This is a genomic window from Mixta sp. BE291, from assembly GCF_031457955.1.
GTDB lineage: Bacteria > Pseudomonadota > Gammaproteobacteria > Enterobacterales > Enterobacteriaceae > Mixta.
Genome location: NZ_JAVDXN010000001.1, coordinates 744,501 through 802,171, shown reverse-complemented (window position 1 = coordinate 802,171; position 57,671 = coordinate 744,501). Strand labels below are relative to the sequence as shown.

The 57,671-nt window shown below is 54.8% G+C and carries 52 protein-coding genes (2 of these 52 cut by a window edge); 25 read left to right on the top strand and 27 right to left on the bottom strand.

Going from position 1 to position 57,671, the window contains the following annotated elements; all coding sequences use genetic code 11:
* The 4 genes in view from J2X14_RS03850 to osmV are tightly spaced (at most 14 nt apart) and all read left to right on the top strand, a layout consistent with a single transcriptional unit that may run on beyond the window.
* Nucleotides 1-159: the 3' end of an ABC transporter permease gene (locus J2X14_RS03850; RefSeq protein ID WP_352409869.1), read on the top strand. Its footprint begins 555 nt before the window's first position; only the last 159 of its 714 coding nucleotides appear in the window; its start codon lies off the left edge, out of view; it ends in the stop codon at nt 157-159.
* A gap of 14 nt (nt 160-173) precedes the next feature.
* Nucleotides 174-1,082: a glycine betaine ABC transporter substrate-binding protein gene (locus J2X14_RS03845; RefSeq protein ID WP_502889962.1), complete on the top strand. Its 909-nt coding sequence runs from the start codon at nt 174-176 to the stop codon at nt 1,080-1,082.
* Nucleotides 1,083-1,091: 9 nt separating this feature from the next.
* The gene (osmW, locus tag J2X14_RS03840; protein ID WP_352409868.1) at nt 1,092-1,739 is read left to right on the top strand and encodes an osmoprotectant ABC transporter permease OsmW; all 648 of its coding nucleotides are present in this window, start codon (nt 1,092-1,094) and stop codon (nt 1,737-1,739) included.
* Complete coding sequence (gene osmV, locus J2X14_RS03835; protein WP_352409867.1) at nt 1,739-2,875, top strand: osmoprotectant ABC transporter ATP-binding protein OsmV; 1,137 nt, start codon at nt 1,739-1,741, stop codon at nt 2,873-2,875. Before osmW ends, osmV begins: the two co-directional genes overlap by 1 nt.
* Before the next feature lie 60 nt (nt 2,876-2,935).
* Here the strand turns inward: osmV and bioD are convergent, their stop codons facing one another.
* The 3 genes from bioD to J2X14_RS03820 form a co-directional block, all read right to left on the bottom strand.
* Nucleotides 2,936-3,619 (bottom strand): dethiobiotin synthase, encoded by a 684-nt coding sequence (gene bioD / locus J2X14_RS03830; protein ID WP_352409866.1) that lies wholly within the window; start codon nt 3,617-3,619, stop codon nt 2,936-2,938.
* Between the two features lie 131 nt (nt 3,620-3,750).
* Nucleotides 3,751-4,968, bottom strand: a complete 1,218-nt coding sequence (gene mlc, locus J2X14_RS03825; RefSeq protein ID WP_352409865.1) for a sugar metabolism global transcriptional regulator Mlc — start codon at nt 4,966-4,968, stop codon at nt 3,751-3,753.
* Between the two features lie 625 nt (nt 4,969-5,593).
* The gene (locus tag J2X14_RS03820; RefSeq protein WP_352409864.1) at nt 5,594-6,478 is read right to left on the bottom strand and encodes a LysR family transcriptional regulator; all 885 of its coding nucleotides are present in this window, start codon (nt 6,476-6,478) and stop codon (nt 5,594-5,596) included.
* A gap of 94 nt (nt 6,479-6,572) precedes the next feature.
* On the opposite strand from J2X14_RS03820, the gene ynfM reads away from it, so the two are divergent.
* Both ynfM and tus read left to right on the top strand, forming a co-directional pair.
* Complete coding sequence (gene ynfM / locus J2X14_RS03815; protein ID WP_502889961.1) at nt 6,573-7,829, top strand: multidrug efflux MFS transporter YnfM/SxtP(Kp); 1,257 nt, start codon at nt 6,573-6,575, stop codon at nt 7,827-7,829.
* Nucleotides 7,830-7,963: 134 nt separating this feature from the next.
* The gene (gene tus, locus J2X14_RS03810) at nt 7,964-8,902 is read left to right on the top strand and encodes a DNA replication terminus site-binding protein (RefSeq protein WP_352409863.1); all 939 of its coding nucleotides are present in this window, start codon (nt 7,964-7,966) and stop codon (nt 8,900-8,902) included.
* 141 nt (nt 8,903-9,043) lie between these two features.
* On the opposite strand, the gene fumC is transcribed toward tus, so the two are convergent.
* A complete protein-coding gene (gene fumC, locus J2X14_RS03805; protein ID WP_352409862.1) occupies nt 9,044-10,441 on the bottom strand; it encodes a class II fumarate hydratase in 1,398 nt (465 codons plus the stop codon).
* Between the two features lie 201 nt (nt 10,442-10,642).
* Between fumC and manA the strand changes: the two genes are divergently transcribed.
* The 3 genes from manA (at nt 10,643) to J2X14_RS03790 (ending at nt 14,387) form a co-directional block, all read left to right on the top strand.
* The gene (gene manA, locus J2X14_RS03800; RefSeq protein WP_352409861.1) at nt 10,643-11,815 is read left to right on the top strand and encodes a mannose-6-phosphate isomerase; all 1,173 of its coding nucleotides are present in this window, start codon (nt 10,643-10,645) and stop codon (nt 11,813-11,815) included.
* A gap of 74 nt (nt 11,816-11,889) precedes the next feature.
* A complete protein-coding gene (locus J2X14_RS03795; protein ID WP_352409860.1) occupies nt 11,890-13,389 on the top strand; it encodes a YdgA family protein in 1,500 nt (499 codons plus the stop codon).
* 215 nt (nt 13,390-13,604) lie between these two features.
* On the top strand, nt 13,605-14,387 hold the full coding sequence (locus tag J2X14_RS03790) for a DUF1460 domain-containing protein (protein ID WP_352409859.1): 783 nt from the start codon (nt 13,605-13,607) through the stop codon (nt 14,385-14,387).
* Between the two features lie 36 nt (nt 14,388-14,423).
* On the opposite strand, the gene add is transcribed toward J2X14_RS03790, so the two are convergent.
* From add to J2X14_RS03765, 5 genes are all read right to left on the bottom strand, one after another.
* Complete coding sequence (gene add, locus J2X14_RS03785; protein ID WP_352409858.1) at nt 14,424-15,422, bottom strand: adenosine deaminase; 999 nt, start codon at nt 15,420-15,422, stop codon at nt 14,424-14,426.
* A 133-nt stretch (nt 15,423-15,555) separates the two neighbouring features.
* Nucleotides 15,556-16,473 (bottom strand): arabinose operon transcriptional regulator AraC, encoded by a 918-nt coding sequence (araC, locus tag J2X14_RS03780; protein WP_352409857.1) that lies wholly within the window; start codon nt 16,471-16,473, stop codon nt 15,556-15,558.
* Between the two features lie 55 nt (nt 16,474-16,528).
* Entirely contained in the window at nt 16,529-17,512 is a 984-nt protein-coding gene (gene araH / locus J2X14_RS03775) for an L-arabinose ABC transporter permease AraH (protein WP_352409856.1), read from the bottom strand.
* 15 nt (nt 17,513-17,527) lie between these two features.
* Nucleotides 17,528-19,051: an L-arabinose ABC transporter ATP-binding protein AraG gene (gene araG / locus J2X14_RS03770; protein WP_352409855.1), complete on the bottom strand. Its 1,524-nt coding sequence runs from the start codon at nt 19,049-19,051 to the stop codon at nt 17,528-17,530.
* Between the two features lie 128 nt (nt 19,052-19,179).
* Nucleotides 19,180-20,163 carry an arabinose ABC transporter substrate-binding protein gene (locus tag J2X14_RS03765; protein ID WP_352409854.1) on the bottom strand — a complete coding sequence of 328 codons (984 nt, stop codon included), beginning with the start codon at nt 20,161-20,163 and terminating at the stop codon, nt 19,180-19,182.
* A 372-nt stretch (nt 20,164-20,535) separates the two neighbouring features.
* Between J2X14_RS03765 and J2X14_RS03760 the strand changes: the two genes are divergently transcribed.
* Complete coding sequence (locus J2X14_RS03760; RefSeq protein ID WP_352409853.1) at nt 20,536-22,221, top strand: ribulokinase; 1,686 nt, start codon at nt 20,536-20,538, stop codon at nt 22,219-22,221.
* Between the two features lie 9 nt (nt 22,222-22,230).
* Entirely contained in the window at nt 22,231-23,733 is a 1,503-nt protein-coding gene (gene araA / locus J2X14_RS03755; RefSeq protein WP_352409852.1) for an L-arabinose isomerase, read from the top strand.
* A gap of 47 nt (nt 23,734-23,780) precedes the next feature.
* Here araA and J2X14_RS03750 read toward each other — a convergent pair whose 3' ends face one another.
* The 6 genes from J2X14_RS03750 to ytfQ form a co-directional block, all read right to left on the bottom strand.
* Nucleotides 23,781-23,942, bottom strand: coding sequence for a hypothetical protein (locus tag J2X14_RS03750; RefSeq protein ID WP_352409851.1), 162 nt, complete (start codon nt 23,940-23,942; stop codon nt 23,781-23,783).
* 112 nt (nt 23,943-24,054) lie between these two features.
* Entirely contained in the window at nt 24,055-27,141 is a 3,087-nt protein-coding gene (locus J2X14_RS03745; protein WP_352409850.1) for an RNB domain-containing ribonuclease, read from the bottom strand.
* 262 nt (nt 27,142-27,403) lie between these two features.
* Nucleotides 27,404-28,396, bottom strand: a complete 993-nt coding sequence (yjfF, locus tag J2X14_RS03740; RefSeq protein WP_352409849.1) for a galactofuranose ABC transporter, permease protein YjfF — start codon at nt 28,394-28,396, stop codon at nt 27,404-27,406.
* Entirely contained in the window at nt 28,389-29,414 is a 1,026-nt protein-coding gene (gene ytfT, locus J2X14_RS03735; protein ID WP_352409848.1) for a galactofuranose ABC transporter, ATP-binding protein YtfT, read from the bottom strand. Before ytfT ends, yjfF begins: the two co-directional genes overlap by 8 nt.
* Entirely contained in the window at nt 29,407-30,924 is a 1,518-nt protein-coding gene (ytfR, locus tag J2X14_RS03730) for a galactofuranose ABC transporter, ATP-binding protein YtfR (protein ID WP_352409847.1), read from the bottom strand. The genes ytfT and ytfR overlap by 8 nt, the downstream gene beginning before the upstream one ends.
* Before the next feature lie 71 nt (nt 30,925-30,995).
* Nucleotides 30,996-31,952: a galactofuranose ABC transporter, galactofuranose-binding protein YtfQ gene (gene ytfQ / locus J2X14_RS03725; protein WP_352409846.1), complete on the bottom strand. Its 957-nt coding sequence runs from the start codon at nt 31,950-31,952 to the stop codon at nt 30,996-30,998.
* A 681-nt stretch (nt 31,953-32,633) separates the two neighbouring features.
* Between ytfQ and ydgT the strand changes: the two genes are divergently transcribed.
* The 9 genes from ydgT (at nt 32,634) to nth (ending at nt 40,090) form a co-directional block, all read left to right on the top strand.
* A complete protein-coding gene (gene ydgT, locus J2X14_RS03720; protein WP_352410135.1) occupies nt 32,634-32,849 on the top strand; it encodes a transcription modulator YdgT in 216 nt (71 codons plus the stop codon).
* Nucleotides 32,850-32,954: 105 nt separating this feature from the next.
* Complete coding sequence (locus J2X14_RS03715; protein ID WP_352409845.1) at nt 32,955-33,398, top strand: DUF2569 domain-containing protein; 444 nt, start codon at nt 32,955-32,957, stop codon at nt 33,396-33,398.
* Nucleotides 33,399-33,523: 125 nt separating this feature from the next.
* Nucleotides 33,524-34,105, top strand: a complete 582-nt coding sequence (gene rsxA, locus J2X14_RS03710) for an electron transport complex subunit RsxA (RefSeq protein ID WP_352409844.1) — start codon at nt 33,524-33,526, stop codon at nt 34,103-34,105.
* Nucleotides 34,105-34,683: an electron transport complex subunit RsxB gene (rsxB, locus tag J2X14_RS03705; RefSeq protein ID WP_352409843.1), complete on the top strand. Its 579-nt coding sequence runs from the start codon at nt 34,105-34,107 to the stop codon at nt 34,681-34,683. The genes rsxA and rsxB overlap by 1 nt, the downstream gene beginning before the upstream one ends.
* Nucleotides 34,676-37,084 carry an electron transport complex subunit RsxC gene (rsxC, locus tag J2X14_RS03700; protein ID WP_352409842.1) on the top strand — a complete coding sequence of 803 codons (2,409 nt, stop codon included), beginning with the start codon at nt 34,676-34,678 and terminating at the stop codon, nt 37,082-37,084. The genes rsxB and rsxC overlap by 8 nt, the downstream gene beginning before the upstream one ends.
* Entirely contained in the window at nt 37,085-38,140 is a 1,056-nt protein-coding gene (rsxD, locus tag J2X14_RS03695) for an electron transport complex subunit RsxD (protein WP_352409841.1), read from the top strand.
* A 3-nt stretch (nt 38,141-38,143) separates the two neighbouring features.
* The gene (rsxG, locus tag J2X14_RS03690; RefSeq protein WP_352409840.1) at nt 38,144-38,776 is read left to right on the top strand and encodes an electron transport complex subunit RsxG; all 633 of its coding nucleotides are present in this window, start codon (nt 38,144-38,146) and stop codon (nt 38,774-38,776) included.
* Nucleotides 38,769-39,458: an electron transport complex subunit E gene (locus tag J2X14_RS03685; RefSeq protein WP_352409839.1), complete on the top strand. Its 690-nt coding sequence runs from the start codon at nt 38,769-38,771 to the stop codon at nt 39,456-39,458. Before rsxG ends, J2X14_RS03685 begins: the two co-directional genes overlap by 8 nt.
* On the top strand, nt 39,455-40,090 hold the full coding sequence (nth, locus tag J2X14_RS03680) for an endonuclease III (RefSeq protein ID WP_352409838.1): 636 nt from the start codon (nt 39,455-39,457) through the stop codon (nt 40,088-40,090). The genes J2X14_RS03685 and nth overlap by 4 nt, the downstream gene beginning before the upstream one ends.
* Before the next feature lie 52 nt (nt 40,091-40,142).
* On the opposite strand, the gene betA is transcribed toward nth, so the two are convergent.
* From betA to betI, 3 genes are read right to left on the bottom strand one after another with little or no spacing between them, the layout of a single operon-like run.
* Entirely contained in the window at nt 40,143-41,828 is a 1,686-nt protein-coding gene (gene betA / locus J2X14_RS03675; protein WP_352409837.1) for a choline dehydrogenase, read from the bottom strand.
* A gap of 42 nt (nt 41,829-41,870) precedes the next feature.
* Nucleotides 41,871-43,331 (bottom strand): betaine-aldehyde dehydrogenase, encoded by a 1,461-nt coding sequence (gene betB, locus J2X14_RS03670; protein WP_352409836.1) that lies wholly within the window; start codon nt 43,329-43,331, stop codon nt 41,871-41,873.
* 11 nt (nt 43,332-43,342) lie between these two features.
* On the bottom strand, nt 43,343-43,948 hold the full coding sequence (gene betI / locus J2X14_RS03665; RefSeq protein ID WP_352409835.1) for a transcriptional regulator BetI: 606 nt from the start codon (nt 43,946-43,948) through the stop codon (nt 43,343-43,345).
* 162 nt (nt 43,949-44,110) lie between these two features.
* Here betI and betT point away from each other — a divergent pair, with 162 nt between their 5' ends.
* The 3 genes from betT to gstA all read left to right on the top strand — a co-directional run bounded on the left by betT (nt 44,111) and on the right by gstA (nt 48,870).
* Nucleotides 44,111-46,120 carry a choline BCCT transporter BetT gene (gene betT, locus J2X14_RS03660; protein ID WP_352409834.1) on the top strand — a complete coding sequence of 670 codons (2,010 nt, stop codon included), beginning with the start codon at nt 44,111-44,113 and terminating at the stop codon, nt 46,118-46,120.
* A gap of 532 nt (nt 46,121-46,652) precedes the next feature.
* Nucleotides 46,653-48,140, top strand: a complete 1,488-nt coding sequence (gene dtpA, locus J2X14_RS03655) for a dipeptide/tripeptide permease DtpA (protein WP_352409833.1) — start codon at nt 46,653-46,655, stop codon at nt 48,138-48,140.
* A gap of 124 nt (nt 48,141-48,264) precedes the next feature.
* Nucleotides 48,265-48,870: a glutathione transferase GstA gene (gene gstA, locus J2X14_RS03650; protein WP_352409832.1), complete on the top strand. Its 606-nt coding sequence runs from the start codon at nt 48,265-48,267 to the stop codon at nt 48,868-48,870.
* Between the two features lie 48 nt (nt 48,871-48,918).
* Here the strand turns inward: gstA and pdxY are convergent, their stop codons facing one another.
* From pdxY to anmK, 5 genes are all read right to left on the bottom strand, one after another.
* Nucleotides 48,919-49,779, bottom strand: a complete 861-nt coding sequence (gene pdxY, locus J2X14_RS03645; protein WP_352409831.1) for a pyridoxal kinase PdxY — start codon at nt 49,777-49,779, stop codon at nt 48,919-48,921.
* Nucleotides 49,780-49,836: 57 nt separating this feature from the next.
* The gene (gene tyrS, locus J2X14_RS03640) at nt 49,837-51,111 is read right to left on the bottom strand and encodes a tyrosine--tRNA ligase (RefSeq protein ID WP_352409830.1); all 1,275 of its coding nucleotides are present in this window, start codon (nt 51,109-51,111) and stop codon (nt 49,837-49,839) included.
* A 133-nt stretch (nt 51,112-51,244) separates the two neighbouring features.
* Nucleotides 51,245-51,901, bottom strand: coding sequence for a pyridoxamine 5'-phosphate oxidase (gene pdxH / locus J2X14_RS03635; protein WP_352410134.1), 657 nt, complete (start codon nt 51,899-51,901; stop codon nt 51,245-51,247).
* Between the two features lie 57 nt (nt 51,902-51,958).
* Nucleotides 51,959-52,273, bottom strand: coding sequence for an MliC family protein (locus tag J2X14_RS03630; protein ID WP_352409829.1), 315 nt, complete (start codon nt 52,271-52,273; stop codon nt 51,959-51,961).
* Between the two features lie 19 nt (nt 52,274-52,292).
* Nucleotides 52,293-53,411, bottom strand: coding sequence for an anhydro-N-acetylmuramic acid kinase (gene anmK, locus J2X14_RS03625; RefSeq protein WP_352409828.1), 1,119 nt, complete (start codon nt 53,409-53,411; stop codon nt 52,293-52,295).
* Between the two features lie 285 nt (nt 53,412-53,696).
* Between anmK and slyB the strand changes: the two genes are divergently transcribed.
* Nucleotides 53,697-54,164, top strand: a complete 468-nt coding sequence (gene slyB / locus J2X14_RS03620) for an outer membrane lipoprotein SlyB (RefSeq protein WP_352409827.1) — start codon at nt 53,697-53,699, stop codon at nt 54,162-54,164.
* Nucleotides 54,165-54,214: 50 nt separating this feature from the next.
* On the opposite strand, the gene slyA is transcribed toward slyB, so the two are convergent.
* The 4 genes from slyA to J2X14_RS03600 form a co-directional block, all read right to left on the bottom strand.
* Nucleotides 54,215-54,658: a transcriptional regulator SlyA gene (gene slyA / locus J2X14_RS03615; RefSeq protein WP_249894497.1), complete on the bottom strand. Its 444-nt coding sequence runs from the start codon at nt 54,656-54,658 to the stop codon at nt 54,215-54,217.
* 527 nt (nt 54,659-55,185) lie between these two features.
* On the bottom strand, nt 55,186-55,707 hold the full coding sequence (gene sodC, locus J2X14_RS03610; RefSeq protein WP_352409826.1) for a superoxide dismutase [Cu-Zn] SodC: 522 nt from the start codon (nt 55,705-55,707) through the stop codon (nt 55,186-55,188).
* A gap of 90 nt (nt 55,708-55,797) precedes the next feature.
* Entirely contained in the window at nt 55,798-56,694 is an 897-nt protein-coding gene (locus J2X14_RS03605) for an aldo/keto reductase (RefSeq protein ID WP_352409825.1), read from the bottom strand.
* A gap of 72 nt (nt 56,695-56,766) precedes the next feature.
* Nucleotides 56,767-57,006: a DUF1289 domain-containing protein gene (locus tag J2X14_RS03600; protein WP_352409824.1), complete on the bottom strand. Its 240-nt coding sequence runs from the start codon at nt 57,004-57,006 to the stop codon at nt 56,767-56,769.
* Nucleotides 57,007-57,200: 194 nt separating this feature from the next.
* On the opposite strand from J2X14_RS03600, the gene eptA reads away from it, so the two are divergent.
* A protein-coding gene (eptA, locus tag J2X14_RS03595; RefSeq protein WP_352409823.1) for a phosphoethanolamine transferase EptA crosses the window boundary here: on the top strand, nt 57,201-57,671 show its 5' end (the start). The gene runs 1,164 nt beyond the window's last position; 471 of the gene's 1,635 nt are visible here — the first part of the coding sequence; its start codon is at nt 57,201-57,203; the stop codon falls past the right edge of the window.

The window sequence follows — 57,671 nt, the reverse complement described above, 5'->3', positions numbered from 1 at the left end:
ATTGGTGCCAGCAGTTACGGCGAGCTGATCTTCCCCGGTATCTACCTCAACGACTTTCCTGTGCTGATTTTAGGCGCGGTAGCGACGGCGCTGTTTGCGCTGATTCTGGATATGCTGCTGGCGGCCCTGGGGCGCTGGTTAAGCCCACACGCGCTGTAACAAGGAGCCTTATGATGATTTTTAACCCGCTACGCGCGCTGGGCATGCTGTTGGCCACGTTTCTGCTCTGCCTCAGCACCGCGCAGGCCGCGCCTATTACCATGTATACCAAGGGTTTTACCGAACAGCATATTTTGTCTGCGATCACTACGCTGTGGCTGAATAAAAAAGGCTTTGAGGTGATCCCGAAAACCAATATTCCCGTCTCGATTGGGCGCAATGCGATGCTGAACAAGCAAATCGATATGACCTGGGAATATACCGGCTCCTCGCTGATTATTTTCAACCATATTACCAGGCGTATGACCTCAGAAGAGGCTTACCAAACGGTAAAACGGCTGGATGGCAAGCTGGGGCTCATCTGGCTGGATCCTGCGCCGATGAATAACACCTATGCGTTTGCCATGCAGCGTGAACGCGCTGAAAAAGAGCATATCAGCACGATTTCTCAGCTGGTGGCGCGCATCGAGCAAATCCGTCAGCAAAACCCGGACAAAAACTGGATGTTGGGTCTGGACCTGGAGTTTGTCGGCCGTTCTGATGGCCTGAAGCCGTTGCAAAAACTCTATGGGCTGGCGCTGGACCGCCCGCAAATTCGCCAGATGGATCCGGGCCTGGTCTATAACGCTGTGCGCGACGGTTTTGTCGAGGCCGGGCTGGTTTATACCACCGACGGACGGGTTAAAGGGTTTGACCTGAAAATCCTCGAAGACGATAAGAACTTCTTCCCAAGTTACAACGTAACGCCGTTGGTGCGTAAAGAGGTGCTGGAAGCGCATCCAGGCCTGGCGGAGGCGCTAAACCAGCTTTCCCCCCTGCTCACCAATGACGCCATCACCGAACTCAACAAACGGGTCGATATCGATCATCAATCACCGCAGCAGGTCGCCCGCGATTTCCTGCAGTCTAAAGGCATGCTGTAAGGAGACGCTATGGATACGATTAACTATATGATCGGCGACTGGCCTCACCTCGTCGCCCTTACCTGGCAACATTTGTGGCTGGTGCTGGTTGCGGTTGGCTGCGCCATTCTGGCTGGCGTGCCGCTCGGCATTTTAATTGTGCGCTTTAAATGGCTGGCGACGCCGGTGCTGGGCATCGCCACCATTGTGCTGACCATCCCGTCAATTGCGCTGTTCGGCCTGATGATCCCGCTGTTTTCGCTGATCGGTCAGGGCATCGGCGTGGTTCCGGCGATTACCGCCGTGTTTCTCTATTCGCTGCTGCCTATTGTCCGCAACACCCATACCGCGCTGGAGAGCCTGCCGCCCGGACTGCGCGAGGCGGGACTTGGCATCGGGATGACGTTTTGGCAGCGCCTGCGCTGGGTAGAGATTCCGCTCGCCCTGCCGGTTATTTTCGGCGGCATTCGTACGGCGGTGGTGATGAATGTCGGCGTAATGGCGATTGCGGCGATCATTGGCGCAGGCGGGCTTGGCCTGCTGTTGCTGAACGGCATCAGCGGCAGCGATATCCGTATGCTGATCGCTGGCGCGCTGCTGATTTGCTTCCTGGCAATTATTCTTGACTGGCTGCTGCATCGTTTACAGCTGGTGCTGACACCAAAGGGGATTCGATAATGATTAAACTGGAAAACCTGACTAAAACCTTTACCCAGAAAAATGGCACGCCGTTAAACGCGGTGGATAATGTCAGCCTGCATGTCCCGGCTGGCGAAATGTGCGTGCTGCTTGGCCCGTCTGGCTGCGGGAAGACCACCACGCTGAAGATGATTAACCGTTTGATTCCGGCAACCAACGGCAAAATCACCATTAACGGGGAAGATACCAGCACGCAGGATACCGTTACCCTGCGGCGCAATATCGGCTATGTGATCCAGCAGATTGGCCTGTTCCCTAATATGACTATCGAAGAGAACATCACCGTGGTGCCGCGCATGCTCGGCTGGGATAAAAAGCGCTGCCGCGATCGCGCCTGCGAATTAATGAGTATGGTGGCGCTCGATCCGCATAAGTTTTTGCACCGTTATCCGAAGGAGATGTCGGGCGGCCAGCAGCAGCGCATCGGCGTGATTCGCGCGCTGGCCGCCGATCCGCCGGTGTTGCTGATGGATGAACCTTTTGGCGCCGTGGATCCCATCAACCGTGAGGCGATTCAAAACGAGTTTCTTGAAATGCAGCGCCAGTTAAAGAAAACCGTGATGCTGGTTAGCCATGATATTGATGAAGCGCTCAAGCTGGGCGATCGTATCGCCGTGTTCGGACAGGGGAAAATTGTGCAGTGCGCCACGCCAGATGAGCTGCTGGCGAAACCGGCCAATGACTTTGTTGGCTCGTTCGTGGGTCAGGATCGTACCCTGAAGCGTCTGCTGCTGGTACAGGCCAGTGACGTGACCGATCAACAGCAAACGCTCACCGTTAAACGCACCACGCCGCTGGCGGAGGCCTTTGTGATTATGGATGACAACGATATGCGCTCAATTATCGTCGTGGATAACGACGATCGTCCGCTGGGGTTTGTGAAGCGGCGTGAAGCGCGCGGAGCCAGCGGCGGCTGTGAAGAGAAACTGCATAATTTTACCGTCACCGGCAAAGCGGATGAAAACCTTCGCGTGGTGCTGTCAAAACTCTATGAGCACAACCTGGTATGGATGCCGATTGTGGATGAGGAAGGCCGCTACAGCGGAGAGATTTCGCAAGATTATATCGCTGATTATTTGAGTTCAGGCCGTACGCGGCGCGTGCTCAGCCGTTAAGTCACGGCAGGCTACGCTATCCGCGCGGGGCGTTTATGCCCCGCATTGCCTGCAACGGCCTCAGGCAACCGCCTGCGGCCGGATAAGCGATGACAGGTCAACATAACCGGTGAGATCGCGCTCTTCGGCCCGCGGCAAATAAGGCAACTCGCCTAACAAGGGCGCAGGGATTTTTTCCTGTAGCACATCAATAATTTCCGCATAGTGTGCCAGCCCTGGATTGATGCGGTTGGCAACCCAGCCCAGCAACGGCAATCCATCATTAATAATCGCCTGCGCGGTTAATAAGGCGTGGCTGATGCAGCCCAGCTTGATGCCGACCACCAACACCACCGGCAATTGCTCCTGAATAACCCAGTCAGATAACGGACGCAGGTCATTCATCAGGCTACGCCAGCCGCCGGTGCCTTCAATCACCACCACGTCAGCCTGAGCCTCTAACATTTGCAGCCCGCTGCTCAGGCGCGCATAGTTAATCGCTTCGCCGCGATGCGTACTGATCTCATCTTCAAGCAGCGTGATGGGATTGATCGCTTCATACGGCACATCCAGCGTGGAGGCGCGATGTAACACCAGCGCATCTTTATTACGTAGCCCGTCCGCCGTCATCTGGCTGCTCTTTGCTACCGGTTTATACCCCACCACGGCCGGATGCGTTTCCGCCAGCTTTTGCATCAGGGCGCGTGTAACAACGGTTTTACCCACGGCGGTATCCGTACCGGTAACAAAAATACGATTCAGCATAGCAACACTCCGGCAGGCTGACGGCCTGAAATAGTTAAAATTTAGTCATCGGTTTGTGTCACACAGTGTAGGAAATCGCGCTTTTGCAGGGCTTGCGTTAGCGCAATTTTTTATTGATATCTGAAATTTGATTAGCCCTGCAACAGTTTGATTAACAGCTCGCCGTTGTACAAAGCATGTTTTACCAGCGCGGCGCCGGGCATGGTGCCGAGGTTAGGAAATTGTGTCGGTTCAACCTGAATATTCACGCTGTAGGCAGGTAACGCCTGCTGGCGAATGGAAGCGCCGATGGCCGGATACAGTACATCGGCGGCGCGGTTAAGCGGGGAGCCAATCAGGATTTTTTCCGGGTTAAACAGATTGACCATAATCGCCAGAATGCGCCCGACGCTATTGCCAATGCCTGTAATGATATCGCGTGCCAGCGGATCGCCATTCAGTGCGGCATCACACAGGGATTCAACCGTCAGCGGTTGGTGATGCAAAATAGAGCTAAGCGAGGTCTGCATACGCTGCGAAGCCAGCTCCAGAATACTGCCGATGCTGGCAACCGTCTCCAGGCAGCCATGATTACCGCAGTAGCACTGTTTACCATACGCATCCACTTGGGTGTGGCCGATTTCAACCAGCGAACTTCGGCTGTTATGCAGCAAACGACCGCCGGTAATCACTCCCGCGCCAACGTTATCATCAATCACCACCTGGATAATATCGCTGGCGCCGCGCGAGGCGCCAAACAGCGATTCGGCGATAGTCCAGGCGCAAACATCATGCTGAATATAGACCGGTAAGCCGGTATGCGCCGCCAGCTCTGGCCCCAGCGGCATATCAGCAACCGGATAAAACGGCATCCGATGCACCATCCCTTTGCCGCTGTGAATAATGCCGGGCAACGTAATGGCGATGGCGGTCAGGCGCTCGAGCTGGCGCTGGTGGCGGATAAAAAACTGATCGACTTCGAGGATAATGCGGTTTAACAGCGGTGTCTCGCTTTGAACCGGCAGCGACCGGGTCTCTTCGGTAACCAGCGCACTGCTCAGATCGCGCAGCGCCAGGGTGATTTCACCGTTGCCGATACGCACGGCCAGGTAGTGCCAGGCCACCGTATCCAAAATCAGGCCGACCGCAGGCCGACCACGGCTTCCCGGCTCCTGATATTCCGTTTCCTGCACCAGATGCGCTTCCAGCATTTCACGCACGATTTTAGTGATGCTGGCCGGAGCCAGTTGCGCTTGCCGGGAGAGCTCAATACGCGATATCGGGCCAAATTGGTCGATCAGGCGATATACAGCCCCAGCGTTTGTCTGCTTGATCTGGTCAATATGACCAGGTTGACTATCCGCTATCACTACCGCCGCTCCCACTTATTTTCGCGCTTCAAAATAAACCTGCTCAGGCTATGGTGGATGAGATATTAAGGATCGTCAACTATTTGATTCGGAATGTGATTTACCGCACAAAAATAAGACGGCCCAGAAAAAAAACCGACGGGTTTAGCTGAAATGGGCGGAGGGTTTATCAGGCATAAGGCCCACAACGGTGGGCCTTTTGGTAACCGACTAAGGCATCGGTTTATTTTTGTGCTGCCAACTGTGTATGAATTTCATCGGGTTTTAATGTCCACATTCCACCATTAAGCGGATCGACAATAAACCAGCCAAGTAGTCCGCCAAATACCAGATTACCGCCAATATACCAGCCGTTAGCGTGCGATATGATCGGCAGCGTGTTAGAGGTGTAATTGTCTTTAGTTAAGGTGACGGAATAGTCCTTCCCGCCGAAATAAGAACCATCAGATTTTTCTCGCGGCGTTATTAATTACCGCTATATATTGCAAAGACTTTGCAGCACTGCCGGAGTGTTTACCATAATGCTCTGTCGCTATTTAGATGGCTACATTATTATCAGCCCGATTAACAACTGATAATAATCCTTTGATTCTTCCGTTTTCGCTTTGAGCTTACGTTGCGCATTTTAGCTTAACAGCAGCGCCATCATTTGCTGCATTTGCGCGCTGATCTCACGCTGTTTGGACCAGACCAGCCACATCTCAGACCAGGCATCCCCCTCTTCCAGCGGTAACCATACAACGCCAGCTAGCTGCGCGCGTTGAAACGAGGCGGGCAATATCGATATTCCCAGTCCGGTGGCGACCAGACCAAGAATTGTCATTGCCTCACCGACTTCCTGAGTAATCCACGGCTGGATTTGATAACGATGTAGCAGCGCCATTATTTCGCCATACAGCGCCGTCCCGCTTTGCGCATCGAAGAAAACAAACGGCTCGTTGCTTAAGGCGCTCACCGAAACACTTTGCTGGCAGGCAAGCGGATGCGCATGATGCAGTACACAGTAAAGTGGTTCACGCAGCAGCAAGTGCCAGGCAAGCGTTTCGGGCAGTTGTGTATTGCGCATCAGCCCCAGATCCAAACGGCCATCGCTTAGGGGCGTGAGCTGTTGCCGGGTGTTGATCTCTTGCATTTGAATATGAACCTGAGGGTAACGCTGCCGGAAGGTAAACAGCGCGTCGGAAACCGCAGTAATAAAGGGTGCTGATGAGGTAAAGCCAATACGAATTTCGCCTTCTTCGCCCCGATGTAAGCGCGCGGCGCGACTGGCAGCCTGCTCGACGTCCAACAAAATAGCGCGCGCGTCCTGCAGGAACTGAGCGCCCGCCGCGGTCAACTGGACACTACGATTGGTTCGCGCCAGCAAACGCGCGCCGATTTGCTGTTCCAGCAACTGAATTTGCTGGCTTAGCGGCGGCTGGGAGATGTTCAGGCGCAGCGCGGCACGGCCAAAATGTAACTCTTCTGCTACGGCAATAAAGTAACGCAGATGGCGCAGTTCAATATTCATATTTATTACGTATCAATCCAGATAATTAATATATTAGACAGTATAATCAGCAGGTTTCACAATGACATCATTGCTGCTTAACCAGGGAATAAATGTGGAACGCACCTCCCAGAACACCATCTCGCCCGCCGATCGGGCGCAGCGCATCTCGCCTGATGTAGTCAATAAAAGCCAGTTTATTAAACGCGGCACGCCACAATTTATGCGCGTCACGCTGGCGCTGTTCTCCGCCGGACTGGCGACTTTCGCCCTGCTCTATTGCGTTCAGCCGATTCTGCCCGTGCTTTCGCAGGAGTTTGGTATAACGCCTGCCACGAGCAGTATTTCGCTTTCCATTTCAACCGCAATGCTGGCGCTGGGGCTGTTGTTCACCGGCCCGCTCTCTGATGCCGTAGGACGTAAACCGGTAATGGTTATCGCCCTGTTGCTGGCCGCGATTTGTACCTTACTCTCCGCGACCATGCACAGCTGGCACGGCATTTTAATGATGCGGGCGCTGACCGGTTTAGCGCTGAGCGGTGTGGCCGCAGTCGGCATGACCTATTTGAGTGAAGAGATCCATCCCAGCGTTATCGCCTTTTCGATGGGGCTGTACATTAGCGGCAACTCCATCGGCGGCATGAGTGGCCGCCTGTTAACCGGTGTCATTACCGATTTCAGCTCCTGGCGCATGGCGGTAACAATTATTGGCTGCTTTGCGTTGGCGGCGGCTCTGATGTTCTGGAAAATCTTACCGGCGTCGCGCCATTTCCGCCCCGCCTCGCTAAAACCGCGCAGCCTGATGATTAACTTCCGTCTGCACTGGCGCGATCGCGGTTTGCCCTTGCTGTTTGCCGAAGGGTTTCTGCTGATGGGAGCATTCGTTACGCTGTTTAACTATATTGGCTATCGCCTGCTTAGCGCGCCCTGGTTTCTTAGCCAGGCGATGGTCGGGTTGTTATCGGTGGTCTATCTGACTGGCTCCTGGAGCTCGCCTAAAGCTGGCGCAATGACGGTTCGCTATGGACGCGGCCCCGTACTGCTTTTCTCAACGGCGCTGATGCTTTGTGGTCTGTTGATAACGCTGTTTAATTCGTTGTGGCTGATTTTTCCGGGAATGATGTTGTTCACAGCCGGATTTTTTGCTGCGCATGCGGTTGCCAGCGGCTGGATTGGCCCGCGCGCGCGACGGGCTAAAGGTCAGGCATCATCGCTTTACCTGTTTAGCTATTACGCGGGATCCAGCGTGGCCGGTACGCTGGGCGGCCTGTTCTGGCATGCATTTGGCTGGCCGGGCATTACGGCGTTTATTGCGGTAATTCTTTTATTGGCATTACTTGTCGCCAGCCGCCTCTATCTTAAAAAATTATAATGCTGTGGGCCGCATTATCGCGGCCTGCTTTCCTGTTGAACTGATGATTTCCACGATGTTGAACTGGTTTTTTATAGTATATAAATGTATGTTGTAACTAATTTAACTATCCGACCTTCTGTGCAGGAGCCGCGATGAGCCGTTACGATTTAGTAGAAGATTTGCGTCAGTGCGCCAGTCAGCTTGATGAAGAGCTTAGCATTTTACAACAACAGCTTACTTCCCTGCCGCTGCTGGTTGGTCGGGTCTTTTCGTTACCGGCCGTCACGAAAGGCGCCGAACATGACCCCATCACGCAAATCAGCGTCACTCAGCATTTGGGTGATGAAGCACGACAGCTGGCGCTACAACACTACTGTCGTCTGTTTATCCAGCGTCAGTCTGAGAATATCAGTACTAAAGCAGCGGTCAGGCTGCCCGGCGCCCTCTGTTTTGAGGCCAATAGCCAGCAGCACGCCCTGCTCCACCAGCAGGTAGAAAAAATTAACCGGCTTAAGGCGCAGCTGGAGCAAATCATTACCGTTGACTCGGGGCTGCCGAGCGAAGCGCGCTTTGAATTTGTGCATACGCACCTGCGCGGCCTGCTGACCCTGAACGCCTACCGCGCCATCACCCTGCTGGACGCGCCGGATAGCGTGCGCTTCGGCTGGGCCAATAAACATATTATTAAAAATGTCACGCCGCAGGAGATTGTCGCTAAGCTGGAAAAAAGCCTGAAGGCGGGACGCGCGCAGGCGCCCTGGACGCGGGAGCAATGGGCAGAGAAAGTACAGCAGGAGTTAATCGCGGTGCAGTCGTTGCCTGCGGGGGCAAAACTAAAAATCAAACGGCCGGTAAAAGTGCAGCCTATCGCCCGCATCTGGGATAAGGAACAGCAAAAACAGACGCAGCTGGCCTGCCCTTCGCCGCTGTTGGTGCTGTGTCCGCATCGTCAGCAGGTGCCGGTCTTAGGCGAGCTGTTAAATTATGATGCGGAAAATATCACTCACCGCTATAAACCGCAGGCGGATCCGCTGTGGCTGTTGATCCCACGGCTACATCTTTACTGCGATCGGCCGGTGAGCGCGGTCTAAGCGTGTGGCGCAAAGAGCATAATGGCGTTCTGACATGATTGCATAACCATCAAAAAAATCGGGGCCGTCTGGCCCCGTTATCTTATCCTGAATCGGCTTTTCCAGTGAATCCCGCAAAAGTCCGATCCCGTTCTGGATAATTTACTGCTTCATGCTGCCGACCATCTCTTCTGGTCGCACCCAGGCATCAAACTCATCTTCCGTCAGATAACCCAGCTTCAGCGCTGACGCTTTTAACGTCAGCCCTTCTTTATGCGCTTTCTTGGCAATTTCAGCCGCTTTGTCATAGCCAATATGGGTATTCAACGCGGTGACCAGCATCAGCGATTCATTCAGCAGCTGCGCAATGCGGTCGCGATTAGGCTCGATGCCGATAGCGCAGTGATGGTTAAAGCTGTCCATACCGTCTGCCAGCAAACGAATCGATTGCAGGAAGTTATGAATTACCATTGGACGGAAAACGTTCAGCTCAAAATTGCCGGAAGCGCCGCCGATGTTGATTGCCACATCGTTGCCCATCACCTGGCAGCAAAGCATGGTCATCGCTTCGCACTGGGTGGGGTTAACTTTACCCGGCATGATAGAACTGCCTGGTTCATTTTCCGGAATCGCGATCTCGCCGATGCCGCAGCGCGGGCCGGATGAGAGCCAACGCACGTCGTTAGCGATTTTCATCAGCGAAGCCGCCAGGCCTTTCAGCGCGCCGTGCGCATGCACCAGCGCATCGCAGGTTGCCAGCGCTTCGAATTTATTCGGCGCGGTAACAAACGGCTGACGTGTCAACGCAGCCAGTTCTTCTGCCACGCGTACCGCGTATTCCGGGTGCGTATTCAGCCCGGTGCCAACGGCGGTACCGCCCAGCGCCAGCTCAGCAACGTGCGGCACGCTCTGCTCAATATGCTTCAGGTTATGCTCCAGCATGGCGACCCAGCCGGAAATCTCCTGGCCCAGCGTTAACGGCGTGGCGTCCTGCAGATGCGTACGACCAATCTTAACGATATCTTTGAACGCTTCCGCTTTTGACTGCAGCGTTTGCTTCAGCACATTCAGCTGCGGCACCAGATTTTCACGCAGAGCGATAACCGCCGCCACATGCATCGCGGTGGGGAAAACGTCATTGGAGCTCTGGCTTTTATTTACGTCGTCGTTAGGATGCACCAGGCGCGACATACCGCGCTCACCGCCGAGGATCTCACTGGCGCGGTTGGCCAGCACCTCGTTCATATTCATATTGGTTTGTGTGCCGGAGCCGGTCTGCCAGATCGCCAGCGGGAATTCAGCTGCATGCTTTTCTGACAGCACTTCATCCGCCGCCTGAATAATCGCCTGCGATCGCTCCTGCGGCAGCAGGCCCAGATCGCTGTTGACTTTAGCGGCAGCGCGTTTGGTTAACGCCAGCGCATGCACCAGCTCAGCAGGCATTTTTTCTGTAGAGATGCGAAAGTGTTCCAGCGAGCGCTGCGTCTGCGCGCCCCACAGTTTATCAGCCGGTACATCAATAGGTCCCATTGAATCTTTTTCAATGCGGTTGGCTGCCATTACTACTCTCCTTTAGCACAAACGTATGATTTAAAAAGCTCTGACCTGCACCAGTTCCGGTCCAGCGAGCGCGGCCATAGTGTGACATACAATAATTTAACATTCTGCGAGCCAATCGTCCTTATTTGACTTGCGTCCAGGTTTCAAAAACGCTTTCTGTTTTAATACCTGCGGTCAGCCGCCTGTTAACAAGGAGTCATTATGTTTAAGCTACACAATTCGCTACAACATTATGCCTGGGGCAGTAAAACGGCATTAACCGAACTGTATGGTATTGAAAATCCACAGCAGCAGCCGATGGCCGAGCTATGGATGGGCGCGCACTCCAAAAGCAGTTCCCTGGTGGAAATAAACGGAGAACGACGCACGCTGCGGGAGATGATCGCGGCGGATAAGTCGGCCCTGTTAGGGGAAAAAGTGGCAGCACGTTTCGGCGAGCTGCCTTTTTTATTTAAGGTGCTGTGTGCTGAACAGCCGTTATCGATTCAGGTGCACCCCGGCAAATCCGCCGCTGCGGAAGGTTTTGCGCGTGAGAACGCCGCAGGCGTGCCGCTGGACGCGCCGGAACGCAACTATAAAGATGCTAACCACAAGCCCGAACTGGTTTATGCGCTGACTCCGTTTCTGGCCATTAACGGCTTCCGCCCGTTTGCGGAAATCATTGCGCTGCTGCAGCCGGTAGCGGGCGCGCATCCAGCCATCGCTCATTTCCTGGAACAGCCCGATGAGGCGAGCCTGGCAGCGCTTTTTTCCTCCCTGCTCTCTTTACAACATGATGAGAAAAAACGCGCGCTCGATATTCTTAAAGCCACCCTGCATATGCAGAGCGGCGAGCCGTGGCAAACCATGCAAAACATCGCGGAGACCTATCCTGATGACAGTGGGCTTTTCTCGCCGCTGCTGCTGAATGTGATTGAGCTCCAGCCCGGCGAAGCGATGTTTCTGTTCGCCGAGACGCCGCATGCCTATTTACGCGGCGTGGCGCTTGAGGTGATGGCTAATTCCGATAATGTGCTGCGTGCCGGGCTGACGCCGAAGCATATTGATCTTGCTGAACTGATGGCTAACGTAAAATTTACCCCACGCGCCGCGGATAGTCTGCTTACCGAGCCGGTGCTGCACGACAACATGCGCGAGTTTCCCGTACCGGTCGATGATTTTGCTTTTGCTATTCATCAGTTAAGCGCCACGCCGGTCATGCTTAGCCAGCAAAGCGCGGCAATTCTGTTCTGTATTGATGGCGAAGCGCAGCTGGCGGGCCCGCAGCCGTTGACGCTTAAAGCAGGCGAATCCTGTTTTGTCGCCGCCAGTGAATCGCCCGTCACGGTTTGCGGTCATGGACAACTTGCCCGGGTTTATAACCAGCCCGGCTGACGGTTACGTCTGTAAATGCTATGATTATTCAATAAATTAATATCAGGCATTGAGGCCGAAAAAAGGACGAATCGATGAACAAAACGAAAATTGCGGTTGGCGTGGTAGTCGCTCTGGGCGTGGTCTGGACAGGCGCGGCCTGGCTGACGGGCAAACAGATTGAAAGTCACATGGATCAGATCGTGCAAAATGCCAACGCACAGCTGACGAAGCTGGCACCGGACAGCCGTCTGAAAGTGAGTTATCAAAACTATCAGCGCGGTCTGTTTAGCAGCCATACGCAGCTGGTGGTGCAGGCCAGTTCGCAAACGGAAGATCATGCGCTGCTGAAGCCGGGTCAGAGCGTGGTGCTGAACGAAACGATCGATCACGGCCCTTTCCCTTTTGCCCAACTGAAAAAGTTTAACCTGATCCCGAGCATGGCCTCAGTACACAGTGAACTGGAAAACACTGCGGCGGTGAAAAAGCTGTTTGAGCTGACCAAAGGGCAGTCGGTAATCGATGCGGATACCCGTATCGGCTACAGCGGTGCGACGGCGTCGGCGATTCGTCTGCTGCCGCTGGATTATCAGAACAGTGAAACCGGCGAGCGTTACGCCTGGAACGGCGGCACGCTGGGTGTTGATAGCGATGCCGAAGGCGATCATGTCAACTTCGATTCCGATATCGACAGCGTGGCGCTGACGGTAAGAAACCAAGAGAACGTACCGGTGCTGTTTACGCTGAACGGCGTAAGCCTTGACGGTAAAACCTGGCTCAGCCCGCAGGGCGTGCGCATTGGCGACCAGCACTTCAGCCTGAAAAAATTAACCACGGCGGTTAATGGTCAGGAAGCGGCGACGCTGGAAGGCGTAGACATCAAAACCAAATTTGATTCCAGCGGCAATAATGTCTCTGGTCAAATGGATTACGTTATCGACAACGTAACGCTGGAAAAACGCAGTTTTGGTTCCGGTAAGATGACGCTGAAACTGTCGCAGCTTGATGGCCAGGCGATGAAAACCGCTTCTGATAACTACCGCACCCAGATGCAGGCGTTGATGAATCAGCCCGGTATTGCGGAAGATCCGGTACGTTATCAGGAAGGCGTACGTCAGATTCTGGCGGCTAACCTGCCGCTGCTGCTGAAAGGCAATCCGGTGGTGACCATCGCCCCGCTTAGCTGGAAAAATGATAAAGGAGAAAGCAGCTTTAATCTGGCGGCGCATTTTAAAGATCCCGCTGCCGCTCAGGGCACGGCACAAACGCCAGCCGATGCGCTAAGCCGTATGCTGAAAACGCTGGATGGCAAACTGGTGATCAATATGCCGATGGCCACTGAAATGATGAAACAGGTTGCCATGGCGGAAGGCTATCAGGAAGCGGATGCCAATAAGCTGGCTGAGCAGCAGGTTAAAGGGCTGTCGGCAATGGGACAGATGTTCCGCCTGACCCAGCAGCAGGATGATAATATCGTTACCAGCCTGCAATTTAATGGCGCTCAGGTAACCATGAACGGCGAAAATATGCCCCTTGACGGCTTCCTTTCCCGTTATATGCTGGGCGCACCAGCAGCAGAAGGTCTGCCAGAGTAAACACCGCACTGAATTTAATTCAGCGTTAACTTTTGGGGCGACAATATGTCGCCCTTTTTTATCACTCTTTTCCCGCCCGTTTTATTGTTTTGCGTGACACCTTCCAATCGTAAAAATAACAGTTGCGCTCGGCGAGTTATTTAATAATGATAGTTTCCTTCCTCAAGGCTGAGGTTATTTATCGCCTTTAATAAATAAGATAAAAGGAATTTAAAATGAAATTAATAGCATCATTATTATTAATTTTCACTGTTTCTGCCTGCTCCACGCCGCCGCGCCCGGTAATCGATCAAAAAACCGCTGAACGGCTCGATGCGATTATGGCGCAGCAGGTCATCCCCGCGCGCGATAAGCCTTTAGGTGAGAGAATCGCCGATATTTCCGCGGCCTTTCTCGGTACGCCTTATCAGGCCAATACCCTAACTGGCTCGGACAGCGTGCCAGAGCAGCTGGTGGTGAATTTTAATGGTGTTGATTGCTTTACCCTGCTGGATTACGTGGCCGCGCTCAGTCACGCCAGCAGCCGCGAAGACTTTTTTACTCAGCTGCGCCTGACGCGCTATCATCAAGGCCAGGTCAGCTTTGCCCAGCGCAAACATTTCTTTTCTGACTGGTTTAGCTTGCCGCCGCTGAACGCCTACGATATTACCGATAAGCTTAAAACCCCCACGGTTACGGTTACGAAAAAACTAAATTTAAAAGCGGACGGCAGCAATTATCTGCCTGGCGTAGCGGTAATGCCGCGAACCATTAATTATATTCCGGCTAATAATATTAACAAGACGACGTTAAAATCATTACAGACCGGCGACTATATCGGCTTTTATTCTCCGCTGACGGGCCTGGATGTTTCTCACACCGGGATCATAATCAAAAAAGGCAATCAGGTATGGTTCCGCAACGCCTCTTCTTTGCAAAAGAATAATAAGGTCGTTGATACGCCGCTGCTCTCCTATATTAAATCCCGTCCGGGCATTATCGTGGCGCGTCCGCTTTAGCCAGCCCGTATCGCTCTGCGGGCTGGCCGTTTCCGCTTAGCCCGCTACGCGTTGGCGAATACGCTGTTTCTCTTCTTCGCTCAGGAACGCAATCGTCAGGCCGTTTTCCTGAGCGGTACGAATATGCTCAGCCGACAGCCCAGCCTGCAGTGCGGCAACCTGATACTCATGGGCGATTTCGATGCCCTGAACTGCCGGGTCATCGGTATTCAGCGTGGCAAGAATGCCATGATCGAGGAATTTCACCAGCGGATGATGGGAAAGATGCGCTACGGTGCTGGTCTGAATATTTGATGTCAGGCAGGATTCGATACCAATGCGATGCTCGGCAAGAAAATCCATCAGCGCCGGATCTTCCACCGCTTTAACGCCATGCCCGATACGCTCCGCGCCCAGCTCACGAATCGCTTGCCAGATGCTGTCCGCACCGGCAGCCTCTCCCGCATGAACCGTAATGCGGAAGCCTGCATCACGCGCCCGGTTAAAATGGCTAAGAAATTCACTGCCGGGGAAACCCAGTTCGTCACCTGCCAGATCAACAGCGGTAATGCCATCACGATGCGCCAGCAGCCCTTCCAGCTCATTCAGGCAGGCTTCTTCGCCAAAGGTGCGGCTCATGATGCCAATCAAACGCACATCGATATCGTGCTGCTGACAGCCAGCGCGCACGCCATCAATCACCGCCTCTACCACGCCAGCAATCGGCAGGTTATGGTTCATCGCCATATAGCCGGGTGAAAAACGCAGCTCAGCATAATGGATCCCGGCGCGCGCGGCATCGGCCACATTTTCCAGCGCGACGCGGCGGCACGCATCCAGTGAACCCAATACTTTTACGCCCCAGTCGAGTTTCTGCAGGAAGCTCACCAGGTCCGGCTGATTTTCTACCACCTGGACATGAGGACGCAGCGCATCAAGGCTGTTGGCGGGCAAGGCGATATTAAACTCTCGGCCTAAATCCAGAATGGTCGCAGCGCGAATATTGCCATCAAGGTGGCGATGAATATCGGTAAGCGGAAGGCGGGCGTCGATCATATGCACTCACTTAGTAATCTTTAAGGTAAAGTGCAGAGTAGTATAAAAATAAGTTGCGCAACTACGCCAGATAATTGCGCAAGATGTTAAACCGACTGCTGGTTAAATCGGCGCTGGAAGCGTCTCGCGGCGGTTATTCCCCCGCTCGCTTCGGCAATTGCCAGGTTTCCTGCGCCACCAGCGCGTCGTGCGCATCCTGGCTACGGCGACGGAAGTCGCTGGGGCTGACGCCAACGCGCTTGCGGAAAACGCGGGAAAAATAGAGTTGGTCATCGTAACCCACTTCACGCCCAATGGAGGCGATCGGTTCCTGTGTGGTTTGCAGCAGCAGCTTGGCGCGGATCACCCGCTGGTCTTCACGCCAGCGCAGCAGGTTCACGCCCATCTGCTCGCGGAACAGATGCGCCAGCCGCGACGGCGACAGGCAAACGTGCTTCGCTACCGCCTCGATTTTCAATTCACCTGCCAGGTTATTGGTCACATACTGACAGGCTTCAATAATACGCGGGTCGCGAATTTGCTGATGGGAACGCGGATCTTCCTCCACTGCCCGCAGCAGCAGTCGCTCCAGTAAATTCATCGCCAGTTCTTCGGCAAAGCGCCGCCCGGAATTATGGGTCTGCTCAATATTGGCAAACAGGCGATCAAATTCGCCGCGTAGCGATTCCGGCAGCCGCAGACGGCCGACGCCGCTGGTTTCATCCTGCCAGCGCAGCCAGTCATGCCAGTAAGCGCGTGGTCGGAAATAGATCCAGCGGTGATACCAGCTGTCGCTGTCTGGCGCCCGGCCATAATAGTGCGGCGTTTTAGGCTGAAACAGCAGCATCTCTCCGGGCTCGCAGTCGAAAGAGCTGTCGCCGTCAAACACCCGGCCGCGTCCTTTTATCGTCAGGTTGATAATATAGCCTTTCATGCCGTGCGGACGGTCGATACAGAAATCGAGCGCGCCACCGGCGCTAATCGGCGTCAGCCCGGCCACCAGCCAGGCATTAAATGCATAGCCCGGTAGCAGAGGGTTGGGCTGTGACTCAATCGGTTGACGATGGTACATAATAATCCTCGTAGCGAAACGTCGAAGTTGCGGGCAGCTAAGCTGCCCGCGACGATCAGGCCGCTTTATGGCTCTGTTTGTAGCGGTCAAAGATCACCGCTGCCAACAGTATCAGACCGCGCACCACATATTGTGAGAAAGGTGAGATATTCAGAAGATTCATCGCATTTTCAACGGTGCCGAGGATCAGCACGCCCGCCACGACGTAAGAGATTTTGCCAATCCCGCCCTTCAGCGAGACACCGCCCAGCACGCAGGCAGAGATAACGATCAGCTCATAACCCAGCGAGGTCATCGGCTGACCGCTGGTCATACGTGAGGCAAGGATGATCCCGGCGGCGGCAGAAACCAGCCCGGAAAGGATAAAAATGATAATGCGGGTACGCACCACCGGCACACCAGCCAGCCGCGCGGCTTCTTCATTGCCGCCAATCGCCAGCGTATTGCGGCCAAAGGTGGTTTTGTTCAGCAGGAAACCAAAAATAATCATGGTGCCAATGGTCAGCCAGATCGGCGCAGGCAGGCCAAACCAGGTGGCGTAGCCCAGCTCGAAGAAACGTTCATCCTCAATGCCCACCGCTTTACCATCGGAAAAAATATACGCCAGACCGCGCACAATCTGCATGGTCGCCAGCGTAGTGATCAGCGCATTGATTTTTAGTTTGGCGATCACAAAACCGTTAACGAAGCCGCAGAGCATTCCCAGCAGCAGACCTGCGCCGATGCCCAGCCACAGGCTTTCGCTCATATTGATCACGACGGCGGTGGTGACGCCCGCGCAGGCGATAACCGAGGCAACGGAAAGGTCAAAGTCGCCGGAGGCGAGGCAGAACAGCATGCCGCACGCCACCATGCCGGACATCGACATTGCCAGCCCCAGCCCTTTCATATTGATAAACGAGCCAAAGTTAGGAATAAACAGCACGCAGGCGAGAAACAACACGGCAAAAACCACCAGCATCCCGAAGTTATCCCAGATACGGCCCAACCGTAAACCGGATCGCGCTACCGGCGGCGTATTTGAAGTCGTGGAAGACATAGTATTACTCCTGCATCAGGCCACGGCGGCCGTCTGTTGCGTATTTTTCGGCATGGCAAGGCTCAGCGTCAGCTGTTCCGTTGCCTCATCATGTAACAATTCACCGGCGATCTCGCCTTCGCGCATCACCAGAATGCGATCGGCAAGGCCCATCACTTCCGGCAGATCGCTGGAAGCGAACAGCACGGCGATGCCCTGCTGCGCCAGCGCATAAATCAGGTTATAGATTTCATGCTTGGCGCCGACGTCAATCCCGCGCGTAGGCTCATCCAGCAGAATCACCTTCATATCTTCTGACAGCCAGCGCCCGAGAATCGCTTTCTGCTGGTTACCGCCGGAGAGGTTCATAATCAGCTGCTCCGCGCCCGGCGTTTTGATATTCAGGGAGCGGATATGCTTATCGGCGTTGTGTGATTCCCAACGATGATCGATCAGGCAACCCGCGGTCAGGTTATTGCGCCGTGCGGAAATATTGATGTTGTCGCGTACCGAATGCACCGGGATGATGCCGTCGGCTTTGCGATCTTCCGGGCAAAGCATAATTCCGGCGCGAATGGCATCCGAAGGTTCGCTGATCGCCAGCGCTTTACCATCCAGCAACACGCGCCCCGCCTTCAGGCGCGTAGCGCCAAACAGCCCTTTCATCAGCTCGCTGCGTCCGGCACCCACCAGGCCAAACAGCCCAACGATTTCACCGGCGCGTACGTTAAATGAGACCGGCTTTCTGACGCCGACCGCATGCACATCCTCCAGCTGTAGCCGCACCGGACCATGCTCACGCGGCGCATAGCCATAGACATCACCCAGATCGCGCCCAACCATCGCCTGCACCAGCATGTCGTGACTGGTATTCGGCACATCATCAAAGGTGCGCACATAGCGACCATCTTTAAACACGGTAATCGCATCACTCAGCGCAAAGATCTCCTCCATGCGGTGCGAAACATAGAGCACCACGCGTCCTTCAGCGCGCAGCTGACGAATCACGCGGAACAGCTGCTCGATTTCGCGTGCCGACAGCGAGCTGGTGGGCTCGTCAAAGGCGATAATTTTGGCGTTACGCGCCAGCGCCTTGGCGATTTCTACCATCTGCCACTGCCCCAGCGACAGATATTTCAGCGGGGTTTCGGGATCGATATCCATCCCCAAATTTTTCAGCTGTAGCCCTGCCTCATAGCGCAGCAGCTTACGGTTTACCAGCCCGCCGCGCTGCGGCAGCTGGCCGAGATAGATGTTTTCCGCAATGCTCATTTCCGGCACCAGGTGCAGCTCCTGGTAGATAATCGCCACGCCCGCATTCAGCGCGTCGGTGGTATGGCTGAAGTTCACCGGGCTGCCCTGAAGCTGGATCTCGCCGCCGCTGGGCTGATAGCTGCCGCTAAGGATTTTCAGCAGCGTCGATTTACCGGCGCCGTTTTCGCCCATCAGCGCATGCACTTCGCCCGCGCGACAGCCGAAGCTGATATCCTGCAGCGCTTTTACGCCGGGAAAAGTTTTACTGATGCCATGAAACGACAGAAAGGCTGAATCAGTGTTCATGGTGTCTCCGCTTGGCCTGTTCACTGTGAACGCCGGTTTACCGGCGTTAGATGATGACAACCTGACTAAATGCATAACGCGTTTCTGTTCGCCGGGCGATCCTTGCCGCCCGGCGAGGCCGATTCGCCTTACATCAGCCCTTTTTTCGCCAGTTCCGTTTTGAAATTGTCGCGAGTAATCAGCACCACGTCGGTCACTTCGGTGAATTTCTGCGGCTCATTATTATTGGTTACCCAGTCATGCAGCATCTGGATACTTTTGTAGCCATGCACGTCCGGGCTGGGCAGCAGCGAGCCGTAGAAGCCGGTCGCCTGGCCTTTAGAGAGTTCGCTGATGGCATCCACGCCGTTAATGCCGATGCCGATCACGTTAGCCGCCTTAAAACTCTGCCCTTCGGTCGCGCGTACGCCGCCCAGCACGGTGTTGTCGTTCATGCCGACAATCAGCCAGTTCTTCACTTCCGGATGCTGTACCAGCAGCGAGTTAGCGGCATCGAACGCGCCAGGGATATCGTTGGATTTGGTCGGCACCTGATAGATCTGTTTTTCCGGGAACCCGGCCGCCTTCAGCGCATCGATGGAGCCGGAGGTGCGGCGACGCGCGGTATCCAGTTCGTTGGCGGTGATCGCCATTACCGCAGTAGTGGAGACGTCCCAGCCGCGTTTTTGCATCTCTTTATATAATTCCTGGCCCTGACGCTCGCCGATTTTGGTCGCCGCCATCATCACCAGCGGCACGCTGTCCATCGGCTTGCCTTTGGCAGTGACAAACTGATCGTCCACCGCGATCACTTTCAGATCGTAGCTGCGAGCTTTGGCCACAATCGCTGAGCCCAGCTTCGGATCGGGCGTACAGATAACAAAGCCTTTCGCGCCGCTGGCCGCCAGGCTGTCAATGGCATTCAGCGTTTTCTCGCCGTCCGGCACCGCGATCTTAATTACTTCAAAGCCCAGATCTTTGCCCGCCTTATCAGCGAACTTCCATTCCGTCTGGAACCACGGCTCTTCCGGCTGCTTAACCAAAAAACCGAGTTTCATCGTCTCAGCGATAGCGGATTGTGACATAACGGCAGCCAGCCCAATGGCAGCTAACGCTTTAGTGAATTTGTGCATGGTGTTCTCCGGCGCAGTGTAATTTTTTCGTTGTGCGCAACGAAACGGTGTAAACGATACCAATCGGATTAAAGATGTTTTCAAAACGGTAAATCAGGTAATTAGCGTTGTAGTTGCGCGTTACCTGAACAAACGCTGGGCTAGTTTTAGCGGGAAACGCATCACGAAATGTAGAGCGGTATCACATAGCAAAACTATGACAGCTTTATCCATAGATTTAGCAATTTTAACCGGGGCTTAACTTTTGATCGGCTTCACATAACCCATGACGACGACAGAAAAATGCATATTTGCAGCTGGCAAGGGCTAACCAAAAATCGCCGCGCTTTTTAGTGTTAGAGCCTGCGATTGTTCATTAACAGGAGAGCCCGAATGCGTGCTGGTGCCATAACGATTGGTCTGGACTTTGGCAGCGATTCGGTTCGCGCCCTGGCGGTAGACTGCCAAAGCGGCGAAGAACTACAAAAAGAGGTGGCGCCCTATACGCGCTGGATGGCCGGTGAATACAGCGTGCCGCAGGCCAGCCAGTTCCGTCATCATCCGCTGGATTATATTGAAGCGCTGGAAAAGGCCATTTGCGGCGTGGTGGCGCGCCTGAGCGAGGCGCAGCGCGCCGCAGTGGTCGGCATTGGCGTGGACTCCACCGGCTCGACCCCAGCGCCGATCGACCGTGACGGCAATGTGCTGGCATTGCGCCCTGAATTTGCTGATAACCCCAACGCCATGTTTGTGCTGTGGAAAGATCACACCGCCATTGAGGAAGCGGAAGAGATTAACCGGCTCTGCCGCAGCGGTGAATTTGAAGACTACTCACGCTATATCGGCGGCGTTTATTCATCTGAATGGTTCTGGGCCAAAATTCTGCATGTTTCCCGTGCCGACGCCGCCGTACGCGATGCCGCGGTTTCCTGGATTGAGCTGTGCGACTGGGTGCCTGCGCTGCTGAGCGGCACCACCGCACCGGCGGCCATTCGTCGCGGCCGCTGCGCCGCCGGTCATAAATCCCTGTGGCATCCACAGTGGGACGGCCTGCCGCAGGCGGCGTTTTTCGACGCGCTCGACCCGATGTTAACCCAGCAGCTGGACTACCCGCTGTTCACCGACACCTTTACCGCTGAAAAACCGGTCGGCACGCTGACGCCGGAATGGGCGCAGCGGCTTGGTCTTTCGACGTCGGTGGTGCTCTCCGGCGGCGCGTTTGACTGCCATATGGGCGCGGTTGGCGCTGGCGCTCAGCCTTATACTCTGGTGAAAGTGATCGGCACCTCCACCTGCGACATTCTGATTGCCGACAGCGAACGCGTGGGTAGCCGCGCTATTGAAGGCATTTGCGGCCAGGTTGACGGCAGCGTCACGCCAGACGTGATTGGCCTGGAGGCGGGCCAGTCCGCTTTTGGCGATATGTATGCCTGGTTCAGCCGCCTGCTGAACTGGCCGCTAAAACAGCTGGCGCAACAGCAGCCGGAACTCAAACCGCAGCTTGATGCGCTGTCGCAGGATCTGCTGCGCCAGTTAACCGATGCCTGGGTAGCGAATCCGCATCTCGACCATCTGCCGGTGGTGCTGGACTGGTTTAACGGCCGCCGTACGCCGTTTGCCAACCAGCGTCTGAAAGGGGTAATCACCGACCTTAACCTCGGCACCGATGCGCCGACGCTGTTTGGTGGCTTTATCGCCGCCACCGCCTTTGGCGCGCGCGCCATTATGGAGTGTTTTGAACAGCAGCAGATCCCGGTAGAAAACATCCTGACGCTGGGCGGCATTGCGCGTAAATCCCCGGCCATTATGCAGGTGTGCTGCGATGTGATGAATCGACCGCTGGATATTGTCGCCTCCGATGAGTGCTGCGCGTTGGGCGCGGCGATCTTTGCCGCCGTAGCGGCGGGCGTTTATCAGGATGTTCCCAGCGCCCAGCAGCAGATGGCCAGCCCGGTAGAAAAAACGCTGCAGCCCGACGCATCACGCGTGGCGCGCTATCAGCAGCTTTATGAACGTTATCAACAGTGGTGTGCAACGGCTGAACCAAACTATGCCGCACGTCCCTCTTCCGCTATTTAAGGAGTTTTTATGCAACAGTTTGATGCGCTGAATGTGTGGTTTGTGATTGGCACCCAGCATCTGTATGGACCAGAGACGCTGCGCCAGGTTGCCGATCATGCGCAGCAGGTAGTGGATGGGCTGAATCGGGAAGCGGGCCTGCCGGTAAAACTGGTGATGAAGCCGCTGGTAAAAAGCCCGGACGAAGCACTGGCGCTCTGCCGTGACGCTAACCATGACACCAGCTGTATCGGGATTATTACCTGGCTGCACACCTTCTCGCCGGCCAAAATGTGGATCGGCGGGCTGTCGGTATTGACTAAGCCGCTGCTGCAGTTCCATACCCAGTTCAACGCGGAAATCCCGTGGGATACCATGGATATGGACTTTATGAACCTGAACCAGACGGCGCACGGCGGCCGCGAGTTCGGCTTTATCGGCGCACGCATGGGCCTTTCACACAGCGTTATCACCGGTCACTGGCAGGATAGCCAAAGCCACCAGCGCCTGGGCAAATGGATGCGCGGCGCGGCAGCGCGTCACGCCAGCCAGCAGCTGAAAGTGGCGCGCTTCGGCGACAATATGCGTGAAGTGGCGGTTACCGAAGGCGATAAAGTCGCGGCGCAAATCCAGTTTGGCTATGCGGTTAACGGCTGGGGCGTGGGCGATCTGGTTGAGGTGATTAATCAGGTCAGCGACGGCGACGTTAATGCGCTGATTGATGAGTATGAAAGCCAGTATCGCTTTAGCGCCGTTGCCGCCGTTAACGGCGAGAAACGCCAGAATGTGCTGGATGCGGCGCGCATCGAACTCGGCATGAAACGTTTCCTGGACCATGAAGGCTGCCGTGCGTTTACCACTAACTTCCAGACGCTACACGGTATGACGCAGCTGCCGGGACTGGCGGTTCAGCGCCTGATGGCGCAGGGCTACGGCTTTGCTGGCGAAGGCGACTGGAAAACCGCCGCCCTGCTGCATATTTTCAAAGTGATGGCGGGCGATCGTCCCGGTGGCACTTCCTTTATGGAAGACTACACCTATCATTTCTCGCCGGGTAATGAGCTGGTGCTGGGTTCGCATATGCTGGAAGTCTGTCCGTCGATTGCGAAAGAAGAGAAGCCGCTGCTGGATGTGCAGTTCCTGGGTATTGGCGGCAAAGCCGATCCGGCCCGCCTGATCTTCTCCACGCCTGCGGGCCAGGCGGTGAACGCCAGCGTAATCGATATGGGTGACCGTTTCCGCCTGCTGGTGAATGTGGTGGATGCGATCGAACAGCCGCAGCCGTTACCAAAACTGCCGGTGGCTAATGCCCTATGGAAAGCGCAGCCTTCCCTGGCGACGGCCTCTGAAGCCTGGATTCTGGGCGGTGGCGCGCATCACACCGTCTTCAGCCAGGCGCTGGACGTGGATGATATGCGTCTGTATGCCGAGCTGCATGGCATCGAAATCATGGTGATTGATAATGACACCACGCTGCCCGCCTTTAAGGATGCGCTGCGCTGGAACGAAGTCTATTATCGTTTAAACCGCTAAGCACGTTGTTGAATGATTGAAGTAAAGCCGCATTCAATGCGGCTTTTTTATTGGCCGCAGTACCCCTCCTTCTTGTAGAAGTAGCGCTGGTAGTGAGTAATGAGGTCTTTACGTCGGCTAAAGTTGGCGGCAACGGCGGGCGCCGTTTTCTCTTTCTGACCAAAATCGGTATTGCGGGCGTAAAATGCGCACCATAATTTAATTAACATGGAAGTATGTTGTAACTAATTAAAGGGATAGCAAAGCTCCGTTACTGCCATCTCAAACCAATAACGTTCAGGATGTGTAATAACGGAGCGCACTCATTGCTTATTTATGCTTTCACTCAGGCATGACTAATGAAACCACAAGCGGCCTTCTTCGGTCATCCGCTTCAACTTTGGTTACCTTCACCTTTAATTGCTGATCGGGCTTAAAATCCTCTGTCGAATTCATTAGCGTGTTAATTCTATATTCAGGCAGCTCAACCTTGTAAAGGCCCTGTTTAATTGTCTCTTTAATAAGCGCCTGCGATAACAGCGGGTTATTTTCATCAAGCTGACGCTTAATTAAATCCAGTACCAAAGCACGCTCTACTGATTTCTGTAAAGACTTTACTTTGCCTTGCTGTTGCGCCAGTTGCCTGGTAAAAACGGGATTGATAACCTGGTTTAGCCACGCTTCCCTGGCGCTATTTTCCGCCGGAACGCTTTCCTGCGCGGTATGTTTTATCTTTTCACTCACAATTTCGTGATTCACCAGATCGGCATAGCGACGCAGCGGGGAGGTCCAGGGAAGATAGAAATTCGTGCCGATACCCAGATGCGGCTGGGGTTGATGAGAATAATTCGCTGAAGTGAGCCAGGAAAGTATTCTGTTTTTACCTGAGGCCGATAGTTTATTACTTTCCAGTGCCGTTAATACTTCTCTGAAGCCTTCTGTGCTGTCAATATTATTTTTTAGAAAAACCTTTTCAGAATCCAGTACCGTTTTTAACTCTTTCTGATGAGAAAAGCCAATATGGGTACGATATATTCCCTGGCTTTGCTGCTTTTCGCCAAGCCAGGCACCGGCGGCAATATTAGCTGTAATCATCAAATCCTGGACCAGATCGTTTGCGCTTCCCCGCGCGCTTTCACTAACAGAGATAAGCTTTCCGCTGTTTTCATCAACATTAAAATAATAATCATTATTGCGTGAAAAATAAGGCGTATCACCGATGACCGCATGTCGTTTTTGCGCAATTTCATTTAATAGTGCACAGGTCTCACCCGTCTTCCCGGACAAGCGATCTCCCTCAGCAAGATGAGCAGAAACGGTGTCATAATCCAGCTTTGCCTGAGATCGCACCGTGGCATGCATAAACTGAATGGATTCTTTATCCAGATGCCCCTGACTGTCGATGGTCATTTTACATACTAATGCTGCTTTATCCTCTTGCGGACTTAATGTCCCCAGCTGACGGCTAATCTGATTTGGCAACATCGTCGATACCATACCCGGTAAGTAAATATTTTGCCCCCTGCTGCGTGCCTCCTGCTCCAGTTGGCTATTCGGCTCAATCAAGGCCGCCGTTGACGCAATAGCAACGTAGAGATCGTAGGCACCGTTTTTCAGGCGCTCGGCATAAAGCGCGTCGTCAATAATGGCTGTTCGGGCGCCATCGATAGTGACAAAAGGAAGGTGGCGTAAATCGACACGCTCAGCGGCATACCTGTCTTGTATTGATTGCGCAGGTGGAACTAAACTCTCTGATGGATTATCAATTCTGATATTTTCCCGCGCGGCCATTAACTTGTGCAGGCTAAACGGCTCGTCGATCGTAAAGTTGAGGTTTTCATGGATCTCAGCGATATCACTTGTAGCATTATTTTTTATCAGCGTGGCACTGACCACGCTGCCCGGCCGTAAAACCATGCCAGCGACCGGTTTAAAAGGTAACGGCTCGGCTTTGGCGCCGAAAAAACGTAATCGTAATTCTCCATTGTGCTGAACAACCGTTGCCGTTTGTGCCCTACCCAGATAATTGATCATTTCGAGCTCAGGCGGCTCCTCAGAGAGACGACTATTTTTTTTGCTGTTATGGATATGACTGCTTACCGTGGATAATTTAATGTATTCTTTCGCCTCCGCGTGCAAATGTTCATAGTCTGGATAATTTTCTTTATTATACAAAAAATCTTTTATTGCCTCGTTATCGTCAGCACTCTCCGCCAGCTCAGGATAACGCTGTTTGATTAGCTGAGGAAATTGTTCTAATACCCTACTCTTCTGCTGATCTATTTCATTATTTCTTTTCCTGGTTGCAATCTGTAATTTATCAATCTCACTCTGAATGTTTTTTAGCTGTTGTTTACTATTTTCATCCGCCACCATTGTTTTCTTTAATCGGGCTAACTGTGCCTGCAACGCTTTAATCTTTTTTTGTAACCCGGCGATCTCTCTTTTATTTGTTTTTACAATTTGTTGATATTCGGCATTTTCTTTTATTAAATTTGACTGGCACGTTCTTAATAACCGCTCTTTATGCTTGTCAATCAATTCGTTGATAATATGACTCGGCGCTGTTTTTTTATCGCTCGGCAGAAAAAACTCAATCCCGTTGAGGATAATCTTTTGCTTATCAAAGCACAGATGCTTCGGGGTGGTTGTCTGACAAAGTATCACATCCCCCGGCAGAGAACCCTCGCGTATATTGCTATGCAAACGATCGGCCCCGCTATGAACTTTATATTCTCCGTGCGGGGATTTACTACACACTAAAACAATTTTCCCGGCATCATCTTTACATACCGACACCAGGCGAAAAGGATTAATCAGCGCATTGTTCTGAGGTGAATGAACGATATCTTTTATAGCAAAAACATCCCGTTTCCTGACAGCTTCTGCCAGATCCTTTACTACCGCATCGTAATGCTGTAAATGTTTTTCCAGGCGCAGCAAGCCATTTTCATCTTCTAATAACGCTTTCAGTCCAGGTTGCGACCTGATAATAATTTCAGGGTTATCACTATATTTATCCAGCAAGGTTTTAATCGTTTCAGGTAAAGGCAATTTCTCACGAATATAATCGAGGGTTTTATCTGCCTCGCTTACACCTTTTAATGCTATATCGGTAGATAAATTCACGGGTAATGCCGCCAACACGTCAGCTTTAAGAAGAACAGTTTTAATAACCGATGGCAGCGCCTCCGGCAGGCTGGTGAGGTTAAGGTCGGTGAAATCCAACTCAGCCACATTATATTGATGACAATGTTCTATACGCGCCAGGGCAATATCGCGCGCTTCACCGCTTCCTGCTGGTGCTGCATCCGCCCACTCCTTGCATTTAAGCCATAGTGTGTCGCCGTTTTTCTCATCTGGCTTAAGATTCTCCCTATAGGCCCTGTGGGCGCCAGAACTGGATATAGATGACGGTATTGAATACATAGATGCTCTCGAAAAATTCCATAAAATAAAAAGAGGCACGACCCTAGCATCTTTACTTCGGTCATTATTTCAAAATCCGCTGATTATGAGATCGCCTGTTTTTATCCTGTTGACTGCTGTTGAGCACGCTCTAACACCCGGCGACAATAGCGTTTGTTATAGTATGTTGTAACTAAAAAGGTGCTTTAAAAACGCGCCGCGCCCGAAGGGTATCCTTTGGCCTGCCAGCCCTGGATACTTATTCAGATGCGACGCGTGATAACTACGGTTCCAGGCTAATACGCTTCACTGGCGCATTCTGTTGCCGATCCCATATCACCGTCAGCAGCCGCTGTAAGGCGATAAAGGCGAAAAGCAGAATGCCGATAGCGATTTTGGTCCACCAGGAGCTCAGCGTGCCATCAAAATTAATCCAGGTTTGAATGAGGCCCTGAATCAGTACGCCGAACAGCGTGCCCAGCACGGTGCCCACCCCGCCGGAAAGCAATGTGCCGCCGATCACGACCGAGGCGATGGCATCCAGCTCCACGCCCATTCCCGCCAGGGCGTAACCCGCTGAGGTATAGAGTGAGAACACAATACCGGCCAGCGTCGCCAGCACTGTCGACAGCATATAGACCTTCACGGTGGTGGCGCGGGTCGAGACGCCCATTAGCTGCGCTGAATGCATGCTTCCGCCGATCGCGTAAACCTGATTGCCAAAACGGGTACGGTGCGCCAGCATAATCCCCAGCACTACCACCATTAGCATAATCAGTGCCATCAGGCTCAAGCGTCCGCCGCCCGGCATTTTCCACGCCATGCTGGAAAGCGTGCTGTAAAGCGGATGATCGATAGGAATTGAGCTTTCCGCAATCAGGTAACTACAGCCGCGCAGGAAAAACATACCCGCCAGCGTAATGATAAAAGCCGGGATCTTTAATGCATCGATCAGCCAGCCCATCATGGCGCCGAAGGCAGCGCCCGCCAGCAAAATAATGCTGAACGCCAGCCAGGGCGAAAGATGCAGATCGCCGATCGCTCTGGCGAGAAAAACGCCGGTAAAGGCGATCACCGCCCCTACGGAGAGATCGATCCCGCCGGAGAGGATCACAAACGTCATGCCAACGGCGATAATGCCGAGAAAAGCGTTATCAGTAAGGATATTGCCAATAACGCGCGTAGAGGCGAAGCCGGGAAACTGCGTCAGACAAAACAGATAGCCCGTAACAAACACCAGCAGCGTAATCATCAGGGGTAAATGACGTTTAAGCATTTTTGCCTCGCCGTTTCAGTAATTGCAGAAAACGCGGCGACTGCAGCAGCAATACCGCCATCACCACTACCGCTTTAACCACCTGGTTCAGTTCCGGCTGAAAGCCGGAAAGCAGAATGCCGGTGTTCATCGCCTGGATAATCAACGCGCCCAGCAGCGACAGGAGAATATTAAAGCGCCCGCCCATCAACGATGCGCCGCCGATCACCACCGCCAGGATCGCATCCAGCTCCAGCCATAATCCGGCATTGTTGGCATCTGCGCCGCGAATATCCGCCGCAACAATCAGCCCGGCGACGGCCGCGCACAATCCGCTGAGCACATAAACAGACATGACCACCAGCCAACCGTTAACCCCGGCGTTGCGTGCCGCGCGCAGGTTAATGCCTACCGCTTCAATAAACAGCCCAAGCGCGGTTTTGCGCGTTAACAACCAAACCAGCAGCGCGACGATCGCCGCGATCCAGACCGGCACCGGCAACAGCGCCAGTGACCCGCTGCCGATCCAGCCCAGCGCATCATGGTTAAAGGTGACAATTTGTCCCTGTGTGATCAGCTGCGCGATCCCACGTCCGGCCACCATCAAAATCAGCGTGGCGACAAACGGCTGAATTTTCAGCAGCGCCACCAGAATGCCGTTCCACAGGCCGCACAGCACGCCGCTGAGCAGCGTCAGCAGTATTACCACCGGCAGGCTGTGCCCCGCCACCGTCAACGTTGCCGCCGTGGCACCGGCGATCGCCATGATCGCGCCCACGGAAAGATCGATGCCACCGGTGGCGATCACCAGCGTCATACCGATCGCCAGCAGCGCAACCGGCACCGCGCGGTTAAGGATATCGATTGGGCTACCAAACAGCCGCCCATCCTGCAGATGCAGCGCAAAAAAGTTATTTGCCACCAGGCTGTCGATCAGCAGCACCAGGATCAGCGCCACCAGCTGCGGCATACCCGGCGGGAATTTACGCTTACGCTTCTGCATCGCGGGCTTCTCCGATAATACGTGGCCTTCAGGCATGTTGTGCTCCTCCATCCGCAATAGCGCTGACGATTGCCGACACCGAAAGTTTTTCCAGCGGGATTTCCGCTATCTGCTGGCGATCGCGCAGGATCACCACGCGATCCGCGTAGCCCACCAGCTCTTCCAGCTCCGAAGAGATCACCAGCAGCGCCAGCCCATCGGCGCAAAGCGATTCAATCAGGCGAATAATTTCCGCATGGGCGCCCACGTCAATGCCGCGCGTGGGTTCATCAAGGATCAAAAACTGTGGTCGGGTAACCAGCCAGCGCGACAGCAGCACCTTTTGCTGGTTGCCGCCGGAAAGCAGCTCAATCGGCTGCTCCTCATTGGGCGTACGAATCCCCAGCTGGCGAATGAAACGCTGAGCGATGTCGCTCTGTTCACGCTTGCTGATTGGACGCAGCCAACCGCGCTGCGCCTGTAGCGCCAGAATGATATTTTCCCGCACCGAGGCCGCGCCGATAATCCCGTCGGTTTTACGATCTTCCGGGCAAAATCCCATGCCAAGCTTTGATGCCTGCGCGGGGCTGCGGATGGTCTGTTTTTTGCCGCGAATGGTCGCCGTACCGCTGTCCGCACGGCGAATGCCAAACAGCACCTCTGCCGTCTCGGTACGGCCCGAACCCAGCAGCCCCGCCAGCCCCACGGCTTCACCCGGACGCACCTGAAGATCAAAAGGTTCGATAGCGCCCTTTTTGCCGTAGTGATGAAACTCCACCACCGGTTTTTCGCTGCGTAGCGTACGTCCGGCTCGCTGCAGCGCGGTTTGCAGCAGGTCGCGCCCCAGCATCAGCTTAATCAGCTCCAGCTGCGGCAAAGTATGGGTCTCGCGGGTAGCGATATACTGTCCGTTGCGCAATACGGTAATGCGATCGCAAACGCGATAAACCTGATCGAGAAAGTGCGTAACGAAAATCAGGCTCATGCCTTTTGCCCTGAGCTGATTCATTAAGGTAAACAGCATCTCGACTTCGCTGGCATCAAGGCTGGCGGTTGGCTCATCGAGAATCAGCACCTGGGCTGAAAGGTCAACCGCACGACAGATGGCGATAATTTGCTGCATCGCCACCGAATAGTGGCCAAGCGGGCGGTTTACATCCAGTTCAAAGCCGTAGCGGTTAAGCAGGCTACGGGCATCGTTAACCATGGTTTTCCGGTCAACCATGCCGAAGCGTTTAGGTTCGCGTCCGATAAACAGATTATCCGCCACTGACATATTCGGCAGCAGGTTCACCTCTTGATAAACGGTGCCGATGCCTGCCTGCTGCGCCTGCGCGGTATTACGCGGCGCTATCGGCTCTCCGTTTAACAAAATCTCACCGGCATCACGCTGATAAACGCCGGTCAGCACTTTGATTAAGGTAGATTTCCCCGCCCCGTTTTCTCCCAGCAGCGCCATGATTTCGCCGCGCCGCAGGCTGAAAGAGACATTATCCAGCGCCTTAACGCCGGGAAAAAATTTGCTGACGCCACGAATATCCAGCAGCGGATCTGTTTGCTCGTTCATAATGCGCCTCGGTAAATAAAAAGGTCGGCGCAGGCGGCAAAGCCTGGCCGACGACAGCGGTTAAGGGCGCCTTAGTAGCCCATATTCTTTTTCTTATCGAGTTCGCTTTGCGCATCGGCCGGCAGCCAGAGCGTAGTCACGGTTTTAATCACTTTCGGTGGTACGGCGCCGTCTTTCTTAAATTTCTCCAGCGCGTCAAAGGCTGGCCCCGCCATATTTGGCGTTAATTCAACGTTAGCGTTGGCTTCACCTGCCAACATCGCTTTATAAATATCTGGCACGCCATCAATCGAGCCGGTGAGAATATCTTTGCCTGGTTTTAATCCGGCTTCTTTAATAGCCTGAATAGCGCCGATGGCCATATCGTCGTTATGGGCATAGACCATGCAGATGTTTTTCCCGTTATTTTCCGCCTTGATAAAGCTTTCCATCACCTCTTTACCTTTGCTGCGGGTAAAGTCGCCGGACTGGGAACGAATAATTTTGATATTAGGGGTATTAGCAATCGCCTCAGCAAAGCCTTTTTTACGATCGATTGCCACGCTGGCACCGACCGTTCCCTGTAGCTCTACAACGTTACAGGGTTTACCGTTCATCTCTTTTACCAGCCAGTCGCCAATAAGCCGCCCTTCCAGCACGTTGTCTGCGGTAATGACCGACATATAAAGCGATTTATCTTTCACCACGATGGCGCGGTCGAGCAGGAACACCGGAATCTCGGCATCTTTCGCCTCTTCCAGCACCGGCTCCCAACCGGTCTGTACCACCGGCGCAATAAAAATGGCATCAACGCCCTGAGCAATAAATGAACGCACCGCCTTGATTTGGTTTTCCTGCTTCTGCTGGCCGTCGGCAATTTTCAGGGTGATGCCGCGCTTTTCCGCCTCGCTTTTCGCGACGCTGGTTTCAGCCGCGCGCCAGCCTGATTCAGAGCCAACCTGAGAAAAACCAACGGTCAGATCGGCCGCCAGCGCGGGTGCGGCGAGCGCAGCGCTCACCATGGCTGAGATAAGTAAACGCTTCCACATAATATTTATTCCTCTGGTGGGATTCAGATGTTCAGGTACAAAGCTATTACAGCCTGGCGGATTCGGCTACGACAGATTTCGACATACTTCACAAAATTCAATTAATTAAAAGGGTTACCTGTTTCTTGGTTGAAAATCTCTTGTTGCTAATATGGATAAATCGCCTGTTTTTTGTTGGTGCATCTGTTAAATAACTGTAATAAAGAGAAGCGTTTAGCCGGTCTGCGTTTTGGAACCGATTACAGGGACGTGTAAACTTCAGCCATCAGGATTAACGCTAAGTTCTGCAGATTAAATAATGGATTTGTGATGCTTCGCACAGTGCCGATTAGAGGGCTTTCTGGCAAAAAGATCGGCGATTAAGGCATTAACAGCGTTAATCTAAGAATATTGGCTTTTTTTGTGACAACGTTAATGTCACGCTTCTCTCTGCGTTAAACCGGCCCCTGATAGCTATTTGCTAAGAAAATTCCTGGCAACAGATCTATTCAGGTGAATAGCTTTTCCCGCTAATCGTTTGCAGAATCTAAGAAAAGAAAGACAAGATAAACTTCAATCTTAACTTTTTCTGAACAGCGCTATTTTCTGAATTTCACGGTTTTTTACCTGGCAGGCGCTGGACAGATGGCGCGGCCTCTCTATACTGAGTCGCTCATTCTTCTTTCCATTATTATGGTTATTATGACAGCGCAAGATTATCTGTTAAAATTTCGTAAAATTAATACCTCAGAAAGTCTGGAAAAGCTCTTTGATCACCTCAATTATTCGCTGACTGACGACCAGGAATTAATGAATATGTATCGCGCTGCCGATCACCGTCGTGCAGAACTGGTTTCCGGTGGAAGGTTATTTAATTTAGGTGAAGTGCCTAAATCGGTTTGGCGTTACGTCGTTTAATCCTGCCTGTTTCCTTTCGCTTCTTTCCCCTATAATGCCCGACCCAACAGGCGTGCCTGGACAACGCCTGTCTCACGCCGCACTTTGTCCCGTAAGGAATGCATTATGTCGTTAACCTCTTCCACGCCGCGCCTCGGCGGCTGGCTGTTGCTGCCGCTCGCCTGGCTGATTCTGACGCTGTTAAGCAGCGCGTTAGTGGTGGTGATGTACATCGGCGCACTGTTTAATCCCGCCTGGCGCGAACTGCTGTTCAGCCACGATCACGCTTTTCTGGTGCAGTGGGGATTATCGCTGGCGACCTCGCTGGCGGTCTGGTGTTACAGCGCCTGGGTAACGTGGATTTTTTGTTTGCGTTCGCGTCGCCTGCCGCGCCATTACATTATCTGGCTACTGTTAACGGTGGTGCTGGCGTTAAAAACCTTCGCCTTTTCTCCGGTAACTGATGGCGCAGCAGTGCGCACATTACTGATCGCGTTACTGGCGGCGGCGGTGCTGGTCCCCTATTTCAGGCGCTCCCGACGGGTGAAAGAGACCTTTGTCGCACCCTAAGCGTTGTCAAAACCACCATAAATTTAATCCTGAGTGCTGTTGCTGGTTTTTTAACCGCCAGGTGCCGTTGTGATAGCGCCGGGAATATTTGATAATAAGCGGCTTTTATTACTCCGGGCGAAACGATGAGCGACTACCTGCTTCTTTTTATTGGCACCGTGCTGGTGAATAACTTCGTTCTGGTGAAGTTTCTCGGCCTGTGCCCTTTTATGGGCGTGTCTAAAAAACTGGAAACGGCCATAGGCATGGGCCTGGCAACCACGTTTGTGATTACGCTGGCCTCGATCTGCGCATGGCTGGTAAACCATTTAATCCTGCTGCCGCTGGATCTGGTCTACCTGCGTACGCTGGCCTATATCCTGGTGATTGCGGTTACCGTGCAGTTCACTGAGATGGTGGTACGGAAAACCAGCCCGGCGCTTTATCGCCTGCTGGGTATTTTTCTGCCGTTGATCACCACCAACTGTGCGGTGCTTGCCGTGCCGTTGCTGAGCGTCAACCTTAATCACACCTTTTTGCAGGCGGCGCTCTATGGTTTCAGCGCCTCACTGGGCTTTTCGCTGGTGATGGTGCTGTTTGCCGGTATGCGCGAACGCCTGGTGCTGGCCAATGTGCCAACACCTTTTAAAGGTTCTTCTATCGCCCTGATTACCGCTGGCCTGATGGCGCTGGCGTTTATGGGCTTCTCCGGTCTGGTGAAATTCTGATGACCGCTATCTGGATAGCAATTATTGCAATTAGCGCCCTGAGCCTGATTTTTGGCGGCTTGCTGGGCTACGCGTCACGCCGCTTCAAAGTAGAGGCGGACCCGATCGTGGAACAGATCGACGCCACGCTGCCGCAGAGCCAGTGCGGGCAGTGCGGCTATGCCGGCTGCCGCCCTTATGCCGAAGCGGTTGGTAACAATGGCGAGGCGATCAATAAATGCGCGCCCGGTGGCGAGCAAACCATGCTGAAGCTGGCGGAGCTGCTGAACGTTGAGCCGCAGCCGCTGGATGGCGATGCCAGCGTTAAAGAGCCGGTGCGCACCGTTGCCTGGATCGATGAAGCCAACTGTATCGGCTGCACCAAGTGCATTCAGGCTTGTCCGGTTGATGCCATTGTAGGTGCCACACGCGCCATGCATACCGTGCTGAGTGATGTCTGCACCGGCTGCGATCTTTGCGTCGCCCCCTGTCCGACCGACTGCATTGAAATGCGCCCGGTAGCCACCACGACAGCCAACTGGAAATGGGATCTGCACACTATCCCGGTTCGGGTTATTCCTGTGGAACATCATGCTTAACCTTCTGAATTTATTTCGTAAAGATAAAATCTGGGACTTCGAAGGCGGTATCCATCCGCCGGAAATGAAATCCCAGTCGAACGGCACGCCGCTGCGTCAGCTTCCGCTGGCGGATCGCTTTATCATCCCGCTTAAGCAACATATCGGTCACGAAGGTGAACTCTGCGTTAAGCCAGGTGACAAGGTGTTGCGCGGGCAACCGCTGACCTTTGGCAATGGCCGTATGCTGCCGGTACATGCGCCCACCTCCGGCACGGTAGAGGCAATTGGTCCGCATATGACCGCCCACCCGTCCGGGCTGGCTGAAATTTCGGTGTTTATCGTGCCGGACGGCGAAGATCGCTGGATCGAGCGCCAGACGCTGAACGATTACCGCCAGCTGCCGCGTGAAGAGGTGGTGAAGCGCATCCATCAGGCGGGCGTCGCCGGTCTCGGCGGCGCGGGCTTCCCCACCGCCAGCAAACTGAAAGGCGGGCTGAACAGCACGCGCACGCTGATTATTAATGCCGCCGAATGCGAACCCTATATCACCGCCGACGATCGGTTAATGCAGGATTGCGCCGCCGAGGTGCTGGAAGGTAGCCGGATTCTTGCCTGGGTACTACAGGCGGAGCGCGTGCTGATCGGCATTGAGGATAATAAGCCGGACGCCATTGCGGCGCTAAAACGAGCGCTGGGCAACAGCAGCGATCTCCAGCTGCGGGTGATCCCGACCAAATATCCTTCGGGCGGCGCGAAGCAGTTAACCAAAATTCTCACCGGTAAAGAGGTGCCGCACGGCGGACGCTCTTCTGATATTGGTGTGCTGATGCAGAACGTTGGCACCGCTTATGCGGTTAAGCGCGCTATTATCGACGGCGAACCCTTAACCGAACGCGTGGTAACCCTGACCGGCGAGGCGATCGCCCAGCCTGGGAATGTCTGGGGCCGTTTAGGGACGCCGGTCAGCCATCTGCTGCATCAGGCGGGATTTCAGCCGCAGCCGCAGCAAATGGTGATCATGGGCGGCCCGCTGATGGGCTTTACCCTGCCCGCGCTGGATGTGCCGACGGTTAAAATCACTAACTGTTTGCTGGCGCCTTCCGCCAGCGAGATGGGCGAACCGCAGCAGGAGCTCTCCTGTATTCGCTGTAGCGCCTGCGCCGATGCCTGTCCGGCCAACCTGCTGCCGCAGCAGCTTTACTGGTACAGCCAGGGCGCCGATCACGACAAAGCGCGTGCTTATCACATCGAAGATTGCATTGAGTGCGGCGCCTGCGCCTGGGTGTGCCCCAGCAATATCCCGCTGGTGCAATATTATCGTCAGGAAAAGGCCGAGCTGCGCGCCATCGACCTGGAAGCGAAACGTACCGCCGAGGCGAAAGCACGTTTCGAGGCGCGTCAGGCGCGTCTTGAGCGCGAAAAACAGGCGCGTGAAGCGCGTCATGCTCAGGCGAAACGTCGGGTCAGCGTCAGCGAGCAGGATGAAATCGCCGCTGCGCTGGAGCGCGTGAAAGCGAAAGCGGCAGTCGAGCCGGTTGAGGTGAAGGCAGGCCAGGAGCCAGACAACGCGGCGGTCATCGCCCAGCGTGAAGCGCGTAAAGCGCTGGCGCGCGCCCGTCAGGCCGAAAAACAGGCGGAAACCGAGCCGCTGTCGCGCCAGGCTGGCGATCCGCGTAAGGCAGCAGTAGAAGCCGCTATCGCTCGCGCCAAAGCGAAGAAAGCGCAGGCCGCAGGCGTCGAGCGGGTTGAAGCGCAAAATGATGCCGATAGCGAGAGTCACAGCGTCCCGGCGACCGACGCGACCGCGCCGCTCGCTGACGCCGCGCCGGTTGATCCGCGTAAGGCAGCAGTAGAGGCCGCCATCGCCCGCGCCAAAGCGAAGAAAGCGCAGCAGGCGCAGACCGCCAGCGCTGAGCCGCAAAACGCTGTGGCGCAGGAACCTGCCGCGCCGGTCGATCCGCGTAAAGCGGCGGTGGAAGCCGCTATTGCCCGCGCCAAAGCGAAAAAAGCGCAGCAGGCGCAGGCCGCCAGCGCTGAGCCGCAAAACGCTGTGGCGCAGGAACCCGCCGCGCCGGTCGATCCGCGTAAAGCGGCGGTGGAAGCCGCGATTGCTCGCGCCAAAACGAAGAAAGCACAGCAGGCGCAGGTCGCTAATGCTGAGCCACAAAACGCTGTGGCGCAGGAACCCGCCGCACCGGTTGATCCGCGTAAAGCAGCGGTGGAAGCCGCCATCGCCCGCGCCAAAGCGAAGAAAGCACAGCAGGCGCAGGTCGCCAGCGCTGAGCCGCAAAACGTTGTGGCGCAGGAACCCGCGGAAAGCGATACGGAAACAGACGCCGATGCGCGTCGAAAAGCCGCTGTCGCCGCCGCCGTTGCCCGCGCTAAAGCGCGCAAAGCACAGCAGAGCATTGAGGATTAAATGTTTCGTATTGCAAGCTCCCCTTATACCCACAACCACCGCGCCACCAGCCGCATTATGCTGCTGGTGCTGCTGGCCGCCGTACCGGGCATCGCTGTCCAGTGGTACTACTTTGGCTACGGCAACCTGATTCAGATAGCGCTGGCGGCGCTGACCGCATGGGGCACCGAAGCGGCCATTTTGCACCTGCGCAAGCAGCCGGTATTGTTCAATCTTAAAGATCATTCCGCCCTGCTCACCGCCGTGCTGCTGGGCATTAGCCTGCCGCCGCTGGCGCCCTGGTGGCTGATTGTCATCGGCACCGCCTTCGCCATTATCATCGCCAAGCATCTGTATGGCGGGCTGGGACAAAACCCGTTTAACCCGGCGATGATCGGCTATGTGGTGTTGTTGATCTCCTTTCCGGTGCAGATGACCAGCTGGATGCCGCCGCAGGCGCTGCAATCCGTTACGCCCAGCCTGATCGATTCGTTAAGCATGATCTTCACCCATCACACGCTGGCTGGCGATACCATGCAGCAGCTGCAGCTGGGCGTGGACGGCATCAGCCAGGCAACGCCGCTGGATACCTTTAAAACCGGCCTGCGCGCGGGTCACAGCGCCGAACAGCTGCTGGCCCAGCCGATTTACAGCGGCGTGCTTGCCGGTCTCGGCTGGCAGTGGGTTAACTTGGCGTTTCTGCTGGGCGGGCTGTTTCTGTTGGCGAAAGGCACGATTCGCTGGCACATCCCGCTGAGTTTTCTGCTTTCGCTGCTGGTTTGCGCCACGCTGGGCTGGCTCTTTTCCCCAACGACGCTGGCCTCGCCGATGATCCATCTCTTTTCTGGCGCAACCATGCTCGGCGCGTTTTTTATCGCTACCGACCCGATTTCCGCATCCACGACCAATAAAGGCCGCCTGATCTATGGCGTGCTGATTGGGCTGCTGGTTTGGCTGATCCGCAGTTTCGGCGGTTATCCGGATGGCGTTGCTTTTGCGGTGCTGCTGGCGAATATCTGCGTGCCGCTGATCGATTACTACACCCAGCCGCGCGTATACGGCCATCGTAAGGAGTAAAGGATGCTGGATACCATACGTAAAAATGGCGTAAGGCTGGCGCTGTTTGCTGCCGTGACCACCGGTCTGACGGCGGTGGTTAATACCGTGACCAAACCGACCATTGCCCATCAAACCACGGTGCAACAAAAGCTGTTGCTGGATCAGGTGGTGCCGCCAGAAAATTACAACAACGCGATGCAAAAAGAATGTTACGTTGTCACCGATAGCGCCCTCGGCAATGATAAACCGCATCGCTTATATATCGCGCGTCAGGACGATCGTCCAGTGGCGGCGGCGCTGGAAACCACCGCGCCAGACGGCTATTCTGGCGCAATTCAGATGCTGGTCGGCGCCGATTTTCATGGCAAAGTGCTGGGCGTGCGCGTGATTGAGCATCATGAAACGCCGGGCCTTGGCGATAAAATCGAACTGCGCATCTCTGACTGGATCACCCACTTTAGCGGCGTCCAGCTGCACGGCGCGCAGGATACGCATTTCGCCGTAAAAAAAGATGGCGGTGATTTCGATCAGTTTACCGGTGCGACCATTACCCCACGCGCAGTGGTTAACGCGGCCAAACGCGCTACGCTGCTTATAGAAACTCTGCCAGAAAACCTTTCTGCGCTACCCGCCTGTGGAGACGCTAATGAGTGAAGCTAAAAATCTGTTAATCGGCGGCCTGTGGAAAAACAACTCCTCACTGGTGCAGCTGTTGGGGCTTTGTCCGCTGCTGGCCGTGACCTCAACCGCCACCAACGCGCTGGGGCTGGGTCTGGCGACCACGCTGGTGCTGACCATCACCAACAGCGCGATCTCCGCCTCGCGCCGCTGGGTGCCGTCAGAGATCCGTATTCCTATTTACGTAATGATTATCGCCTCGGTGGTTAGCTGCGTGCAGATGCTGATTAACGCTTACGCCTATGGCCTTTATCAGTCGCTGGGGATCTTTATTCCGCTGATTGTCACTAACTGTATTGTGGTGGGACGCGCAGAGGCGGTCGCCTCGAAAAGTTCAGTGCCGCTGTCGGCGCTGGACGGTTTCGCTATCGGTATGGGCGCGACCTGCGCCATGTTCGTGCTGGGCTGCCTGCGTGAAATTATTGGCAACGGCACCATTTTTGACGGTGCCGATCGGCTGTTAGGCGGTTGGGCAAAAGTGCTGCGTATCGAAGTGGTGCATTTCGATTCACCAATGCTGTTGGCGATGTTGCCGCCGGGCGCGTTTATCGGCCTCGGCATGATGCTGGCGGCGAAATATATCATCGATCAGAAATTAAAAGCGCGCGCCGCTGCCAGAGAAAAACTGATGCAGGAACCGGTCGGGAAAGCAGTGTGAATAAAGAAAAACGTTATCAGATTCTGTCACGGCTGCGGGATAACAACCCGCATCCCACCACTGAACTGCATTTTAACTCGCCCTTTGAATTATTGATTGCCGTGCTGCTCTCGGCGCAGGCAACCGATGTCAGCGTGAACAAGGCCACGGCGAAGCTTTATCCGGTTGCTAATACGCCCGCCGCCATGCTGGAGCTCGGTGTGGAAGGCGTCAAACAGTACATTAAAACCATCGGTCTGTTTAACAGCAAAGCGGAAAATGTGATTAAGACCTGCCGCCTGCTGCTGGAGAAGCATCAGGGTGAAGTGCCGGAAGATCGCGCCGCGCTGGAAGCGTTGCCTGGCGTCGGCCGCAAAACCGCCAACGTGGTGCTGAATACCGCTTTCGGCTGGCCGACCATCGCCGTTGATACCCATATATTTCGCGTTTGTAACCGTACCCAGTTTGCGCCGGGTAAAAACGTCGAGCAGGTCGAAGAGAAACTGTTAAAAGTGGTGCCCGCTGAATTTAAAGTGGATTGCCACCACTGGCTGATTTTACATGGCCGCTATACCTGTATTGCCCGTAAACCACGCTGCGGCTCCTGTCTGATTGAAGATCTGTGCGAATATAAAGAGAAAGTCGATGTATGACGGGCGGGGTTTTGTGCCAAAGAAAAAGCCGGTCTGCTGACCGGCTTTTTTATTACGCGCTTTTCTGCGCATCCGCCTCGGCAATCGCCTGTTCGCGTTGCAGGCGATAATAGTCCGCCTGCGACGGCGTTAGCGGCTGTCTACCACGAATCAGATCGGCTATCTTCTCGGCAATCATCACCGTTGGCGCATTGAGGTTGCCGGTGGTGATTTGCGGCATGATCGACGCATCGACCACGCGTAGCCGTTGCAGCCCGTGTACCCGCCCGGCATTGTCCACCACGTCCATGTCACCATAGCCCATCGCGCAGCTGCCGCAGGGATGATAGGCGGTTTCCGCATGTTCCCGGATAAAGGCGTCGATCTGCTCGTCGCTCTGCACCGCCAGCCCCGGCTGGATTTCCGCGCCGCAATAGGGCGCCAGCGCAGGCTGACGCATAATTTCACGCGTCAGACGCACCGCCGCACGAAACTCCACCCAATCACGCTGCTGCGACATATAGTTGAAGAAAATCGATGGCGCGTCGTAAGGATCTTTTGACTTCAGTTTGATACGTCCACGGCTCATGGAGCGCATCGGTCCGACATGTGCCTGAAAACCGTGTTCTTTTACCGGGCTGCTGCCGTTGTAGTTAATCGCCACCGGCAAAAAGTGGTATTGCAGATCCGGCCATTCCGGGTGCTTGTCGCTGCGGATAAAACCGCCCGCTTCAAACTGGTTGCTGGCGCCGATGCCGCTGCCCTTCAGCAACCACTCCGCGCCGATTGCTGGCTGGTTCCACCACTTCAGCGCCGGATAAAGGGAGACCGGCTCTTTACAGCGGAACTGCATATAAATTTCCAGATGATCCTGCAAATTCTGCCCTACGCCTGGCAGGGCATGCACCACATCAATATCCAGTTCGCGCAGCCACGCTTCCGGGCCAACGCCGGAGCGCTGCAAAATCTGCGGCGAGGCGATAGCGCCAGCGCACAGCAGCACTTCGCGTCGCGCGCTGGCCTGCTGACGTGCGCCTTTACGCAGCCAGGTGACGCCGGTCGCGGTTTTATCCGTAAACAGAATACGATCGGTTTGCGCATGGGTAATGATGGTCAGGTTTGGACGCTGTTTCGCCACGTCCAGGTAGCCGCGCGCGGTGCTGGAGCGACGGCCCTGCGGCGTAACGGTGCGATCCATCGGGCCGAAACCATCCTGACGGTAGCCGTTCAGATCGTCCGTTTCATGGTGCCCCGCCTGCTTCGCCGCCTCGATAAAGGCGCGGTAAAGCGGATTGTTAGCAGTTTTCGGCGTGGTTACGCTCAAATAACCTTCGCCGCCGTGGTAGTCGTTTTCGCCGATATCACGCTTCTCCGCCCGGCGAAAATAGGGCAAACAGTGCAGATAGGACCAGTTTTCCAGCCCGGTTTTTTTTGCCCAACCGTCATAATCGAGCGCATTGCCGCGAATGTAACACATGCCGTTGATCAGAGAGGAACCGCCCAGCCCTTTGCCACGTCCACACTCCATCCGCCGCTGATTCATATGGGGTTCAGCATCGGTTTCATAAGCCCAGTTGTAGCGTTTACCCTGTAACGGATAAGCCAAAGCGGCTGGCATTTGGGTACGAAAGTCCCAGCGGTGATCGCGTCCGCCTGCTTCCAGTAACAGTACCGATACGTCAGCATCCTCGGTAAGACGCGTCGCCAGCACATTGCCCGCGGAACCTGCGCCAATAATGATGTAATCAAATTCCTGCATTAAACCTCCTGCATTCGGCGGCCTGCGCCGCCGATCTATTAATTAAAACGCTGACGGGTACTCTCCCATCTCGATCAGCACCGATTTGGTCCGCGTGTAGTGCTGCAACGTATCCAGCCCGTTTTCACGTCCTACGCCCGACTGCTTGTAGCCACCGACCGGCATCGGCGCCGGCGATTCGCCCCAGCCGTTGACCCAGCAGATGCCCGCCTCCAGTTGATGGATAACCCGGTGCGCCCGGTTTAGCGACTGGGTAAAAACGCCGCCCGCCAGACCGTAGCCGGTGGCGTTGGCACGCCGGATCGCTTCTTCTTCATCGTCAAACACCAGAATGCTCATCACCGGTCCGAAAATTTCTTCCTGTACGATGCGCATCTCATCGTGGCAGTCGCTGAATACCGTTGGCGCGACGTAATAACCCGCCGCCAGTTCGCCCTCGGTAAGGCGCTCACCGCCCGCCAGCAGGCGCGCGCCCTCTTCTTTACCCAGTTGCAGGTAAGAGACCACTTTTTCGCAGTGCTGAGCGCTGACCAGCGGACCAAAGTTCACCGCCGGATCGCGTGGGTCGCCGGTTTTGATGCGCGCCATTTTCTCCAGCAGACGCTGTTCAAACGCCGCCAGCAGCGAGCGCTGAACGAAAACGCGCGTGCCGTTAGTGCAAACCTGTCCGCTGCTATAGAAATTAGCCATCATTGCGCCATCTACAGCGCGATCGAGATCGGCATCGGCAAACACAATCAGCGGCGATTTGCCGCCCAGTTCCATGGTGACCTCTTTCAGGTTGGCCAGCGCCGCATCCGCCATCACCCGCTTGCCGGTGTTCACTTCGCCGGTAAAAGAGATTTTTGCGATGTCAGGATGCTGGCTCAGCGCCTGGCCGGTTTCGGCAGCGCCCTGTACCACATTGAATACGCCGTCCGGCAGCCCCGCTTCGCTATAAATTTCTGCCAGCGCCAGCGCGCTCAGCGGCGTGATTTCGCTCGGCTTGAATACCATGGCATTACCGGCAGCCAGCGCGGGCGCGCTCTTCCACAGCGCGATTTGGATGGGATAGTTCCATGCGCCAATCCCGGCGCAAACGCCCAGCGGCTCGCGGCGGGTATAGACCAGCGCGCTGTCGCGTAGCGGAATCTGCTCGCCCTGCAAGGCGGGCGCCAGGCCTGCGTAATACTCCAGCACGTCCGCGCCGGTCACGATATCCACCGCCGCCGTTTCGCTAATTGGCTTGCCGGTATCGGCGGTTTCCAGCTCCGCCAGCGCCTGGTTACGCTCGCGCAGCAGCGCAACCGCCTTCAGTAATACGCGGCTGCGCTCGACCGGCGTATATGCGCGCCAGATGCGCTGTCCCGCCTGCGCGCTGGCAACGGCGCGATCCACATCCTCACGGCTGGCGGCGCTGATTTCCGCCAGCACCTTGCCGTTAGCCGGATTCACGCTGGTAAAAATTGCTCCCCGGCCCGGTTCTTCACGGCCGTTAATATAGTTTCCGCGGCGTTCCGCCATGATTCCTCCTGTTAAGGCCTGTTCTGCTCTGGCGAGGTCAGCCAGAGCGCGAGATTCTGATAACAGAGCGACCGGGCCCGCCCGAGTCCCTCTTCCATGGGCTGCGGCGACAGCGTCATACGCAGCCACAGTCCGTCAATTAATGCCGCCATGCTGCTGCCCGCGGCTCGCGCTTGCTCGTGCGGCATTGCGCGGGCAAACTGCGCGGTAAGGTTCGACCATAGCCGCCGGTCGTTGATGCTTTGTAGACGTTGCAGCCTTGGCTGGTGCAAACTGTTGGTCCAGAAAACCAGCCAGGTTTTCAGCACCGGCGCATCAACCTGTGAAACGTCAAAATTGCCGTCGATAATGGCGCGGATCTGCGCCTCTGGCGTGTCCGGCGCCTGACGTCTTTGCCGTTCTACCGCCAGGTATAGGTCGGCCAGAATCTGCCGCATGCAGGCGTCCAGCAGGCCATTTTTGTCGCCAAAATAGTGGCTGACGATGCCGGTCGAGACACCCGCCTCTTTGGCAATTACCGCGATACTGGCCTCCGCCAGCCCAACCCGATCAATTACCGTCAGAGTCGCTTTAATCAACTGCGCCTGGCGTATGGCTTTCATTCCGACTTTTGGCATCGTCTTGTCACTTTTCACTGATGAAGTCTTTACAGGCTAGCTTTTTTATATTGAACGTTCAATCAATAAAACATAGTATTTATAACAAATGGATAACAAAACCCTGTACTCAACAGGGGCTTTCATACAGGGATAATGCAACCAATTTGATGAGGAGTTTGCATGCCGGGGTCACAAGACCGACAAACAATTCAAACAGTTACGCTTAACCGGGCCGTGTTTTATGGCGCCGCCCTGATCATTGTGCTCTTCTCTGGCTGCGTGCTGGCTTTTCCTGAACAGGCAAGTTTGATATTGGGTAAAGCGCAGACCTGGGCCTCCGCAACCTTCGGCTGGTATTACATGCTGGTGGTCGCCTTCTATCTCGGTTTTGTGCTGTTCGTCGCCCTTTCCCGCTATGGCGATATCAAGCTGGGTCCCGATCACGCCACGCCCGATTTCAGCTATGGCAGCTGGGCAGCGATGCTATTTTCCGCCGGCATCGGTTCCGAGTTGCTGTTCTTTGGTGCTTCCGAGCCGCTGGATCATCTGTTACAGCCGCCAGAAGGCGTGGCTGGCTCCGCGCAGGCCGCGCGTGACGGCATGGTGCTGACCATGATGCATTGGGGCTTGCACGGCTGGGGGATTTATACGTTGGTAGCGATGTCGCTGGCCTATTTCGCCTATCGCCATAATCTGCCGCTGGCGCTGCGCTCGGCCTTTTATCCGCTGATCGGCGATCGTATTAACGGCCCGATTGGTCATGCGGTAGATATCTTCGGCATTGTTGGCACCCTATTCGGCCTCGCGACCAGCCTGGGCATCGGCGTCATGCAGATTAATTCCGGTATCAGCTTTTTAACCGGTATCGCGCAGAGCCATACCATGCAGGTGATCCTGATTGTGGTAGTGATGGGCGCCGCCACGCTCTCCGCCGTCAGCGGCGTGGACAAAGGCATACGCCGTATGTCAGAGCTGAATATGCTGCTGGCGTTACTGATGTTCTTTTTTGTGCTGTTCGCCGGGCCTACTGGTCATCTGCTCAACGCGCTGGTGCAAAACTTTGGCGATTACTTCACTCAACTGCCGCGAAAAACCTTTGATCTTTACGCTTACGGCAATAGCGGCAAAGAGCGCTGGCTGGGCAGCTGGACGGTGTTTTACTGGGCCTGGTGGATCGCATGGTCGCCGTTTGTGGGTATGTTTATCGCCCGTATTTCCCGTGGCCGTACGTTACGTGAATTTGTCATTGGCGTGCTGCTGATCCCGATGGGCTTTACGCTGGCCTGGCTGTCAGTGTTCGGCAATAGCGCCCTGAGTTTTTTCCAGCACGGCATGAAACAGCTGGGCGATATTGCCCTTAGCGAACCGGCGATGGCGGTTTACCATATGCTTTCCAGCTATCCGCTGGCGACGCCGCTTATTATGCTGGCGGTAATAATCTGCTTTATCTTTTTTGTTACCTCGGCCGATTCCGGCGCGCTGGTGGTGGCGAATCTCTCCTGTACCGGCGACAGCAGCAGCGATGCGCCAAACTGGCTACGTATCTTCTGGGCCGCGGCGGTATGTATGCTGACGCTTTCCCTGCTGTTTGCCGGTGATTACACCTCGTTGCAAACGGCCGTGGTCCTGAGCGCCTTGCCCTTTTCCCTGATCCTGGCGCTGTTTGTGGTGGCGATGTACCGCGCACTGCATCATGAAAAACAGCGCGATCGCAGCCGTTCCCTTACCATTGCCGCGCCGCTGCTTAACGGACGCTATCGCCCAGGCCACACCAGTAGCTGGCGCCGCCGTCTGAACCGCGCGATCTCTTACCCAGGACGCGATATGGTTTATCGCTTTATGGATGAGACCGCGCGCCCGGCGCTGAGCAAAGTGGTTGAGGTGCTGGAAGAGAAAGGCTTGCAGGTAGAAAGCGATCTTTCACCGCACGACTTTTCCATGAGTATTCGCGTCGAACATGGCGAAGAAGCACCTTTTGTTTATGGTGTTCAGATGCAGGGTTATCGCACGCCTTCCTTTATGCGTCACGGCGATCGCTTACCTGCCGCCAGCCGCTATTATCGTGCTGAAGTCCATTTGTGGGAGGGCAGCCAGGAATACGATCTGGTGGGTTATACCGAGGAACAGATCATTAACGATATTCTTGATCACTATGAGCGTCATCTGCAGTTCCTGCATTTAATTCGCTGATATCGCTTTTCAGCCGGGCATAATAAACTATTGCCCGGCTTTTATAGTTTAATAATCCAGCATGCTTATTTTTTGCTTTGAATTAATCCATCAAAATGTGATCGCGCTCACATCTCAAAAACTACGCGTTCAGCCGGTTCTACAAGCCGTTATAAACCTTCATAAAACCCCGTGAAACGGCTTATTTCAGCGCTTTATTCTGCTTTATTCTCTATTTTTTGCAGGTCATAAGGCTAAATCGTTTTCCAGAAAACAAACACCCTGTTTGCCGCTTCCGTCCGGTTAAAATGACAGATTATTCCGTCCATAAAATATCAAACAGCACTTAACACTATTTAACAGGCGACGATCTTGCTATTAACCCTAAACGCGGGCGCACGGATAGCAAATAAAAAAACACTTGCCACTTGTGGCGGGATAAGAGAAATTAACCGCCGTTTTTTCAGATTTAATTACAGAATCGTGCGCCGGTTTCGCCAGCGACGCGGTCTTATTTCCTGATGAAAATCAGGTTGAAACAACAGAGGTAACAGTGTCTACAGCAAACAAACACACTGATGAGGCAGCCAGCCTCAATGCGTTCAAACAACCAAAAGCGTTTTATCTGATCTTTTCCATCGAACTTTGGGAACGTTTTGGTTACTACGGCCTGCAGGCCATTATGGCGGTCTACCTGGTTAAACAGCTGGGGATGTCCGAATCTGATTCCATCACGCTTTTCTCCTCTTTTAGCGCCCTGGTTTATGGCCTGACCGCCATCGGCGGCTGGCTGGGCGATAAAGTTTTAGGCACCAAGCGTGTGATTGTGCTCGGCGCGCTGGTGCTGGCAATAGGTTACAGCCTGGTGGCCTGGTCGGGGCATGATGTGTCGATGGTTTACATCGGCATGGCGACCATCGCGATGGGTAGCGGCCTGTTTAAAGCTAACCCGGCTTCCCTGCTCTCTACCTGCTATGACAAAGACGACCCGCGTATCGACGGCGCTTTCACCATGTTCTATATGTCAATTAACGTGGGTTCGCTGGTTTCCATGATGCTGACACCGTGGCTGGCCGCTCGCTACGGCTGGAGCGTGGCCTTTGCCCTTTCCGTGGTTGGTCTGGCGATTACGGTCATCAACTTCCTGCTGTGCCAGAAAATGGTGAAGAACTACGGTTCCAAACCCGATTTCGCCCCGTTAAACATGGGTAAATTGCTGGCAACGCTGGTCGGCGTGGTGGTGTTGATTTCCGTCGCTACCTGGCTGCTGCATCATCAGTTCATTGCCCGTATCGTACTGGGTGTGATTGCGCTGGGTATTATTCTGATCTTCGCTAAAGAAGCGTTCGCCTTGCAGGGCGCAGCACGTCGCCGCATGATTGTCGCCTTCCTGCTGATGGTAGAAGCGATTGTGTTTTTCGTTCTCTATATGCAGATGCCGACCTCGCTGAACTTCTTCGCTATCCGCAATGTGGAACACAGCATCCTGGGCATTACTTTTGAACCCGAGCAGTATCAGGCGCTGAACCCGTTCTGGATCATGGTTGCCAGCCCGATTCTGGCGGCGATTTACAATAAAATGGGCGACCGCCTGCCGATGCCGCATAAATTTGCTATCGGTATGGTGCTCTGCTCCGGCGCTTTCCTGGTGCTGCCGCTGGGTGCCAGCTTTGCGAATCAGATGGGTATCGTCTCCGTCAACTGGCTGATCCTGAGCTATGCGCTGCAAAGTATCGGCGAACTGATGATTTCCGGTCTGGGACTGGCAATGGTCGCGCAGCTGGTGCCGCAGCGTCTGATGGGCTTTATTATGGGCTCCTGGTTCCTGACCACCGCAGGCGCCGCGATGATCGCCGGTAAAGTGGCAAACTTGATGGCGGTGCCGGAAGGCGTTAACGACCCGCTACAGTCGCTGGCAATCTACAGTGAGGTGTTCCAGAAAATCGGTATCGCTACCGCGATTATCGCCGTACTGATGATGCTGACCGCGCCGATCCTGAATCGTATGACTATCGATCACGACGCGCCAAAACAGCCATAAGCGCCAGGCGTAACAGACAAAAAGCCGTCCGCGTGACGGCTTTTTTTTATTCTTTTTTTACGCTGACATTTGCAGGTGCCCGCAGTAGGATGATGTTCCCCCCGCATGCAACAAGGAGCATTGTATGAAACTGTTCAGTAAAGCTGGTGCCTGTTCCCTCTCTCCTCATATCATCCTGCGCGAGTGCGGCCTGGATTTCACTCAGGTCAATGTTGATTTAGCCACGAAGAAAACCGAGCACGGCGAAGATTACTGGCAGATCAATCCCAAGGGGCAGGTTCCGGCCCTGGAGCTGGATGATGGCACGCTGCTCACTGAAGGGCCGGCTATTGTGCAATATCTCGCTGACCTGAAACCCGATCGCCAGCTGCTGGCGCCCGCTGGCAGCCTGACGCGCTATCATACGCTGGAGTGGCTAAACTATATCGCCACCGAGCTGCATAAAAATTTTACGCCGCTGTTCCGCCCGAATACCTCAGAAGAGGTGAAAACGCAGCAGCGCCAGCAGCTGGAGAGCAAATTCCGTTACGTTAACGATGAGTTGCAGGATAAGCAGTGGCTGGTGGGTACGCGTTTTAGCGTAGCGGACGCCTATCTGTTTGTGGTGACACGCTGGGCAAAAGCGGTGCAGCTTGATCTGAACGGGCTGGAAGCGCTGTCGGCCTGGCAGGCACGCGTTGCGGAACGCCCTGCGGTAGCCGCCGCGCTGGATGCGGAAGGACTAGCCTGATAGCAAACGGGACGCCTGCGCGTCCCGTTATTTCTGAACCTTACGTGGTCAGAGTTTTTCAGCGGCAAAGTGTTGCTGCGGCTTCGCTATCAGATCCTGCGCGGCCACCAGCTGGAGTTCATATTCACCCATTTCGTGGGTTTTCAACATCACTTCATAGACCGCAGCGGTGATATGCTCCAGCGACTGTTTCAGCGTCTCACCTTTTAGCAAGTTCACCAGCAGCAGGCCGCTGGTTAAATCACCCACGCCAACTGGCTGCCTGACGCCGAAGTCGATCAGCGGGCGGCTGATATGCCAGGCTTCCTGCGCGGTCACCAGCAGCATTTCAAAACGATCGCTGCGGCGTCCAGCGCGCGCCAGATGTTTAACCAGCACAATTTTCGGTCCCTGAGCAATCAGCTGACGTGACACTGTCACCGCATCTTCTACGTTTGTTACGCTGCTGCCGCTCAGCATCTCCAGCTCCAGCAGATTCGGCGCGATAATATCGCTGGCGGGCAGCGACGCTTTGCAATGGAACTCCGCCACGCCCGGTGCCACGATGCAACCCTTCTCAGGATGGCCCATCACCGGATCGCAGAAATACCAGGCCTCGGGGTTGGCCTGTTTGACCTGGCGTACAATTTCCAGAATCTGTTCGCCCTGCTCGGCGGAACCGAGGTAGCCGCTCAGCACCGCATCACAGGTTTTTAAGCGATCGATATCGGCAATCCCCTTAACGATATCGGTCAGATGCGAGGCTGGCATTACGGTGCCGGTCCAGTGGCCATATTGCGTATGGTTAGAAAACTGAACGGTGTTTAACGGCCAGACGTTCGCGCCCATACGACGCATCGGGAATTCCGCCGCGCTGTTACCCGCGTGACCAAAAACAACGTGAGACTGAATAGCGAGAATGTTTTTCATGTTTAACCTGCACAACCCTGCCAAAAAATAAGGCCGGTCGAACCGGCCTTTTTATCGTTATTTCCAGCACACCAGACAGTAGTGCTTTTTACCGCGACGCAGCAGCGTATAACGGTCAAACAGCTTATCGCTGTCGCTGAAGCGGTATTCCGCATCAGACTGTTTCTCACCGTTAACCGTTACTGCGTTGGAGTTGATCATGGTCCGCGCCTGACCGCGTGACGGCACCAGCTCCGCGTTGACCAGCGCCTGTTGCAGATCGGCGTCGACCTCCAACGTAATGGTCGGCATACCATCCTGCGCCAGCTGTTCGAAATCCGCTTCGGTCATTTCGCTCAGGCTGCCGGAGAAAAGGCTCTGCGTGATACGCTGCGCGGCGGCCAGCCCTTCAGCGCCATGCACCATGCGGGTAACCTGCTCGGCCAGAACATACTGCGCGCGCGGCGCTTTTCCGCTGTTTTTGTCTTCTTCTTCCAGCGCATTGATCTCGTCAATGCTCATAAAAGTGAAGAACTTCAGGAAGCGATAAACGTCCGCATCGGCGGTGTTGATCCAGAATTGATAGAATTTGTACGGGCTGGTTTTCTTCGCGTCCAGCCAGACCGCGCCACCTTCCGTCTTGCCGAACTTGGTGCCGTCGGACTTGGTGATCAGCGGTACGGTCAGGCCAAAGACCTGGTTTTGATGCAGACGACGCGTCAGATCGATACCGGAGGTGATATTGCCCCACTGATCGGAGCCGCCAATCTGCAACGCCACGCCATAGCGCTCGTTCAGGCAGGCAAAATCATAGCCCTGCAGCAGATTGTAAGAGAATTCGGTAAACGAAATGCCCTGATCGTCGCGGTTCAGACGCTGCTTCACCGCTTCTTTGTTAATCATCTGGTTAACAGAGAAGTGCTTGCCGATATCGCGCAGGAAGGTCAGCACGTTCATGCCGCCGAACCAGTCATAGTTATTGGCCGCGATGGCGCTGTTTTCACCACAGTCGAAATCCAGGAACGGGGCAACCTGATGACGGATTTTATCTACCCATTCATTTACGGTTTCAGTCGTGTTCAGCTTGCGCTCTGCCGCTTTGAAGCTGGGATCGCCAATCAGACCGGTGGCTCCGCCTACCAGCGCAACCGGCTTGTGTCCCGCATCCTGGAAACGTTTCAGACAAAGCAAAGGTACCAGATGGCCCAAATGCAAGCTGTCGGCGGTCGGATCGAAGCCGCAATAGAGAGCGATTGGCCCTTGCGCCAGCCTCTCTGCTAACGCTTCCTCATCCGTTACCTGGGCAACCAGGCCTCGCTCTTGCAATTGTTTAATCAGGTTACTGCTGGTCATTAAAGACTCCATGTTGTAACGACTGCACCTATGCTGGTACACAGCTTTCCGCTGATATGCGGAGAAATGAAGGCATATAGAATAAAGCGCCGCCGCCGCCAGCGCCAGCGCCAGTCAGGAAAATTTAACGAATTCAGGGTGCCAGCCGATCGATTTTCCAGCGCTCGCCGTCACGCTGGTAGAAAAAGCGATCGTGCAGCCGGTTTTCACCGCCCTGCCAGAACTCCATGGCATCGATTTTGATGCGGAATCCGCCCCAGAAGCTGGGTAACGGCACTTCGCCCTGGCTGAATTTCTGTTTCAGCTCCAGAAACTTACTTTCCAGCACGCCGCGTGCGGAGATCCGGCTCGACTGCTGGGAGACCCAGGCACCGATCTGGCTGTCGCGCGGACGGCTGTGGAAATATTTCACCACTTCCAGCGTTGAGAGCTTTTCCACCTGCCCCAGCACCATCACCTGACGCTCGAGGAAATGCCAGGGAAACAGCAGGCTCACGCGCGGGTTCTCAGCCAGCTGCTGCGCTTTGCGGCTGCCCAGGTTGGTATAGAAAATCATGCCGCGCGCGTCATAATGCTTCAGCAGAACGATCCGTTGATAAGGCTGGCCCTGGGCATCCACTGTCGCCACGCACATCGCGGTCGGGTCCGGCAGCTGGGCATCGCAGGCCTGACGCAGCCAGCGTTCAAATAGCGCCAGCGGCTGCTCGGGCAGATCGTTACGACGCAGGCCGCCGCGCGTATATTCACGGCGCAAATGGGCAATCTGTTGCAGACTATCGTTTTCACTCATCATCGGATTCAACCATAGCAAAGGGTACCGCTATTGTGCGACTGCCCCGGATAATATTCAACGCGCCTGCGCGGTTTGCAGCTGGCAATCATTAACGATAATGCGCTGATTGCGTTCGATAAACGCGCTGTCGCCCTGTGACCAGAAACTGTAGGTGCCATCGCTGTAGCGCACGCCGGACGCGGATTCCTGCTCGGTTAACGTCAGCGGCTGACCATCCATAATAAAATGCGCCTGCTGCTGCGCAAGCGTGACCGTGAGCGGCAGCGTGCCGCAAAGATAATGCAGGGTTTGCGTTTCCGGCTGCGGTTTGCCAAACAGGCCGCAGCCAGTGAGCAGCAGAACCGGCAGCAGTTTCAGGTTATTGCGCATGTCATCTCCTCAGCACAGCTTACAATAGCGGCCGGTTGGCCGGATAAATCGCGCCCAGCACGCTGGCCTGACGCGCGCCGGTCACTGACGGCAGGTTGCCCGGCAGCCCGGATAAGGTGCGATAAGCCAGCCAGGCGAACGCCAGCCCTTCCATGTCATCGCCATTGATGCCGACTTTATCCGTGGTAGAAACTTCAGTACCTGCTAACAACGCCGCCAGACGTGCCATCAGCAGCGGATTACGACAGCCGCCGCCGCAAACCAGCAAACGATCGCAGCCGCCGTTCAGCTGCACCTGCTCGCTGATGGTCACCGCCGTTAGCTCCAGCAGCGTTGCCTGCACATCCTGCGCCGCCACGCCCGGAAAATGACGCAGCTGCTTTTCGATCCAGCTGGCGTTGAAATATTCCCGGCCGGTGCTTTTCGGGGCCGGTAGCGCAAACCAGGCATCGCTCAGCATCTGTTGCAGTAACGGCACAATCACCGTTCCGCTCTCTGCCCAGGCCCCATCCTTATCATAAGGCAGGCTGCGATGCCGCCAGATCCACGTATCCATCAGCATATTGCCGGGACCGGTATCATAGCCGCCCGGCGCGCGCCCGGGGATCAGCACCGACAGGTTAGCGATGCCGCCGATATTTAACACCATCCGCCGTTCTTGCGGATGCATCAGCAGCGCCTGATGAAAAGCGGGCACCAGCGGCGCGCCCTGCCCGCCCAGCGCCATATCGCGCCGACGAAAATCGCCCACCACGGTGATGCCGGTCATGGCGGCGATCTGATTATTGTCGCCAATTTGCAGCGTGCTGGGCGCATCGCCATAAGGCTCATGCCATACCGTCTGACCGTGGCAGCCGATCGCGGTAATATCGTCGGCGCTCAGGTGCTGCTGCCGCATTAGCGTAAGCACCGCTTCGGCAAACAGTCGCCCAAGACGGGTATCCAGCTGTCCCAATTGCGACAGCGTCAGGTTTTGTCCCTGATTGATCGCCAACAGCTGCTGGCGTATCGCCTGCGGCACCGGATGATAATAGCTCGCCTGCTGCGCCACCATCCGTTCATCAATCGCGGCTAACACCACATCCACGCCATCCAGGCTGGTACCGGACATCACGCCAATATAGCGTCCCGATTTCATCAAACGACCTTACTTCCGCGGGGAAGAGAATTCAAACAGCGTCCAGCCTGGCAAAAAAGGCGGGGTAATTCTATGATTAATTGTCGTTTTTTATGTACGGTCGACGCTTTTACATTCGGGCATGATTTTTTGCTGGCATAATTGAATCTTTGTTTATCTGATAAGGTCTATGCTCAGCCCGCGCCTTTTTTTTACTAATTTAAAACAGGCGCAGGTTCTGCCGTATAATTAGGTCATCTGTGGCTGCTTTTCGTTGCAGTCAACAATCGTGAAAGGAGCTTTATAATGATGAAGCGTTTATTAGTTGTGGCGCTGGCAGGCATGACGCTGGCAGGCTGTGCTAACACGGATACGCTTTCCGGTGACGTGTACAGCGCTAACGAAGCTAAACAGGTGCAAAACGTAAGCTACGGGACGCTGGTCTCCGTTCGTCCGGTTAAAATTCAGGGCGGCGATGATAATAATGTGATCGGCGCTATCGGCGGCGCGGTGCTGGGCGGCTTTTTGGGTAACACCGTGGGCGGCGGCGCAGGCCGTAGTCTGGCGACGGCTGGCGGTGCGGTGCTGGGCGGCGTAGCGGGTCAGGGCGTTCAGGGCGCGATGAATAAAGCAGATGGCGTTGAGCTGGAAATCCGTAAGGATGACGGTAATACCATCATGGTGGTGCAAAAACAGGCGGCCAGCCGTTATTCAGTGGGACAGCGCGTGGTGCTGGCTTCAAACGGCAGCCAGGTTACCGTTTCTCCGCGCTAAGGCTTGTCGAACGAAAAAACCGACGCAGTGCGTCGGTTTTTTATTGCCCGTCATTCGCTTTTCTTTTGCAGTTCCGCGATGTTTTTTTCCAGCCGCGCAATAAGCGTAATCAGCTGGTCAACTTCGCGCTTCGAAATTCCGGCTAAAATATCATCGCGCGTGGCATCAATCACATGCTCTACCTGCTGGATAACCGGCTCTGCCGCTTTTGTCAGCTTAATGCGTTTCGCGCGCCGGTCGTTGGCGCAGGTGCAGCGCATAATCAGCCCTTTTTCTTCTAACTGATCCAGGGTGCGTACCAGCGAAGGCTGTTCAATGCCAATCGCTTTAGCCAGTTGAATTTGCGACTGATGCGGCGGTAGTTGATGGATATTATGCAACGTGACCCAATGCGTTTGCGTCAGTTCCAGCGGTTTAAGACGTTGATCGATCAGCGCACGCCAGATGCGCACTAAGCGTGCTAAATCCGTTCCTAATGGCGTATCCAATTTCATCTCCTTATAATTAGCTTGCTAGCAATCAAGCGTGACTTTAATCTATTCTGCGAGTTTATTGGGCAAAATACAAATTCAGTACGCGCCGTAAAAGGGCATTTGTTCTTTACGCAAACACGCTCTATCTTTGCATAAGCGTAAGTGGCTCTGTTGGCCTATCCTGCTGTTTAACAATGTTTTTCAGATTTCTACCCAGGCGGTCTGACATCGCTTTCTCCCGTTGATGACCAAAACGCAGGTGCCAGAGGGCGATTCATTGGACTGGCGTAAGCGCCATATTGGCTCGTTAGCGTGGCCTGGCGAACAGACGTTACGTTGTAACGCACAGATTTTTCAGATATGCGCGCCCCGCTAATCATGCCGGTCCGGGTAGTGACGGCAATGGGCATCGTCTCAAAGAAGCAATAAAGTAAGCTGAATGCGCCCTTGCCAGGCAAAACCTGTACGTTTACGCAGCAAGGGCCGTAATCTGATATTATGTTGCCCGCTCCGCGCAGTAGAATCGAGCAGCACCTTACTGAGTAAGCTTATTTAATCACGCCACAGGCATAACGCGCGCCACCGCCACCCAGCGGCTGCGGATGATCGCTATGATTATCGCCGCCCATGTGCACCATCAGCGCTTTGCCGGAAATTTCACTGACTTTTTTCAGGCGCGGTGCCAGCACCGGATAGGTCGATTTGCCCTCGGCATCCACGTACAGCGCCGGGAGATCGCCCAGATGCCCCTCGCCCCACGGGCCGAGGTGCTTGCCGCTGTTTTGTGGGTCAAAGTGGCCGCCCGCCGCGCCCGCTGGCACGGTTTTACCGTCGGTGGTCGCAGGCTCACAGCTGCCGTTAGCATGAACGTGGAAACCATGAATGCCCGGCGGCAGCTGCGCAAGATTTGGCGTAAACGTCAGTCCATAGGCTGTTTCATCGATTTTTACGCTACCGACCTCTGCGCCAATCCCCTTTTCATTGACGCTGTGCAGTGTCACTTCCTGGCTAGCCGCCTGGGCGTAGCCACATACCAGCAGCGTTAACGCTGCTAAACCAGAATATTTCATCTTACCTCCTGCAGATTAATGTCAGCTTGCCTCTACAGTCTGGCGGAAAATCAGGGTTTAGCTGCATTACGCCGCTTTTTTTGCGTTACTTTACGGCACGTCATAACCCAGCGCGGCTTTACGAATACGGAACCACTGCTGGCGACTCAGCTGAAGGTTCAGGGCCTGTTGCGCCGCGCGTACGCGCTCAATTTTTCCTGAGCCGATAATCGGCAGCGGCAGCGAAGGCAGGCGCATAATCCAGGCGTAAACCACCTGTTCAACCGATTCAGCGCCGATTTCCTCAGCCACGGCGCGCAGCTCAGCGCGTAACGGGGCAAATTTCTCTTCGCTGAACAGACGCCCACCGCCAAGGCAGGACCAGGCCATCGGCTTTATCCGCAGCTGCTGACACTGGTCGAGCGTGCCATCCAGCAGGGTATCCTGGCAAAGCGGCGAGATTTCCACCTGGTTGGTCGCCAGCGTAAACGGCAGGCGCGACTGTAACAGCGCAAACTGCGCCGGGGTGAAATTGGAGACGCCGAAATGGCGTACTTTGCCGCTCTGATGCAGCGCGCTAAAGGCTTCAGCGATCTCATCCGCGTCCATTAACGGGTCGGGGCGATGAATCAGCAGCAGATCGAGATAATCGGTAGAAAAATGACGCAACGAGGCTTCCGCACTGCGGATAATATGATCGCCATCGGTAATGTAGTGACCCAGCTGGTTTTCGGGTTTAGCGGTAGTCGCGATGCCACATTTGGTGACCAGCTCCAGCCGCTGACGCAACGAAGGGTCCAGACGCAGCGCCGCGCCGAAAGCGGCCTCACACTGATAATCGCCATAAATATCGGCATGATCGACGGTGGTAATGCCCAGCGCCAGATGCTGCTCGATAAATGTCGTCAGCTGCTGAGCAGACATCTGCCACTCCATTAACCGCCAGTAGCCCATCACCAGACGGGAAAACGCTGGCCCCTGTGGCGCAACCTGCACGCGTTCTGTCATCTCTTTTCCTCTGCGAATCATGGTTAATGACAGGCAGTATACGCCGACGTCCGAGAAAAAAAGGGAAAGATATCAAAACAGTGACGGCTGTTGGGGTTCCTCAGGCGCGGCAGGTTTTTCATTGCGGTGCAGGCGTAGCCAGCGCTGGCGACAGAGGCGCAGCACGTCGCGCTTCTGCGCATCGCTATATTGCATCCAGTTAAAGCGCTCTTCACGGCTGCGCAGGCAGCCACGACAGTAGCCGCGCGCATCGGACTGACAAATACCCCGGCACGGGCTGGGCACCGGGAAGAATTCAAGCTGCTCTGCCACATCGCCTCCTGAGTAAACACCTTCTTTTATTCAAGACAGCTTCAGGCTGAAGCGCAAGCCTGGCCATAAAATTACCGTGTGCCGCCGTTAAGCAGTACGAATGATTCCCCTTGCCCCGCACTCATTAACCCTGCATTAAGGTTTTATTAAGGTTTTTAGGCCAGACTATATGCAATGTTCAATTTTGTTTAACGATGCGAATGCTGAAAAAAATACGCTGTAATGAATCGTGGTTCCTTGTCGCCTGCGCGCTGTTTTTTACTTTTATTCTTAATGCTCAGTTTATTATTCGCGCGGCAGAACGCACGCCGCGTGCGCATCTGCACGATTATCTGTTTATCGCCTCGATTCCGCTGGTGCTGTTTTGCGCCTTTATGCTGATTTTTAACCTGCTGGCGTTGCCCTGGATCCGCAAGCCGCTGCTGATTATTCTGCTGCTGTGCGGTGCGGCGGCAAACTATTTTATGTACAGTTTCGGCACGGTGATTGACACCAATATGGTGCAAAACGTTTTTGAAACCGATTTGCAGGAAGCCACCGCGCTGCTGAGCTTGCGTTATCTGTTATGGTTGCTGGCGCTGGGCGTCATTCCTGCGCTGCTTGTTTGCGTGACTAAAATCACGCCGACACGCCCCTGGTGGTTTGCTCTGGCGATGCGCGGCTTA

Excerpts from the sequence above, each read along its gene's own strand:
- bioD (WP_352409866.1), bottom strand. The coding sequence starts at position 3,619 with ATGCTGAATCGTATTTTTGTTACCGGTACGGATACCGCCGTGGGTAAA.
- osmW (WP_352409868.1), top strand. The coding sequence starts at position 1,092 with ATGGATACGATTAACTATATGATCGGCGACTGGCCTCACCTCGTCGCC.
- tyrS (WP_352409830.1), bottom strand. The coding sequence starts at position 51,111 with ATGACCAGCAGTAACCTGATTAAACAATTGCAAGAGCGAGGCCTGGTT.
- J2X14_RS03685 (WP_352409839.1), top strand. The coding sequence starts at position 38,769 with ATGAGTGAAGCTAAAAATCTGTTAATCGGCGGCCTGTGGAAAAACAAC.
- ytfT (WP_352409848.1), bottom strand. The coding sequence starts at position 29,414 with ATGCCTGAAGGCCACGTATTATCGGAGAAGCCCGCGATGCAGAAGCGT.
- sodC (WP_352409826.1), bottom strand. The coding sequence starts at position 55,707 with ATGAAATATTCTGGTTTAGCAGCGTTAACGCTGCTGGTATGTGGCTAC.
- yjfF (WP_352409849.1), bottom strand. The coding sequence starts at position 28,396 with ATGCTTAAACGTCATTTACCCCTGATGATTACGCTGCTGGTGTTTGTT.
- pdxH (WP_352410134.1), bottom strand. The coding sequence starts at position 51,901 with ATGAGTGAAAACGATAGTCTGCAACAGATTGCCCATTTGCGCCGTGAA.
- slyB (WP_352409827.1), top strand. The coding sequence starts at position 53,697 with ATGATGAAGCGTTTATTAGTTGTGGCGCTGGCAGGCATGACGCTGGCA.
- rsxC (WP_352409842.1), top strand. The coding sequence starts at position 34,676 with ATGCTTAACCTTCTGAATTTATTTCGTAAAGATAAAATCTGGGACTTC.
- J2X14_RS03750 (WP_352409851.1), bottom strand. The coding sequence starts at position 23,942 with ATGTTAATTAAATTATGGTGCGCATTTTACGCCCGCAATACCGATTTT.
- rsxD (WP_352409841.1), top strand. The coding sequence starts at position 37,085 with ATGTTTCGTATTGCAAGCTCCCCTTATACCCACAACCACCGCGCCACC.
- araA (WP_352409852.1), top strand. The coding sequence starts at position 22,231 with ATGCAACAGTTTGATGCGCTGAATGTGTGGTTTGTGATTGGCACCCAG.
- betI (WP_352409835.1), bottom strand. The coding sequence starts at position 43,948 with ATGCCAAAAGTCGGAATGAAAGCCATACGCCAGGCGCAGTTGATTAAA.
- rsxB (WP_352409843.1), top strand. The coding sequence starts at position 34,105 with ATGACCGCTATCTGGATAGCAATTATTGCAATTAGCGCCCTGAGCCTG.
- manA (WP_352409861.1), top strand. The coding sequence starts at position 10,643 with ATGTTTAAGCTACACAATTCGCTACAACATTATGCCTGGGGCAGTAAA.
- J2X14_RS03605 (WP_352409825.1), bottom strand. The coding sequence starts at position 56,694 with ATGACAGAACGCGTGCAGGTTGCGCCACAGGGGCCAGCGTTTTCCCGT.
- rsxG (WP_352409840.1), top strand. The coding sequence starts at position 38,144 with ATGCTGGATACCATACGTAAAAATGGCGTAAGGCTGGCGCTGTTTGCT.
- fumC (WP_352409862.1), bottom strand. The coding sequence starts at position 10,441 with ATGGCAGCCAACCGCATTGAAAAAGATTCAATGGGACCTATTGATGTA.
- J2X14_RS03790 (WP_352409859.1), top strand. The coding sequence starts at position 13,605 with ATGAAATTAATAGCATCATTATTATTAATTTTCACTGTTTCTGCCTGC.
- ydgT (WP_352410135.1), top strand. The coding sequence starts at position 32,634 with ATGACAGCGCAAGATTATCTGTTAAAATTTCGTAAAATTAATACCTCA.
- J2X14_RS03715 (WP_352409845.1), top strand. The coding sequence starts at position 32,955 with ATGTCGTTAACCTCTTCCACGCCGCGCCTCGGCGGCTGGCTGTTGCTG.
- J2X14_RS03630 (WP_352409829.1), bottom strand. The coding sequence starts at position 52,273 with ATGCGCAATAACCTGAAACTGCTGCCGGTTCTGCTGCTCACTGGCTGC.
- ytfQ (WP_352409846.1), bottom strand. The coding sequence starts at position 31,952 with ATGTGGAAGCGTTTACTTATCTCAGCCATGGTGAGCGCTGCGCTCGCC.
- rsxA (WP_352409844.1), top strand. The coding sequence starts at position 33,524 with ATGAGCGACTACCTGCTTCTTTTTATTGGCACCGTGCTGGTGAATAAC.
- J2X14_RS03745 (WP_352409850.1), bottom strand. The coding sequence starts at position 27,141 with ATGTATTCAATACCGTCATCTATATCCAGTTCTGGCGCCCACAGGGCC.
- osmV (WP_352409867.1), top strand. The coding sequence starts at position 1,739 with ATGATTAAACTGGAAAACCTGACTAAAACCTTTACCCAGAAAAATGGC.
- J2X14_RS03820 (WP_352409864.1), bottom strand. The coding sequence starts at position 6,478 with ATGAATATTGAACTGCGCCATCTGCGTTACTTTATTGCCGTAGCAGAA.
- araG (WP_352409855.1), bottom strand. The coding sequence starts at position 19,051 with ATGAACACTGATTCAGCCTTTCTGTCGTTTCATGGCATCAGTAAAACT.
- araC (WP_352409857.1), bottom strand. The coding sequence starts at position 16,473 with ATGTACCATCGTCAACCGATTGAGTCACAGCCCAACCCTCTGCTACCG.
- J2X14_RS03765 (WP_352409854.1), bottom strand. The coding sequence starts at position 20,163 with ATGCACAAATTCACTAAAGCGTTAGCTGCCATTGGGCTGGCTGCCGTT.
- J2X14_RS03795 (WP_352409860.1), top strand. The coding sequence starts at position 11,890 with ATGAACAAAACGAAAATTGCGGTTGGCGTGGTAGTCGCTCTGGGCGTG.
- betT (WP_352409834.1), top strand. The coding sequence starts at position 44,111 with ATGCCGGGGTCACAAGACCGACAAACAATTCAAACAGTTACGCTTAAC.
- betA (WP_352409837.1), bottom strand. The coding sequence starts at position 41,828 with ATGCAGGAATTTGATTACATCATTATTGGCGCAGGTTCCGCGGGCAAT.
- tus (WP_352409863.1), top strand. The coding sequence starts at position 7,964 with ATGAGCCGTTACGATTTAGTAGAAGATTTGCGTCAGTGCGCCAGTCAG.
- J2X14_RS03760 (WP_352409853.1), top strand. The coding sequence starts at position 20,536 with ATGCGTGCTGGTGCCATAACGATTGGTCTGGACTTTGGCAGCGATTCG.
- betB (WP_352409836.1), bottom strand. The coding sequence starts at position 43,331 with ATGGCGGAACGCCGCGGAAACTATATTAACGGCCGTGAAGAACCGGGC.
- J2X14_RS03845 (WP_502889962.1), top strand. The coding sequence starts at position 174 with ATGATTTTTAACCCGCTACGCGCGCTGGGCATGCTGTTGGCCACGTTT.
- araH (WP_352409856.1), bottom strand. The coding sequence starts at position 17,512 with ATGTCTTCCACGACTTCAAATACGCCGCCGGTAGCGCGATCCGGTTTA.
- gstA (WP_352409832.1), top strand. The coding sequence starts at position 48,265 with ATGAAACTGTTCAGTAAAGCTGGTGCCTGTTCCCTCTCTCCTCATATC.
- pdxY (WP_352409831.1), bottom strand. The coding sequence starts at position 49,779 with ATGAAAAACATTCTCGCTATTCAGTCTCACGTTGTTTTTGGTCACGCG.
- add (WP_352409858.1), bottom strand. The coding sequence starts at position 15,422 with ATGATCGACGCCCGCCTTCCGCTTACCGATATTCATCGCCACCTTGAT.
- anmK (WP_352409828.1), bottom strand. The coding sequence starts at position 53,411 with ATGAAATCGGGACGCTATATTGGCGTGATGTCCGGTACCAGCCTGGAT.
- slyA (WP_249894497.1), bottom strand. The coding sequence starts at position 54,658 with ATGAAATTGGATACGCCATTAGGAACGGATTTAGCACGCTTAGTGCGC.
- ytfR (WP_352409847.1), bottom strand. The coding sequence starts at position 30,924 with ATGAACGAGCAAACAGATCCGCTGCTGGATATTCGTGGCGTCAGCAAA.